This window comes from Mycobacterium sp. Aquia_216, from assembly GCF_026723865.1.
Taxonomy (GTDB): Bacteria; Actinomycetota; Actinomycetes; order Mycobacteriales; family Mycobacteriaceae; genus Mycobacterium.
This window is the reverse complement of the sequence record NZ_CP113529.1, coordinates 862,010-919,680: the sequence shown is the minus strand read 5'-3', so window position 1 is coordinate 919,680 and position 57,671 is coordinate 862,010. Positions and strand designations below refer to the sequence as shown.

Genomic DNA, 57,671 nt, shown 5'->3' with positions numbered 1-57,671 from the left:
GGAGTGCAGCTGGCCCTGGGCACTGAACCCGGCGGCCGTCGTCAGCGACACCGGATCTGCCGCGGGCGGCACTACTGCGGTGATCGCCGGTGCGGCCGCCGCGTGCGCGCTCGCCAACCGCGCCGTCAGCGCCTCCACCGCCGCACTCGTCGCCGCCAGGCCCTCAGGAACAACTCGCAACGTCATAACCCCTCCTTCTGTGGTCCTTCTGTTGCTGTTTCACTAACCACCATCAGCGGGCGAAACCTTCGTCGGCTCCCCCTACAACAGATTCGCCAACCAACGGGTTGACCAACTGCACATACGTCGGACTTTCACTGTCTCCCAACAGAATTCCTCGTCCAGCAGGCAACCGGCCAAACCGTTGACCACGGATCTTGCCGCTGTCTTGCGGGTTGCCCGCCAGCATCAACGTGGTCGCCTGCAGGTCGTTGAATCGGCGCAGCAACGGACTGGTCATCAGCGCGTGCCCCGACCCCGTGGCCCGTGCCGTGACGATCACCCTCAACCCCAGATCAGCGGCTTGGCTGAGTTCGGGGATGAGGCTGGTCCATGGCCGCTGCCCAACGTACGGGCCACTCATCGCCGGGGCGTCCGGAATCTGGTCAACGTCGTCGATGATCAGGTAATGGGTGTGTCCCTCGTAGCTCCACCGGGCCAACTCCGCTGCCGACAAGCCCGCCGGCGGGCGCCGCGACTCGATGATGTTGGACAGGCCGAGCATCGCCGGGATGATCCGGTCGATGTTGGCGGTGTACTCGTTGTCCGGGAAGAGCGGCTCGTCGACGAGATGCAGCCGCCGATCCAGCACCGTGAAAGCCACCTGGTCCGCGTCTGAGTGCTCGCGGATGGTGCGGATGATGTGCCGCAGCAGCGTGGTCTTGCCCGCCTTGCTGTCGCCGAACACCATCAGCAGCGGGTTCTCGGCGAAGTCGAGCACGACCGGCGCCAGGTCCTCTTCGCGCTGGCCGATGACGACTTGCTCCGCTCCCCGATACAACGGCCCCAGGGCATCGGGTGCCAGGTTGGTCGGCAGCAGCCGAACCGGCGGTGCCGCCACGCCCGGGTAACGGGCATTGATCGCGGCCACATGATCCAACTCGGGAGCCGCGAACAGGAAGTGTTCGGCGGCCATGGTCAACCCGCGGCCCGGCTGGTCGGCCGGCACGGCGTCGGCCGGGCGGCGCAGCGCCCCGACCACGCGCACATTGCTGTCCCGCGCGTCGTGCAGTTTGAGCTCGAGGCGCAGCCCGAGGCCGTCGCGCATCGCGAGCGGCACCTCCAGCCAGCTCGGGGTGGTGATAATCACGTGGATGCCGTACGCGAGGCCGACATTGACGAGCTCAGTCACCTTGGCCAGCAACGGGTTACGCGTGTTGAACTGGTCGGTGTTGTCCCGGGCGAACGCGTAGAGATTGTCAATGACCAGGAACACCTCGCCAAAGCCATCGTCGTGGGTCGAACCGTGCTTGTCGCGGAAGGCTTCTCGCTGCTGCCGGGACACCAGCAGCTGCTCGAGCTCGCCGAAGGTACGGCGAATGCGCTCGGGTTCCAGCGGCGATGCCACGCTGCCGACGTGCGCAAGATCTTCCAGAGCGCGCAGCTGTCCGCCGCCGTAGTCCAGGCAGTAGAACGTGACATCGCGCGGCGAGTGCAGGCTGGCCGCGGAGAGGATAAATGTCTGCAGTGCAGACGATTTACCGGACTTGGCGCCGCCGTGGATCACCATGTTGCCGGAAGCCGACGTGGCGTCGAACACCAGCGGGTCACGCCGCATCTCGAATGGCTTGTCGATCTCGCCGAGCGGCCAACGCCACTGCCGTTCCGGCAGCTCGGCATGAGCCAGTACCGTGGTCAACGGGATCTGCTCGTCCAGCGGCGGCAGCCACAGCCGTGGTGCCCGCGGCCCGTAGCCGGCCAGCTGCTCGCCGATCGTCGCGATCAGCTTGCGCGGCGGACCGCCCAGCTCTTCTTGGTCCGGCCCGGTGATGACCGTGCCCTGATCGGGCTCCACCCGTCCCGCAGTGAACAGCTTTGGCTGCGGAACGGACTGCACCACAAGGGCTTTAGCGGTCCGCGGTGGCTCGTAGATGCCGTCGACATAGGTGCTGCGGAACTTTATCGGGGCGGCACCGGGAGCGGGAACCAGGAAGCCCACGCCCTTGTGCTCTTTGCCCGATTCGATGTGGTACGCGTCGTCCACGCCGATGATCTGGCGAGAAACGCTGGGACTGGCCACCTTCAACCCGATGCGGTACGAGGTGTTCTTGTCGATGTCCTTGATCTTTCCGACATCCAGCGTCTGGGAGGCGAACAGGATGTGGATGCGGAACGAGCGGCCCTTGCGCGCCACGTAATCGAACAGTTCGGCGTACTCCGGGTAGTCGGCGAGCATCAGCGTGAACTCGTCGGCGACCACGAACAGCGTCGGGATCGGCGGCAGGTCATGTCCGGCAGCGATGGCGTTTTCATATTCGACCACCGAGTTGAACGCACTGCCCTGAACCCGGCGGCCGGCCTCGCGGAGCAATGTTTCACGGCGGGCGACCTCACCGCGCAGCGTATCGGCGAACCGGTCGGCCAGCGACTTCTTCTCGGCCATGTTCGAGATCACCGCGACGACCTGTGGGAAGTCCCGGAAGCTGTCGGCACCGGCTTCACCCTTGAAGTCGGCATAAATGACGATCAGCCGGTCAGCCGAATGAGTTGTCAACAGCGACAATAGAATTGACATCAAGGTCTGCGACTTGCCGGAACCGGTCATACCGATCATCAGGCCGTGCGGCCCCATCCCGCCCTCGGCTTCGTCCTTGAGGTCGAAGTACAGCGGCTCACCGGTCGCGGTGACACCGATCGGCACCCGCAACTCGTCGTCGCGGCTCCGCGGTCCCCACAGCGTCGGCACATCCAGCTGCGACGCGTCCGAAATACCCAGCAGCGTCGTGAACGTAGCGCCCCGGGTCGCCGCCGAGCGCAGCCCGGTGTGGGTGGGGTTGGAATCCCAGCGCGACAACTGACGGGCCAGGTGGGCGGCCTCGTCGGCGCCGAGTCCATCGGCGTTGTCGATGAAGGGCCGCCAGCCGCCGGTCTGCCAGCGTTGGATGGCCCCGGCTCGACTGCCTCCGCCATCCCCCCCGATGACGCGCAGAATCGGCTTTTCCGGGTCCGAATACTGTTCGCGGTGAGGCGAAGTCGTGGTGCGGTGCACGACCGTCACTCCGGCCCGGCCGATCGCCAGCGCCGAGGCGTTCACGTCGTAGTCGGGATCGTCGATGATGATCAACAGGTGCCGCAGCGCATCGGCCGGGCCCCCGGTGAAGGCCGGGCGGTCGGCCAGCGCGGGCCCCAGCAGCGTGACCAGCTCATCGGGGTCTGAAGACAGGAAACGGGCGGGCCCGACACCGTCCACCTCGCCGGGAATGTCTATGTGGGGCAACCACTTCAGCCACGACCAGGCGTGGCTTTCCGGATCGCGGGTAGCCAGCGCCACCCCCAGCACCGTCGGGTCGTGCCAGGTCACCGCCTGGGCGATCCAGGCCCGCAACGCCCCTTGCACCTCGTCCGCCTCGCCGAGGACGGTGATCCGGGAGACTTTGGTCAAATCGATTCCGGTGGGCACATCGCGGATGGTGCGCTGGGTGTCGAGCAGGCTCCGTAATGCGCTGTGCGACACCGGTTCCAGATCGATCTCATCGGCCGTATCCTGGACCCGCACCGCGGTGGCCAGCGGAACCTGGTGGCGCCCGGCCCGTAACACCAAGAAGTCGGGGTCGTGCGGGTCACGCTCCCACTGGCGGCGAGATCCGGGCACCGTTGCCAGGGCGGCCGGCTCGGGATGCGACCACTGTGCGGCGGCGCGCTGCTGAGCGGCCTGGGTCCGGATGTTGTCCCGGATCACCGACAGGTAGCGCAGGTAATCGGCGCGCTCGGCGTCGACCTCCTCGGTGCGCATCTTGTTGTCGTTGCCGCGATAGAGCGCGGTTGCGGCCAACAGCAGCACGAACGGGAAGAACAGCGTCTGCGGGGAAATCACCCGCATCCCGGTGGCGACCAGGGCGACGATCATGCCGACGATCAGGATCACCAACACATAGGGCATGGCTCGGCGCAGGAACGACGGCGGAATCACCCGAGGTAGCTCGGGAGGTGCCTCGATCGTGATGGTGCCCTGGCGCGTACTCGGCGGCGCCAGGCGCCGGCGGGCTTCGAAGATCAGTCGGCTCATCGGGGTCCTCCTTCGGCCGACACCGGACGTCCGGGCCTGCTATCGGGCGCCAAGCCGTCGTGTGCGAGCAACGCGTCGGCGCGCGATAGCGTCGGGCCCGTCGCGAACAGCGACAGTATCGACCAGGGAATGGGAACGGGGGGTGGGGTTAGCCCCAGGGCCTCAACGGTTTTGCCGCGTCCGGCGGCTCCGTTCTCGGCCTCGTTGTCGATGCCGTAGCGCACTCCGGTGTCGGACACCCAAAACAGCGATCCGGTGCCCGGCGAGGTCGCGCCGCCACCGACGGTCTGAGCGAAGTAGCCGGTGCCCGGCGCCAGGGCGACCCGGGTGGCTATCCCTTGGGAGTCACCACCGATCAGGTTCACGGTGCGAACGCCGTCAGGCACGGGCAGCGCCGACCCGGTCAGCAGGCTCAGCGAGCTGCTGGCGGCCCCGGCCGGCTTGCTCCAGTACGCGCACGCGACGGGGTTCCTGGCCGCGTCGACGAGCGTGACCTGGCGGTCGGGGAAGCGCGTGGTGTCCAGCATCCGCGACACCGGGAGCTTGGCCACCTCATCGGCGCCGAGCCGCGGAGGTTGTTCCAGGCCATAGGAATTGGTGTTACGCAGAATCGCGGCGAGTACCGGCGAGATCGGTTGCAGGCCGTCGGGCAGCACCGCGTAGTGCCGCACGCTGCCCGGGTCGACGGCATAGGACGTCACGACCGCCCCGATCGGCGCCGGGACGGGGTAGTTTGCCGGGGTGCCGGCGTTCGGGATGCCCGGCGCGGTCAGCGCAGGCCCTTCGGGGATCGCGTTGAACAGGCCCGCGGCGATGGGCCGTGGGGCGGGCACGTCGGCACCCAGGCCCAGCGCGTTGGTGACCGCGTGGTTGGTCAGATCGATCTGGCTGCGCTTGCCATCCCACAGCAGCCAGGTGCTGGTGCCCTTATCGCCGGTGAACTCGACCAGGATCGCATCGGCGGGCGCGATCGTCGCGGCACGTGTGCCGCTACTGTCGGGCGTTCCCGCGATCACCGTGACGCCGGTGCTGTGCACAGCGTGCGAACCCTGGGCCCCCTCACTGACCGCGTCGCACACCGTCCAGTTCGCGTCATGAGATGCGTTCTGCACCATACGCTCTGGCGCACCCGGGATGCCGATCAGATTCCCGCGCGGAAACCGGTCCAGCTCAGTACTTTTCACCGTGGTCGGGTTGACCGGTTTGCCGACGATCAGCCGGGCCGAGGTCAGGTTCAGCACCGGGTGCAGGTCCTCTCCGATCCGCACATACAGCGCGGCGGTCGACCGGTCGGCGAGCACCGCGTTGGTGCCTGCCTGCCCGTTGGGCCGGATCAGCGAGAACACGAAGCAACCCGCAAGGCCGGTGATCAAAAGCAGAGCGCCCATCAGCACCGCCCGCGACTGGGTACGCAGCGGGTCGACCAGCATCCTGGTGTCGTGCAGGGCGATTCCGGAGGCGATGCGCCGCATCACGAAGCGCCATCCGGTCACCTGGTGCCGGGTGACGAACCCGCGGCGATAAATCACCTTGTCGGGATTGTCGTTGATGGGAGTACGCGAGGAAAACGAACGTCGTTCGTCCTGCGGTTCTGGGTTGGTCATGCGGGCACCGAGAGTCCGAGGCCGCGCAGCAGCGGCTCCACCGAATTACTGACGTCTCGATCGGTGATCGTCATCAACTCCTCATCGGTGAACGCACCGGTTCCGGCCTGTTCTGAATGGTCCAACCGGAATTCGCGTTCTTCCTCGGAGCGTTCGACGATGTTACGGACGAACCGGCCGTTACCCGCGATGTCGAGGTTGCGCCGCTCGATCCCGTTGGAGTCGGGCGTGGTGGCCGTCGCCAGTTTCGCGAACAGAGCCTCCATGTGGTCGAGCGCGGCCTTCTCGAAGATGCTGTCGCGCTGTTCGGCCATCGTGTGCGCGATCTCCACCAACTCATGGGAGGAGTAGGACGGGAAGGTGATGTTGCGGGTGAAGCGCGACCGCAAACCCTCGTTGGTGTCCAGGAACTTGTCCAGATCCGCCCGATAGCCGGCGATGATCACCACCAGCCGGTCGCGATCGTTTTCCATCCGGGCCAGCAAGGTGTCGATGGCCACCAGCCCGAAGTCGTTCTTGGCGCCGGTGGCCACCAAGGCGTAGGCCTCGTCAAGGAACAGCACGCCGTCCAGTGCGCTGTCGATGATCGCGTTGGTCTTGGCTTCCGTCTCGCCGATGTGCTGCCCGATGAGGTCGGCGCGGTGCACCTCTCGGATGTTCTCCCGCTTCAATAGGCCGAGGCCGCAGTAGATCTTGGCGACCACACGCGCGATGGTCGTCTTACCGGTCCCGGGCGGGCCGGCGAAGACCAGGTGATGGGCGCGTTGCGCAACCTGGAGCCCGCGCTGCTTGCGGACGAGCTCCATCGCGACCGAACTCTTCAGCCGCGACACCTGATTCTTCACCTCCTCGAGGCCGATGAACTCGGTGAGCTGGCGTTCGGCCTCGTGCAGCAGCACGGCCTTACGTTCATGGGCGGCGGGGTCGACGAAGTCCTCCGCGCTGGGTTCGGTTTCCGGATCCCACGGATCGGTGCGGGCCTCGATGCGGGCCGCATTGGTGGTCACAATCCCGAAACTCGGGTCAGTCAGGGCCTGTTCGACCTGTTCGTTCTCGGGGTGCGCCGCGTACAAGTCCTGCAGGACTTCGACCGCCGACTCTTCGTCGACATGTACGCGCAGGACGAGCGCCTTGGCCAGCGCCCCATCGACGGCGGCCACCTGGACCGGGCCTTCGGGTTCCTCGAGGTAGGACAGCGCGGGGGCGAACATGCCCAGCCGCGCCAGCGCGGTACCCAGGGCGATCTTGGCCGCGTGTGCGTACGCCTCGTCCAGATCGGAGTCGTTGACGATCGGAGTCAGCAGCTTGACGACGTCCGACCACCGCTCGGCGCGATAGTTGATGACGACGGAGATCCACCGCGCCTCACGCCAGCTCGGTCGGCGGGCGCTGAGCCCGGTAACGATCTCATCCGCGTCGGCAAACCGCCCGGCCGTTGCCAGCGCCGCCGCGAAGGCGAGCTGGAACTCGTCCGGGTTGGCCGCGCGAAACTGCAGATACAGTCCGCTGTCATAGCGGAAGCCCAAGGCGCCGGGCGCCAAGTCGACCTGCCGCTGCAACACTCCCCACGTGGCCGCGGTGCGCGAGACCGCTTCAAGCACCCGGAAGGACGCGTCGCCGGCGGCCGCCAACCCGGTCCACGCATCGCACTGGTCATTGGCGACGCGAGTCAGCGCCGTGAAGCCCGAGCGGGCGGCGACGAGATCGGCCGGGCGCTGACGTTGGTAGACCGCGATGCCCAGTGCCCGGCAGCAGGTAGCAAACCGGCTGACGACGTCGCCATCGACCCTGTTGTCCAGCCGAGAGGTGCCCGGCTGAACTGCGAGCGCACCACTATCAGCGAGTTCCACGGCCACCATTTTCCATGAAGATAGTCTCCCCTAACTTAATTTGCTGAAGTTAGCATTGCATAAGCTAACTGTCGAGGCGCCGGGGCCCGTCCGGCTGAATAGCCGCCGACCCCCGACAGGGCCTCTGACCTCAGCATTCTGTGCGATTGCCGGTCCACCTCTCCAGTTGTGGTGTTGGCCGCACTTCCCTAGGCGGCAAAGCTTAGTGAAAATGATTTTCATTAGCAAACAGATCTCGATCTCCGCTACCCAGCACCTTCGACGCCGAGGGCCCGTCGCCCGCCCACGTGAGCCGAACCCTCGCGTCGGCCGAATCCTTGACTACCGTTCCGGCGAAAACCAGGGCCCCCGCCCCACGTCCCGACGTTACGGACGAGCTCGTCCCAATCCCAGGGGTTTGCCCGGATTCAATAGGGGTTTCAGGCCCAGAATGAGCACATACATAGCGAAAGCCACGGTGCCGATCGTTCATCGCCGCGCACCGGCGCGGGGCTGGGGCCATCCGAACCGGCGCGGTCACAGCAGCGACTCCTTACCGATCGGGTTGAGGTGCAACGGCCGCCACGGCAAATGAGCGGCGCCGCGAGCAGGCAGTTAATAGTCGGCTGCCCGACCCGAAAAGTTCCCCGCCCAGGCCTGCGGCCTAGGCGGGGCGCTGGGCTCGCTGCGAGTCAGGCCCTGACGGCGCTGACCAGAGTGTTGCGGGCGATCATCGGCCCGGCTTCGGTCTCCGGTCCGGGGACCGGACGACCGACCTCGCGCAGGTAATCGGCCAAGGGGGTGCCGACCGCGTTCCAGCCATGCTGGCCGAACCATTCAGTGGCCGGGGCATGTTGCTCGTTGTAGACCAGCTGGAAGAACACGCGCTTGTCGCCCTGGGCCGCGGCCGCACGCTCTTCGGCGACGGCGGCCTCGAACTCGTCGGGCTGCAGCGGTGCGCCGTCCTCGACGGCGACGTGGCTGCCGTGTCCGGCCAGGCCGTCGATGCCGGTGAACAGCTGCTCCTGGGCGGCGGCCGGCAGATAGATCAGCAGGCCCTCGGCTATCCACGCCGACGGCTTGCCGGGATCGAAGCCACTGTCCCGCAACGCCTGTGGCCAATCGTCGCGCAGATCGACCGCGATCTCGCGACGTTCCGCACGCGGTTGGTCGCCGTGGCCGGTGAGCACCTCACGCTTGAAATCGAGGACCTGCGGGCGGTCCAGCTCGAAGATCGTCGTCGCGGCGGGCCAGTCCAGCCGGTAAGCGCGCGAATCGAGCCCGGCCGCCAGGATGACGACCTGACGCACACCGGCGTCGGCGGCCCGCAGGAAGTACTCGTCGAAGTACTTCGTGCGAGCAGCCTGGAAGTTGACGAAGTGGTCACCGAAGTCGGCGCTCTTGAGCTGGTGGTCGGGTTCCTTACCGTCGAGGACGTCGGCCGACGAACCACCGACCGCGCGGCAGAAGATCTCCGCATACGGGTCGACGACCAGCGGGTCAGGCTTTTGCGCCTCCAACGCCCGCGCGGTCGCTACGAATAACGCGGTCGAACCGACGCTCGTCGTGATGTCCCAGGTATCGCCATCGCTACGCACTCGACCGACCTTACGCCGCCGCGCCGACACGCCTTTCCCCCTGGGGGCAACGGGTATTGAGCAAAGGCATCCCCGCTAGCCGTCGCGGTCGTGCCCGCCGTCGAGGTCCCAGGTGCCCGGGATCATCGGCATGCTGGGCCCGCCCCCGAATTCGTCCCCGGCCAGGGTGGTCAGGCCCGCCGCGGTCGCGGTCTCCTTGCGGGCCGTGCCGGCGAATCCGAGATTCCCGGCGCCCCGGCCCGACGCCGTCGCCGCCGGCCCACCCCAGTCCGGGTCGACGTCGACGTTCATGTCCATGGACTCGTCGCCATGGCCGTGCTGCCGCTCCCGCCGGCGGCGAACCCGGACTTCATCACGCGCGGACGCGGCCGGCGCTGCGGCCGGATCTGGTTCCGGCGCCTTATTTTCCGCACCCGCGGCAGCGGCAGCGCTCATTTTGGAGCCAAACCCCATGCCGGGCGGCGCGACGAAGTAGGGCGGCGCAAAACCTGGTCCGGCGGGAGCCGTCGGCGCCGGCGGCGCCGAACTGGCCGCGGCGCTCACCGTGGGGGTGGGCGCGGGTGCCGGGGCCGACGCGGGGGCAGTGGCCGGAGCGGCGATGGGGGTGGACCCGAGCACCGCCGGCAGGCTGGCGGCCGCGGGTTGTGGCGCCGGCGCCACTGCGGGTGCCGGGTCGTGCGGCACCCCGGCGAGACCCGCGAAACCGCCCACCGCGCCGAACGGGGCGATCGCGACCAGCATCGGCACCAACAGCAACTGCGGCTGGGTTGGCAGCCAACTGGCGAGCTGGGCCAGGTGGGTGGGCCAGTCGAGCAGCACAAGGCCGGTGATGAACTCGAAGGCCGCCGCCGGGTTTTCCCGCAACAAGGCGCCAAACCGCTGGAAATCCTGAAAAAGTTCGAGGGCCCGAACCACCCACCAGAGCAATTCGCCCGGGTTCGTGTAGTCGTCGAAGGCCACTCCGTTGAGAGTCGCCTCGACAGGATCCCAATCGAGTCCAAAAAGCCGCAGGATCTGGGCGAGGAACCGGTTGAGCGGGCTGTCGAACCCGTGTTCATGGCCGTGGTGGTCGTCGTCCTCTTCTTCGTGGTCGGGCGCGATCGAAGCTTCGGGTTTCAGGATCTGCGGCGCCGGGCCGGACTGCGGTGTGACCGCCGCCGCCGCCGCGGAAACGGCTTCGTACGTCGCCATCGTGCCGGCGGCCTGAACCCACATGCGCGCGTAGTCGGCCTCGTTGGCCGCGATCGGAATCATGTTGATGCCAAAGAAATTCGTCGCCACCAAGGCCCCATGGACGACATGGTTGGTGGCCAGCTCCGGCAGGGTCGGCATGGCCGCCAGCGCCGCGGTGTAGGCCGTGCCCGCCGTCTCATGCTGTGCGGCCGCCGCGGCACTGTGCGCGCTGGCCTGCGCCAACCACTCCAGATACGGGGCATGCGCCGCCACGTAGGAGTCGGCGCTCGGCCCCTGCCATGCGGCGGCCCGAGCCGACGCCAGCACTCCGCTGAGTTCCGCTGCCGCCGAGGCATATTCGGCACTCATCGAACTCCACGCCGCCGCGGCGACAAACAGAGACGCCGGCCCCGGACCGCTGCTCAGCAAGGTCGAGTGCACTTCCGGTGGCGACGCCATCCAAATCGGTGCGGTCACCGTCGGACACCCCCGCCGAGACTGAACGGAATGACCGCGGCAGACAACGTCGTCACCGGCAACTCCTGGGCTGGGAAGGCTAAAGGATTGCCGAGAGCTTACTGAAAATGATTGTCGTTATCAATGCGGATCATGGGTCCGCCGTGCGGCACGCTAGATCAGCGGGCGTCCCGTCCTGATTCGGCGGTCCACATCCCAGAGCAGGATGTTGAACGGGAACTGCCGAATGAAGCGCGGCAACAGCCGGTTCACGGTCCGCAGCACCGCCATCAGCCGGTCGAACCGACGCTGTTTGTTGGCGTCCCAAGGCAATCGCATCTCGTCGCGAAACCGTTGCGGCAGAAACCCGGTAGTGATCAGCAAATTGACGCTGTCCAGCCTGGCCTGCAGCCGGCGCGGCAACGTCACCCCGCGCACCCGGCCCGCGGCGATCGGATACAGGTAGTCCCGGACGGCGTCGTCGATGTGCATCTTGCTCAGCGACTCCTGCCAGTACTGGTCGAAGGCCACCCGGTCTGCCGGCCACATTGCCGGCGGCACCTGCAACGTGGTGGCAAGCGTCATGCCCTCGCGGTAATTGCGTTCGGCGTCTTCGTCATCCAGCTCCCCGTTGAAGATCCGGTAGATGTCGACCCCGCCCTTGTACAAACACGCGCCGACCCAGAGCTGCAGATCGACGTCGAAAGCGTGGTATTGAACCGGACTTTCGGCGGTGGAGTAGACCTGTGCGTGCGCCTTGTTCACCGCGCGCCGGAAAGCGTCCTTCTGCGCATCGCTGCCCGCGGTGGCCACCGCCAGGTAGGTAAAGGTGGTACGCGCCCGTTTGATCGGGTGCAAGTCGACCCGGCCGCTTTCGACGCGACTCTCCATCACTCCATAGCCCACGCCGGGAAGCGCCAGCTGCATGATCACGTTGGCCGGACCGGCCAACAGCGCCACACCCATCAGGCCTTCGTCGACCCCCAAGCCGCGTCCGCGCCGGGCCCGCCACGGACGGGGCGGGTCCGAGACCGGCCGCTCGACATGCGGGACAGGCCGGTGAACCGTTTCGTGAATCGCCATCGGGAAACCCTCTCCGCCGCTCATTCGCCAAATGTGACAACGCCTGTTTCCTGATATTGTCGGGGCAGTGCGGCGGTGTCAAGATGGTGTTCATGGTGCAAACCCCCAGCGAGCGGCCCTACCGCGGCGTCGACGCCGGCCGCCGACTGGCCGATAGGCGCGGGCGGCTGCTGACCGCGGGCCTGGACCTGCTGGGCGCCCAACAGGACACCTCGGCGTTGACGGTCCGGGCGGTCTGCGGCCGAGCCGGCTTAACCCCTCGCTATTTCTACGAAAGTTTCAGCGACAGAGACGGATTCGTGGGCGCGGTCTTCGACTCGGTGGTTGCCGACCTGGCCGCCACCACGTCGGCCGCCGTGGCGGCGGTGCCGACGCACGAACAGGCCCGCGCCGGGATGGCCAACATCGTGCGGACGATCGTCAGTGACCCCCGCGTCGGACGACTGCTTTTCAGCACCCAGCTCGCCGATGCCGTGATCGTGCGCAAACGCGCCGAATCCACCGCACTGTTCGCGATGCTGCTGGGCCAGCATGCCGGCGATGCGCTGCGGATGCCGGCCAACAACGCAATGAAAGCGGGTGCGCACTTCGCGGTGGGCGGCGTCGGACAGATGATCAGCGCTTGGCTGGCCGGCGAGATAAACCTAGAGCCCCAGCAACTCGTCGATCAGCTGGCGACACTGCTCGACGAACTCGCTCATCCGCGGCTGTACGGCGTCACGGGAACAACGGGAGCTGCCAAAGCCGCATCTTCGGATCCAGGAGCCACAAGCGCATCATGGTGAGTCGCAAAATGCGATGCGCTCCCGTGATCATGAAAATCGCCAGCGGCACCTCGATGCCCAGCGCCGTGACCACCGACAACCAGACATCGTTGGGCCCAGCGGTCATCAGGTCGAACCACGCGTCGCAGATCAGCAGCACGCCGGCGGTGAACGCCGCAAACATCAGCACCTGGCGGCGAAAGTAACCGAAAGCCGCTGTCGCCACCATGAAGCTGGCCAACAGGATGTCGAAGCCGATCCAGGTCGCGGGCCAGTTGTGCGCGACGTAGTTGTCCGGCAGCGTCAGGGAGAGATAGATCAGCCAGGGAATCATCGCGATCGAGCCGCCGACCATCAGGCCCAGCCGGATGCGCCGTATCCGCGCGAGCAGCATCGGGTCGATCACCTCGTGCAGAGGAGCCTCCAGTCGCGTGATCAGGTCACGCCGCTGCTCGGGTGTCAGCGCCTCGATCTGCTCATCGGTCAAAATGCCGTCGGTCATCACGACTCCCCCGGATCGGCCACGGTTTCGCCGACTAGGTTACGGCGTGCTCCCGGGGACGCCGGTCGGCCGCCGTCTTGGGAACCGTCTGGGCGTCACCTTCACCGAATTCTTTTACCCAGCAGGCGAATTCAAGTGTGACCCCGTCGGGGTCCTGAAAATAGAACGAGCGCACGTAGACACCGGGGTGCACCGTGGCGGAAACCTGCATCGCGCTCTCGTCGTGGTTGAGTATCGGTCCGACTCGTACGCCCTTGTCCTTGAGCTGTTGCCGGTAGGCGTCGAACTTCTCGGCCGGGACGTGGAAGGCGAGATGGTTCATCGTGCTGACCGCGCTGGTGATGTCCCCGATACCCGGGATGGCGCCTGGCGACGAGACGCCCGGCACCCGGTCGGGTGCGTCGGCGAACCAGAAGAACGCGACACAGTCGCCGTCGCCGGCATCGAAGAAGAAATGCTGCCCTGCCCCACCGGGCAGATCGAGCGACTTGACCAATGGCATGCCGAGGATGTTGGTGTAGAAGTCCACGGTGCGAGCCATGTCGGAGCAGACCAGGGCAACGTGATTGATCCCGCCGAGTTCGAACTCGGTGTTGGTGTTGTTGGGCTTGATCATGTTTCGGCTCCCATCGACCGGCGGGCCTGGCCAGGATGTGAAACTGAATCTAACATCAGATTCAGATTTGCTCCAGGGAGGGACACCAGGTGTCGATCGCGGCGGAATCCGACGGCCCGGGAAACCGCCCGGCCGAGTTCCCGACGTACCGCGGCAGGCGGACGCAGGCGGCGATCGACGCCGCCGCACGAACGGTGATCGCGCGCAAGGGAATTCTGGCAACGACCATTGCTGACATCACCGCCGAAGCCGGCCGTTCGGCGGCATCTTTTTACAACTACTACGACTCCAAAGAGGCGATGGTCCGCCAATGGGCCCTGCGCTTTCGTGACGAGGCCAACGAGCGTGCACGCACGGTGACCGGGCACGGCCTGTCCAACCGGCAGCGCGCCCACGAGGCGGCAGCCGCGCACTGGCACACCTACCGCAACCGGCTCGCCGAGGTGATCAGCGTGTCCCAGCTGGCGATGGTCAACGACGACTTCGCGCAGTACTGGGACGAAATCTGCAATATCCCAATCACTTTCATCGCTGAGACGGTCCGGCGAGCCCAAGACGAGGGGTACTGTTCCGGCGATGACCCGCAGCTGATCGCCGAGGCGATCGTGGCGATGTTCAACCAGTTCTGTTACATCCAGCTCAGCCGGACAACCTCCGAGGAACTAGACGACCAAGCCTGCATCCAGACCCTCGCCAATATCTACTACCGAACGATCTACTCGAAGGAAGGTCGCTGAATTGACGCGCAATAGCGGCAACGCAGGGGTTATCCGCGAGTTCGTCGGCCTGCCGTCGCCCACCGCCGGGCGCGCCGGCGCGGGCGGCCATCCGTGCCAGGGGCTGTACCACCGCGGGGTGGGACGCAAGCCGAAGCTGGCCATGATCGCCACGCACTACCAGATCGACTTCTCCGAGCACTATCTCGCCGATTACCTGGCCATCCGGGGTATCGGGTTTCTCGGCTGGAACACCAGGTTCCGCGGTTTCGAAACCAGCTTCCTGCTCGACCACGCACTGGTCGACATCGGCGTGGGGGTGCGCTGGCTACGCGAGGTCCAAGGCGTGGATACGGTTGTACTGCTGGGCAATTCGGGAGGCGGATCGTTGATGGCCGCCTATCAGTCACAGGCCGTCGACCCGAATGTGACACCGTTGCAGGGCATGCGCCCCGCGGCCGGGCTGACGGAATTGCCGCCAGCCGACGGCTACGTCGCCACTGCCGCGCACCCCGGCCGCCCGGAGGTGTTGACCTCGTGGATGGACGCCTCCGTCGTCGACGAAAACGATCCCGTCGCCACCGCTCCCGAACTCGATCTGTTCAATGAGGCCAACGGCCCGCCGTACCCGCCGGAGTTCCTCGCGAGCTACCGCTCGGCGCAGATCGCGCGTAATCACGCAATCACCGACTGGGCCGAGACGGAGCTCAAACGTGTTCGCGCCGCTGGGTTTTCCGACCGCCCGTTTTCGGTCATGCGAACCTGGGCCGATCCCCGAATGGTCGATCCCAACATCGAGCCCACCACGCGGACGCCCAACCTGTGCTACGCGGGGGTGCCGGCCAAGGCCAACCGCTCCGCACAGGGCATCGCCGCGTCCTGCACACTGCGTAACTGGTTGGGCATGTGGAGCCTGCGGGTGGCGCAAACCCGGGCCGAGCCGCACCTGAGCCGCATCACCTGCCCGGCCCTGGTGATCAATGCCGAGGCCGACACGGGCGTGTTTCCGTCTGACGCCCAACGCATCTACGACGCGCTCCCCGGCACCGACAAGTCGCAGGCCTCGATCGACAGCGACCACTACTTCACCACCCCGGGCGCTCGTAGCGAGCAAGCAGATACCATCGCCAGGTGGATCAGCAAGCGGTGGCGCTGAGAGTTCTCGCCCACTTCGTTCCCGGTGACAAAGTCCTCGATTTCCTTGCTGCCGAAGCACATTGGCTCGACATCCGGTGGTGTGCCGCGGATGACGACGAGGGCTTCTATCGCGAGCTGCCCGAAGCCGACGTGATCTGGCACGTACTACGACCGTTGTCAGGCGAGGACCTGCGGCGCGGACAGCGGCTGCGGCTGGTGCACAAGCTCGGGGCCGGAGTGAACACCATCGACGTGGCTGCCGCGACGGAGTGCGGTGTCGCCGTCGCCAACATGCCCGGTGCCAATGCGCCGTCGGTCGCCGAGGGAACGGTGCTGTTGATGCTCGCCGCGTTGCGCAAGCTGCCGGCGCTGGACCGCGCCACCCGGCAAGGACGTGGCTGGCCGCTCGATCCCGAACTGGGCGAGACGGTCCGCGACATCGGTGGCTGCACCGTCGGCCTGGTGGGCTACGGCAATATCGCCAAGCGGGTCGGTGAAATCGTCGGCGCCATGGGCGCCACCGTCGTGCACACGAGCACACGCGACGACGGACGGCCCGGCTGGCGGTCACTGCCCGAGCTACTGGGCGTTAGCGACATCGTCTCGCTGCACCTACCGTTGACGGCCGAGACCCATCATCTGCTCAACCGGGATGCGATCGCCTTGATGAAACCCAGCGCGGTGCTGGTCAACACGTCGCGCGGTGCCGTCGTCGACGAAGACGCGCTGGTCGGCGCGCTGCGCGGCGGGGGGCTGGCCGCCGCGGGGCTCGACGTTTTCGAGACAGAGCCGGTGGCTTCCGGCAACCCGCTATTCGACCTGGACAACGTCGTGCTGACGCCACACGTCACCTGGTACACCGTCGACACGATGCGGCGCTATCTGATCGAGGCCGTCGCCAACTGCCGCCGCCTGCGCGACGGCGAGCCCCTGGCCGATGTGGTCAACCAACCCACCGGTTATTAGATTGATGAGTGCTTGGCCGAAACGAACCCCGAACACATGGGAAGGCGACCAATGCCGATCGCAATAAACCCTGAGCACCAAGAGCTGGCGGACTCGGTACGAGCCCTGGTCGCGCGCGTCGCGCCGTCGGAGGTGCTGCACGCGGCCATGGAGACTCCGGTCGACAACCCCCCGCCGTACTGGCAAGCGGCCGCCGAGCAAGGCCTGCAGGGTGTTCACCTCTCGGAATTCGTCGGCGGGCAGGGATTCGGCCTCCTCGAGCTGGCCATCGTGCTGGCCGAGTTCGGCTACGGCGCCGTGCCCGGGCCGTTCGTGCCGTCGGCGATCGCCAGTGCGCTGATCGCCTCGCACGACCCGGACGCCAAAGTGCTCGCCGACCTGGCCTCCGGCGCCGCGATCGCGGCCTACGCGCTGGACTCCGGTCTGACCGCCACCCGCAAGGGCGACCTGCTGGTGATCCGCGGCGAGGTTCGCGCGGTTCCCGCCGCGGCGCAGGCTTCGGTGCTGGTGCTCCCGGTGGCGATCGACAGCGGCGACGAGTGGGTGGTGTTGCGCGCCCACCAGCTCGAGATCCAACCGGTGACGAGCCTGGACCCGTTGCGGCCGATCGCACATGTGACCGCGGACGCCGTCGAGGTCGGCGACGATGCCTTGTTGAGCAGCCTGACCATGACGACCGCGTACGCGCTGATGTCCACGCTGCTGTCCGCCGAGGCGATCGGTGTGGCGCGCTGGGCGACCGATACGGCGTCGGAGTACGCCAAGATCCGGGAGCAGTTCGGCAGACCAATCGGCCAGTTCCAGGCCATCAAGCACAAGTGCGCGGAAATGATCGCCGACACCGAGCGAGCGACCGCGGCGGTCTGGGACGCGGCGCGCGCGATCGACGAAGCCGGCCAGCACGATGGGGACATCGTCGCCTCCGGCGTTGAATTCGCGGCCGCCGTGGCCGCGACGCTGGCACCGGCGGCCGCCCAGCGGTGCACCCAGGACTGCATTCAGGTACACGGCGGCATCGGTTACACCTGGGAGCACGACACGAACGTGTACTACCGCCGGGCGCTGATGCTGGCCGCCTGCTTCGGCCGCGGCGCGGACTACCCACAGAAAGTGGTCAACACCGCGACCACCACCGGCATGCGGGCGGTGGACATCGACCTGGATCCCGAGACCGAAAAGCTACGCGACGAGATCCGCGCCGAGGTCGCCGCGCTGAAGGCCATGGACCGGGAGCCGCGCACGGTGGCACTCGCCGAAGGCGGCTGGGTGTTGCCGTATCTGCCCGCGCCGTGGGGCCGGGCGGCCAGCCCGGTCGAGCAGGTCATCATCGCCCAGGAGTTCGCCGCCGGCCGGGTCAGGCGGCCGCAGGTCGGCATCGCGGCGTGGATCATCCCGTCGATCGTCGCGTTCGGAACCGAGGAGCAAAAACAGCGGTTCCTGCCACCGACCTTTCGCGGCGAGATGATCTGGTGCCAGCTGTTCTCCGAGCCGGGAGCCGGATCGGACCTGGCCGGGCTGACGACGAAGGCAACCCGGGCCGACGGCGGCTGGCGCATTACCGGCCAGAAGATCTGGACCACCGCCGCGCAGTACTCGCAGTGGGGCGCGCTGCTGGCGAGAAGTGAGCCCAGCGCTCCAAAACATAATGGCATCACCTACTTCCTGCTGGACATGAAGAGCGAAGGCGTGACGGTCAAGCCGTTGCGTGAGCTCACCGGGAACGCCATGTTCAACACCGTCTACATCGACGACGTGTTCGTGCCCGACGACTGCGTGCTGGGCGAGGTCAACCGCGGCTGGGAGGTCAGCCGCAACACGCTGACCGCGGAGCGGGTGTCGATCGGCAGCAGCGACGCGAATTTCCTGGCGACCCTTCCCCAGTTCGTGGAGTTCGTTCGCGACGGCCAGTTCGATCAGGTCGCGCAACACCGGGCCGGGCAGTTGATCGCCGAAGGACACGCCGCCAAGGTGTTGAACCTGCGTTCGACACTGTTGACGCTGGCCGGCGGCGACGCCATGCCGTCCGCCGCGATCTCCAAGCTGTTGTCGATGCGCACCGGCCAGGGCTACGCCGAATTCGCCGTGTCGTCCTTCGGCACCGATGCCGCGATCGGTGATCCCGATCAACTGCCGGGCAAGTGGGGCGAGTACCTGCTGGCCAGCCGGGCCACCACCATCTACGGCGGCACGTCGGAAGTGCAGCTCAACATCATCGCCGAGCGACTGCTGGGCCTGCCCCGCGACCCGTAAACAAAGTCCATGCCGACCCGGAGCCGGTTCCGGGTCGGCATGGACGTCTGTTGAGGGCGGGGCCACGCCGGCCTGAGATTGTCAGACCGGCGTGGTTTACCCCCCCAAATGCGGGTCGGTCAGCCGATGACTTGGCAGGACCAGGCTGACCGACCTCGCGCTCATGGTCAGAACCACGGGCGCCAGAAATGGCCCCACCCGTGGCCCCAGCCGCCGTGACCCCAACCCCGGCCAAAGCCGCCATGGCCCCAGCCGCTGTGACCCCAACCGTGGCCAAAGCCGCCATGGCCCCAGCCACCGTGACCCCAACCGTGGCCTCCGGGCCGTTCCGGCAGCACGCCGGGGCTCAGCGGTGCGCCGCCGTGCGGCCCGACAGTTTCGAAGCTGGTGGCAGGGGCGGGCGCCGGTGCGGCCTGTGCGGCTGGGATGCCGCCGAACAGCATGGCTCCGGCCACCGCGCCGGCCCCGATCGCGCCAGCGGCGACGCCGCGAATCGATCGCAGTGAATTCATGTGATGAGCTCCTTCCGAGAGTTCCCCGACATCCCGAAACGCTACGCATAAATTTCTGGGCAAACAATAGCAATGGCACTAATTCCGGCTGTGAATTTGGTGTCAGACTAATACTTTACGCTTTTGGCGAATTCCACATTTACGTATTTCATAATTACACCATTCCTGACACGTGCCGATACTGAGTTCAGTAGTCACTGAGCTAGTTATTAGCGCAGCTAGAACCGCATCTACTGACGTACTGAAGTACGGATTCTCGCGTTTCAGTACGTCATTACTTTCGTATTTATGCATCGTTTATACCGGTGATCACGGTAACCGAAAATTGGTGGGTGCAATAGCCGGATCGGGCAACGGGTGTTGTCCATTATCCCCCACACCGTATTTTCTTCAGCTATTCCTCGGAATTTCCGCTGGTGGCGCCCCTACTCGCGGCTGGGGCCGCCGGCGCCGCGCCGTATGCGGCCGGGAACACCCGACCCCGCACGACGCGACCTACGCTGGTGTCAGTGAGACAATCGGTGAGCAACGTGCAACGCAATGCACTGATCTACTGATTGGGATCCATGGGAGGGATGGTCGCCCCAGTGAGCTTCAACCCCGGTCACCTCGGGCCCGGCGCCGGAGCGTTCCGCGCGCAGATGTCCGCGGCGACCCCCTCGGGAGACGGCGCACCCACCGAACGCATCACCGGCTTCCGACAGCCCCGTCCCCAACGGACAGTCACCGAGCCCACGGATTCCCGATCGCGGTCCGCAGGCGAACAGCCAGCACGTATCCAACGGACCCGGCGCACCGTCGACCTCCCGGCCGCCACCCACCGATCGCTCGACATCTGGCAGCGTGAAGCCGCCGACCGCCTGGGCGTGGCACGAGTGACCGGCCAAGAGGTGCTCACCGCGCTGATCGACCAGCTTCTGGCCGATCCCAAACTCGCAGCCCAGATCACCCGGAAGATTCAGGACCGGCGCTAGGCCGGCCCGCCCCGCCGCTAGTCGATCTCCATTTCGCGCAACTCTCGCTTCAGGACCTTGCCGGTCGGGTTGCGCGGCAGCTCCTCGAGGAAGATCACTTCGCGGGGCACCTTGTAGCGGGCCAAGTGGTCGCGCACGTAGTGCTTGATGGTGTCCTCGTCGACGTCGGAGCCTTCCTTTTTCACCACGAAGGCGCGCAGCCGGTGGCCCCACTCCTTGTCTTCGACACCGATCGCGGTAGCCTCCACCACCGCTTCGTGCCCGCTGATCAGGTCCTCGACCTCGGCCGGGAAGACGTTCTCACCGCCGGAGACGATCATCTCGTCGTCGCGGCCGCTGACGTACAGCAGACCGTCTTCGTCGAAATAACCGACGTCGCCGGACGACATCAAGCCGTCGATGATCTGCTTGTGGCCGCCGCCGGTGTAGCCCTCAAACGGGAAGGCATTGCCGACGAAGATGCGTCCGACGTCGCCCTGGGGCAACTCGTTGCCGTTGTCGTCGAGGATCTTGACCTTCACACCCTTGACGACCGGGCCAACCGTCGACGCGTTCTTCTCGAGGTCCTCGGGACGGGCGATCGTCGCGAACGCGATCTCCGTCGAGCCGTACATGTTGTAAATGACCGGACCGATGTCCTTGAGCGCGCGGTTGGCCAGCTCGGCGCCCAACTGTGATCCGGACACGAAGATGATCTTCAAGCTGGACAGGTCGGGCTTCTTGTCCATCTTCTCGAGCGTGTCCAGGAGGCGCGACAGCATCACCGGCACCACGACCATGGCCGTCACCTTGTGCTTCTCGATGTCCTCCAGCACCAGCGGCGGCTTGAATTTGCGCCGCAGCACCAGCGTGGAACCCAGGAACATCGCAATCGTGGCGTGCAGATATCCGAGCGCATGGAACATCGGCGCCGGCAGCGAGGTGACCTCGTTCGCCTTGAACGGCACGTGCGACAGGATGCCGCCGACGGGGGCCAGGGTGGGCGGGGTGCTGCGGTTCGCACCCTTGGGCGTGCCGGTGGTCCCGCTGGTCAGGATGATGATCGACGCGTGCTTGGCAGCCTTGGGAGCGGGCTCCTTGCTGCTGCGCTTGATCAGGTCGGCGAGCGTCTCGTCGGTGCTGCCCGAGTCCTCGTCGCTGTCCGGATTGGTGCCCAGGGCGCGCAGCTTGCCGAGTTCGGGCTCGGCCTTGCTGACCGCCTTGGTGTACTCGTCGTCGTAGATGATCACCTTGGCGCCCTCGCGCTCGGAGACCTCTTTGATCTGCGGTCCGGAGAATTCGCTGTTGAGCAGGATGATGCGGGCGCCGACCCGGGCCGCGCCGTAATTGGCTATGACGAACCAACGATGGTTGCGGGCCAGGATAGCGACGCCGTCGCCGCCCTTGACGCCCTTGTCGATCAGGCCGTTTGCCACCGCGTGGGCGGCCTCATCGAGCTCTCGATAGCTGAATTCGCCGTCTTCGTCGATGAGCGCCGCGCGATCGGGAGTACGCCTGGCGTTGAGCGAGGGCAGCATGCCGAACTCGCCCCACTTCGCGATGTCGGTTGCCATTGCGGCGGTCTTCAGCGGCGACTCCAGCTTGAACGCGCCCGCCTCGAAGATTTTCCGCACGTAGTGCAGTTCGGCCGAGCCGCGTTCGACGTACTGCTGGACCTTGGAAACGGCTTGCCCGGGCAGGCCAGGAAGGTTAGGCATACGCTCACCATATGTGACGCGGGTCGCAACGCGGCCAGAAAATTATCCCGGAATTACGATGAATCTCATGACCGGCCCAGCATCGTTGGAGGTTGCCGGGCACCAGGTCACCATCACCCATCCCGACAAAGTCGTGTTCGAAGCCCGAGGTGACACAGGGCCTTACACCAAGCTCGATCTGGTCCGGTACTACCTGTCGGTCGCCGACGGAGCGTTGCGCGGGGTGGCCGGGCGGCCCATGATCCTGAAGCGCTTCGTCAAGGGGATCGCGGAAGAGGCGGTGTTTCAGAAGCGCGCGCCGACGAAACGCCCGGACTGGGTCGACGTTGCCGAACTGCACTACGCGCGGGGCACGTCCGCCGCGGAAGCCGTCATCCACGACGCCGCCGGGCTGGCGTGGGCGGTCAACCTGGGCTGCGTGGACTTCAACCCGCATCCGGTGCTCGCCGGCGACCTCGATCACCCCGACGAGCTGCGTGTCGACCTGGACCCGATGCCCGGGGTCGACTGGCAACGGATCGTCGACGTCGCCTTGGTGGCCCGCGAGGTGCTCGAGGACTACGGCCTGGTCGCGTGGCCGAAGACGTCCGGATCGCGGGGCTTTCACATCTACGCCCGCATCGCGCCGCGCTGGGAATTCCGGCAGGTCCGGCTGGCCGCCCAAACCGTGGCCCGGGAAGTCGAGCGGCGGGTGCCCGAGGCGGCGACCAGCCGCTGGTGGAAGGAAGAGCGCGAGGGCGTTTTCGTCGACTTCAACCAGAACGCCAAGGACCGCACCGTCGCGTCGGCGTACTCGGTGCGGGCCACTCCGGATGCCCGGGTGTCGACGCCGCTGCATTGGGACGAGGTGGCCGACTGCCGGCCGGAGGCGTTCACAATCGCCACCGTGCCAGATCGGTTCGCCGAGATCGGCGACCCGTGGGCGGGGATGGACGAGGCGGTCGGCGAGCTGGACCGGCTGCTCATGCTGGCCGAGGAGCTGGGTCCCCCGGAGCGGGCGCCGCGGGGTTCGGGAAAGCGTTCCGACGGCCGGCGCCAGTCCTCGATGCCGTTGATCGAGATCGCCCGGACCAAGACCAAGGACGAGGCGATGGCCGCGCTGGACACCTGGCGCGGCCGCCACCCCACGGTGGCCGCGCGTTTGCGGCCCGCCGACGTGCTCGTCGACGGCATGCGCGGGCCGAGTTCGATCTGGTACCGGATCCGGATCAACCTGCAGCACATTCCCGACGACCAGCGCCCGCCGCAGCAGGAGCTGATCGCCGATTACAGCCCTTGGAAACGGTAGGGGCTTCGCCACACCCCGCCGGCTTCCCGGCCCGGCGACGCGGGTACGGGCGAACCGCCCGATGCCGGCGACCGATCGGCCCCCGGGCCGAGCGGCAAAACCGCGCGGCGCTGCAGGTCAGACTCGGCGACGCGATACTCTCACGCGATGCGACAGGGATGGAATCGGCGGGGGTTCTTGCAGCTCGCCGGTGCTGCTGTGGCCGCCGCGACAGCGGGGTGCTCGTCACCCAAACCGGCGCCGAACGCCCCTGGCGCCGAAGGCGTGACGATCACCCACCTTTTCGGTCAGACCGTCATCAAGCAGCCACCCAAGCGTGTGGTCAGTGCGGGCTACACGGAGCAGGACGACCTACTTGCGGTTGGCATCGTGCCGATCGCGGTGACCAACTGGTTCGGTGACCAGCCGTTCGCGGTGTGGCCATGGGCCCAGCCCAAGCTCGGCGGCGCGCAACCCGTGGTGTTGAACCTGGACAACGGAATTCCCGTCGACCAGATCGCCGGCCTGAAGCCCGATTTGATCGTGGCCGTCAATGCCGGCGTCGATGCCGACACCTATCAGAAGCTGTCCGCGATCGCCCCGACCGTCGCGCAATCCGACGGCGACGCCTTCTTCGAGCCGTGGAAAGACCAGGCCACCACGATCGGCCAAGCGGTGTTCCGGGCCGACCAGATGAAGTCGCTGATCGACGCCGTCGACAAGCAGTTCGTCGCGGTGTCGCAGAACCATCCGCAGTGGCAAGCCAAGAAGGCATTGCTGATGCAGGGCAGCCTGTTCCAGGGCACGGTGGTCGCCGCCGCGGCGGGCTGGCGAACCGATTTCCTGAACCAGATGGGCCTGGTGATCGCCGACAGCCTCAAGCCTTTCGTCAACGGACACCGCGCCGTCATCCCCCGCGATCACATCAAAACGGTGCTCGATTCCGCCGACGTGGTGATCTGGACGACCGAGAGTCCCGACCAGCAAAAGTCCCTGCTGGCCGACCCCGAGATAGCGGGATCGCAGGCGACCGCGCAGAACCGCCATGTCTTCACCACCAAGGACCAGGCCGGTGCCATCGCATTCTCGTCGGTACTGAGCTACCCGGTGGTCGCCGACCAGCTACCCCCGCTGATCGGCAAGATCCTCGGATAAGACCCCGTCTCTTTGAGCGTTCGCTAAGGCACCTCTGGCAGTGCTCGAAAATCTGGCGCCGCCCCCTCCCGCCTGCCCCGATTCCGAGGTTACCGTCGAGTAATGAGCGTTACTGATCTCCCTGCGGACCTGCCGACCGAACTGGTCGGCAATGTCGTTCTCGACTACGGCGACCAGGCCCTGCTGGTGCAATGTGGCAGCACCGCAGAGGTATTGGCATGGGCGGACGCACTGCGCGCGGCCGCGTTGCCCGGTGTGCTCGACATCGTTCCCGCCGCCCGCACGGTGCTGGTCAAGCTCGACGGCCCGCGATATCAGGGCGTCATCCGTCAGCGACTACGCAAACTGCGGGTCACCGCCGAGCGGGTCGCCCCGGCGCAGCGCACCGCCGACGTGGTGATCGACGTCGTTTACGACGGTCCAGACCTCGCCGAGGTCGCCGGCCACACCGGGCTGACCACAGCACAGGTCATCAACGCTCACACTTCCACCTTGTGGCGAGTCGGATTCAGCGGATTCGCACCAGGTTTCGCGTACCTGGTCGACGGCGACCCCCGCCTGCGGGTGCCCCGCCGCGCCGAGCCACGCACCGCGGTACCCGCCGGGTCGGTGGCGCTTGCGGGTGAGTTCAGTGCGGTGTACCCGCGCAAATCCCCCGGCGGCTGGCAGCTCATCGGTCGCACCGAGGCGGTCCTGTGGGACCTGGTGCGACCGGATCCGGCGCTGCTGACGCAGGGCATGTGGGTTCAATTCCGGGCCGCGTAACCAAGGAGCAAGCCGTGACAAACCCAGTTGTCAGCCTGGAAATCCTGCGCACCGGACCACTGGCCGTCGTCCAGGATCTCGGCCGGATCGGGCAGGCTCACCTCGGTGTCGGCCGGTCCGGCGCCGCCGACCGCCGCTCGCACAAACTCGCCAACCGGCTGGTCGCCAATCCCGACGACCGCGCCACCGTCGAGGTGACCTTCGGCGGTTTCGCGGCCCGGGTGCACGGCGGCGACGTCGATATTGCGGTGACGGGCGCCGATACCGACCCGTCGGTCAACGGAATCAAGTTCGGCACCAACAGCATTCACCATGTCCGCGACGGCCAAGTGATTTCGCTGGGCACCCCGAGAGCCGGCCTACGCACCTACCTGGCGGTGCGCGGGGGCATTTCCGTGGAGCCGGTGCTGGGCTCGCGAAGCTACGACGTGATGTCGGCGATAGGCCCGGCACCGCTGGCCACCGGAGACCAGCTGCCGGTCGGTGCGCACACCGACGAGTACCCCGAACTCGACCAGGCTCCCGTGGCGGCCGTCAGCGGCGACACGGTCGAGCTGTTGGTGGTACCCGGACCACGCGACGACTGGTTCGTCGATCCCGACGTCCTGGTCCACACCGACTGGGTGTCCTCCGACCGCAGCGACCGGGTCGGAATGCGGTTGACCGGCCGCCCGCTGCAGTACCGCTTCCCCGATCGGCAGCTGCCCAGCGAGGGCGCCACCCGAGGGGCGATTCAGGTGCCGCCCAACGGGTTACCGGTGATCCTGGGGCCCGACCATCCGATTACCGGCGGCTACCCAGTCGTCGGTGTGGTGATCGACGAGGACATCGACAAGGTCGCCCAGGTGCGGGCGGGCCAGCGAGTGCGCCTGCACTGGGCGCGGCCACGGTCTCTGGTGGGGGGCCAATCGCACAGCTCTCCGTTCTCGTGATGCGGGCCCGGCAACCAGACTGGTAGACAGGGGGTGTGCTTCTCCAGGTCCACACCGCACGCCTGGTTCACACTGCCGATCTCGACGGCGATGCCCGCCAGCGCATCCACCAGATGGTCACCGAGGCCTTCGCCGGCGATTTCACCGAGAGCGACTGGGAGCATGCCCTGGGCGGCATGCACGCCCTGATCTGCCATCACGGCGCGATCATCGCGCACGCCGCGGTGGTCCAGCGGCGCTTGTTCTACGAGGGCAACGCGCTGCGCTGTGGCTACGTCGAAGGAGTCGCGGTGCGGGAGGACCATCGCGGGCAGGGGCTGGTGCACGCCTTGCTGGACGGAGTCGAGCAGGTGATGCGTGGCGCCTATCAGCTGGGGGCGTTGAGTTCCTCGAACCGGGCCCGCAGTCTGTATGCCGCCCGCGGCTGGGTGCCCTGGCAAGGTCGGACGTCGGTGCTCAGCCCGACCGGCCCAACGCACACGCCCGACAACGACGGAGCGATATTCGTCTTCCCGGTCATGATCGGCTTGGACACTTCCGCGGAGCTGATGTGCGATTGGCGCGAGGGTGACGTTTGGTAGCCGGTGTGCTCGAAATCTCGCCGATATCAGCGTGATTCATCACAAGCCAGTCCGCTACAGTGTGAGTCGTAGTTGCGCTCGACGTCGTTGTTGTGGTGCTCGCCACATCGATTGACCGCCCTCACACCGCCCACTTTCGGTGGGTGAGCGGAATTTCACGCCCGGGTCATTGCGGGCAGCGGAGGGGCAACAAAGCATTCCTAGCGTTGTCGCCAAGAGCGATCACGATTGGAGCCCCATGAAACTCTCGCTGGGCCGTTCGCATGTCCTTTCGGACTGGGACCCCGAAGACACCGCGGCCTGGGAGGCCGGCAACGACAAGATCGCCCGTCGCAATCTGATCTGGTCGGTGGCCGCCGAACACATCGGCTTCTCGATCTGGTCGATCTGGTCGGTGATGGTGTTGTTCATGCCCGCGTCGGTGTACGGCTTTTCCGCCGGGGACAAATTCCTGCTCGGCGCCACCGCAACGCTGGTAGGTGCGTGCCTGCGCTTTCCCTACACGTTTGCCACCGCGAAGTTCGGCGGCCGCAACTGGACCGTGTTCTCCGCGCTGGTGCTGTTGATCCCGACCGTGGGCACCATGCTGCTGCTGGCTCACCCCGGCCTTCCGCTGTGGCCGTACCTGGTGTGCGCCGCGCTGGCCGGCCTGGGTGGCGGCAACTTCGCGTCGTCGATGACGAACATCAACGCGTTCTACCCGCAACGTCTCAAGGGTTGGGCGCTGGCGGTCAACGCGGGTGGCGGCAACCTCGGTGTACCGGTGGTGCAGCTGGTCGGCCTGCTGGTCATCGCGGCCGCCGGAAACCGGGAGCCCTATTGGGTGTGCGCGATTTACCTTGTGCTGCTGGCGATCGCGGGTATCGGCGCCGCGCTCTACATGGACAACCTGCAGCACTACCGCATCGATACGAACACCATGAGGGCGGTGCTGTCCGAGCCGCACACCTGGGTCATCGCGCTGCTGTACATCGGCACCTTCGGCTCCTTCATCGGTTTCTCCTTCGCGTTCGGCCAGGTGCTGCAGATGAACTTCATCGCCAGCGGCGAGAACACGGCACAGGCCTCGCTGCATGCCGCACAGATCGCTTTCCTGGGGCCACTTTTGGGATCGATGTCGCGGGTGTACGGCGGAAAGCTGGCGGACCGCATCGGTGGCGGCAGGGTCACCCTCGCCGTCTTCTGTTCGATGATCCTGGCTGCTGGAATCTTGGTCAGTGCAAGCACTTTCGGCAGCCATGGCGCCGGCCGGACTCCCGCGGCAACGATGGTCGGTTACGTGATCGGCTTCGTCGCGCTGTTCATCCTGTCCGGTATCGGCAATGGGTCGGTGTACAAGATGATTCCGTCGATCTTCGAGGCGCGTAGCCACTCGCAGCAGATGGGCGAGACGGAGCGCCGGCAGTGGTCGCGTTCGATGTCTGGCGCACTGATCGGACTCGCCGGGGCGATCGGCGCCCTCGGTGGCGTCGGCGTCAATCTGGCACTGCGGCAGTCGTATCTGCACAGCGGTACCGCGACGTCGGCGTTCTGGGCGTTCACATTGTGCTACGTGGCCGCCGCGGTGCTGACCTGGGCGGTGTACGTCCGCCGCCCGCTTGAGGTCACCGCGCCGACCACGGAGGAGGCGTCATCGGGGACTCGGCTGGCCCCCGTATAGACGCCGGATACGTGCGATACCGATTCGGTGGAAAGCGAAATGTATTCCACCTCACCTCGAATTCCACGGGCGCGCCGGAAGGGTCAAGTATTGGCCATCTTTGTGTGTACCTATTGTCGGCAACTTCACAACTGAGCTGCGGCTATTCCTGCCTGGACAGCTCCTCAGCGAGCTACCAGATAACTGGGATTCAACTTACAGGCGATATAAGTCGAAATGGGTTGACGCAGTTCGGTTCCGAATGTGAGCATCAGAACTACGGCAGGGCATTCCTCTTGCTCCGGGGCGCCCCAAGGGCATTGACGGCCAGACTCACCACAGTTGACGCATGGCTCGAGGCCGTCGGTGTGCGGTTCAGCTGGGCGGCTCGACGAGAGGGCTTACCTATGGATGCTTCTCGCTCTTCTCGAGTCGCTCAGACGGTTTCGGTTAAGGGGACAAGTGGCATGAGCCGCAACCACCGCATCACGGAATGGAACCCGGAAGACACCGCGGCGTGGGAGGCCGGCAACAACAAGATCGCCCGCCGCAATCTGCTGTGCACGGTGGCGGGCGACCACGTCGCGTTTTCGATCTGGACCCTCTGGTCGGTGATGGCGCTGTTCATGCCGATGTCGGTGTACGGCTTTACCGCGAGCGACAAGCTGCTGCTGGGCGCCGTTGCCGCCCTCGTCGGTGGGTGCGCGCGCATCTTCTACACCTTGGGCATCGCCAAGTTCGGTGGCCGCAACTGGACCACGTTCTCGGCGTTCGTGCTGCTGATCCCGACCGTCGGCACCATCGTGCTGCTGGCCAACCCCGGGCTGCCGCTGTGGCCCTACGTGGTGTGCGCGGGGCTGACCGGACTGGGCGGCGGCAACTATGCGGCATCACTAGCCAACGTCAACGCGTTCTATCCGCAGCGACTCAAGGGGACCGCGCTGGCGATCAACGCCGGTGTCGGCAATCTCGGTGTCGCAGTGATCCAACTGATCGGCCTGCTGGTGCTGGCCACTGCGGGACATCAGGCGCCGTACTGGGTATGCGCGATCTACCTGGTGTTGCTCGCAGCAGTCGGCATCGCCGCGGTGCTGTTCATGGACAACCTCGACCACGGCGTCGAGTTCAACCACATGCGGTCGATCCTGTTCGACCGCGACACCTGGGTGATCTCGCTGCTCTACATCTGCACCTTCGGCTCCTGGATCGGGTTTTCCTTCGCCTTCGGCCAGGTGCTGGAGGTCAACTTTGGGGCCAATGGCGAAAGCGCGGCGCACGCGTCGCTGCACGCGGCCGAAATCGCATTTGTCGGGCCGCTATTGGGTTCACTGGCGCGGATCTACGGGGGTGGGCTGGCAGACCGCCGCAGCGGAAGCCGCGTCACCCTGGGCGTCCTTGGCGGCATGATCGTGGGGGCCGGGCTGCTGGTGGGGATCAGCACGATCGACGAGCGGAGCGGAAGCACGACGTCGACCACGGTCGTCGGGTACGTCATCGGGTTCATGGTGCTGTTCGTGTTGTCGGGAATGGGCAACGGCTCGGTGTTCAGACTGATCCCGTCGGTCTTCGAGGCGCGCAGTCGCTCGCTGGATTTGAGCGAGGCGGAGCGTCGGCTTTGGTCGCGCGCCAAGGCGGGATCGCTGATCGGCATCTGCTCGGCGGTCGGCGCGCTCGGCGGCGTCGGAATCAACTTGGCGCTGCGCGAGTCCTACTTGCGCAGCGGCACCGAGACGTCGGCCTACTGGCTGTTCCTGACTTCCTACGTTGTCGCCGCGATCCTGACGTGGAAGATATACGTACGTCGCCCGGAATCGGCGTCGGACGTGGCGAATTCGGTGCTCACAGCGGAACCGGCTCGGGTGTGATGATGTCCGCAACATGGGCAATGCGTCAGCAATCGTCAGGTAACGGCGCGGAAACGTCACGGGCATACACAGGTCGTATGGACCAGCCCGAGTCCCCGCCGCTCACCGGCTACCGGATAGCGGTGACGTCGGCGCGCCGCTCCGAGGAGCTGTGCGCGTTGCTGAGCCGACAGGGCGCCGAAGTTTCCAGCGCCGCTGCGATCAACATGATCGCGCTACCCGAAGACGATGAGCTGCAAAGCAATACCGAAGCCGTGATCGCGCAACCGCCGGACATCCTGGTCGCCCACACCGGCATCGGATTTCGCGGCTGGGTGGCCGCGGCCGAGGGGTGGGGCCTGTCCAACCAGCTCATCGCGTCGCTGTCCAAGGCGCGGGTCCTGGCCCGTGGGCCGAAAGCGACCGGGGCGTTGCGCGCGGCCGGCCTGAAAGAGGAGTGGTCTCCGAAATCCGAGTCCTCCCAAGAGCTTCTTAGATATCTGCTCGATTCGGATCTGGCCGGCGCACGCATCGCCATCCAACTGCACGGCGCCGCCGACGCCTGGGACCCGTTCCCGGAATTCATCGGGGGGCTAAGCGCCGCGGGTGCCGACGTGGTGCCCATCCGGGTGTATCGGTGGAAGTCCACCGCCATAGGCGGCCACTTCGATCAACTGGTCACCGGAATCGCGCGACGGCAATTTGACGCGGTCAGCTTCACCTCGGCGCCTGCCGCCGCGGCGGTCCTGGAACGCAGCCGCGACTTGAACATCGAGAACCAGGTGGTCGAGGCGATGCGCACCGATGTACACGCCATGTGCGTCGGCCCGGTGACGGCCCAGCCGTTGCACCGCAAGGGAATTCCGACATCGACGCCCGAGCGGATGCGGCTGGGCGCGTTGGCCCGCCATATCGCCCAAGAACTCCCGCTGCTCGGATCGTGCACGGTGAAGGCCGGGGGTCACGTAATCGAGATCCGCGGAAACTGCGTGCTGGTCGACGGGTCGATCCAATCGCTGTCCGGATCCGGGATGGCGGTGTTGCGCACGCTGGCCCAGCGTCCCGGCGACGTCGTCGCCCGCAGTGATTTATTACGGGTACTGCCCGGCAACAGCAGCGACCCCCACGCCGTCGATACGGCTGTGCTGCGACTCCGAACAGCCTTGGGCGACAAGAGTATTGTCGCAACAGTCGTCAAGCGTGGTTACCGGCTCGCGATGGACGAACCGGCGGCAGTGCCATGAGCCTGATTCTTGCCGCGCACGGCACCCGCCGACCGGGTGGCGTCGCGATGGTCGGTGACCTGGCGGCGCAGGTAAGCAGGCAACTCGGCCGCACGGTGCGGGTTGCCTTCGTCGACGTGCTGGGACCCACACCCGGCGAAGTGCTTTCCGCCGTCGGCGGCCACCGAGCCGTTGTGGTGCCCGCGTTCTTGTCCCGCGGCTACCACGTCCGCACCGATGTCCCCGCCCACGTCGCGGCCAGCGGCCATCCCCACGTACTCGTCACCCCGGCTTTGGGTCCGGGTGGGGACATCGCCCGGATCGTCGCCGATCAGTTGACGAAATCTGGTTGGCGCCCTGGTGATTCGGTGATCCTCGGAGCAGCGGGAACGTCGGATCCCATCGCGCGCGCGGACCTGCATACCACCGCGACGCTGTTGTCAGCGCTAACCGGATCACGAGTCAGCTTGGGTTTTGCGGCCATTGGCGATCCGCATATCACCGAGGCCGTGGAGATGGCGAGGGCTGACGGTGCGGGCCGAGTCGCGATCGCCTCCTACCTGCTCGCCGACGGCCTGTTTCAGGAGAAACTCCAGAGCTGCGGCGCTGACCTGGTCAGCCGGCCGCTGGGGACTCATCCGCGGCTGGCGCGCTTGATCGCGAGTCGATTCCGCAGAGCAGCATCGGCGGCGCCCCGGCACCCGGCGCGATGCTAACGGCCGGACGCGCCGACGCGGCAATGCTTGATCTTTGATCACCCACGAGTGATCCTGGCACCATGCCCCGTAGCGAAGAGCCATCGCGTGGGCTTCTCGACCCTGTCGCGAAGATGCTGCGGTTACCCTTCGGCACACCGGAATTCATCGACCGGATCATCACCGGAGGGGTCAACCAGGTAGGGCGCCGAACGCTGTACATGCTGATTACCACGTGGGATGCCGCCGGCGGTGGCCCGTTCGCGGCCAGTGCGGTTGCCTCCACCGGGATGGCCAAGACCGCCGAGGTGGTGCAAAGCATGTTCATCGGACCGGTTTTCGGTCCGCTGCTGAAGATGCTGGGCGCCGATAAGGCGGCCGTGCGGGCGTCGTTATGCGCCTCGCAGCTGGTCGGCCTCGGCATCATGCGCTACGGCGTGCGCTCCGAGCCGCTGCACTCGATGTCGGTGGACGCGCTCGTCGATGCCATCGGGCCGACGATGCAGCGGTACCTGGTCGGCGATATCGGCTAGGCAGCCGATCGCGCGATCTGGACTTCCCCCGCTTCGGTAACGCGCACCTGGTAGACCGGCACCGACACCCGCGGATCATCCAGGCAGCAACCGTCGTCGAGCGCGAAAGCCTGCTTGAGGATGGGTGATTGGACGGTCGCGCGACCGCCGCGGTCGCCGACGATCCCGCGCGAGATCACCGCCGCGCCGGAGAACGGGTCGACGTTGCCGAGCGCGTGCACCGACCCGTCATCCAGACGGAACAGCGCCGCCTGGGAACCGTCATCGAGCAACACGCCGACACCGCGACCCGGGATGAGGTGGTCGTAGGTGCACGCGGTGGTCCAGATCTGAACGTCGTTGAGAGTTGTCACGCTGCCTCCTGAACTCATGAACGGACCCGTGGCATCCCAATGGACACAGGGATTTTGCGCCCGGCATGCTCGGTGAATGTGACGGTCGAATCGATTTCGTCCGGTGCATTGACGAAGGAGACAAACCGCGACAGCTTGTCCGGATCTTCGAGCACGCCCTTCCACTCGCACTGGTAGTTCTGCACGTGCCGCTCCATCGCGGCCTCGAATTCGGCGGCCAGGCCCAGGGAGTCGTCGCACACGACCTCGCGCACGTGATCGAGACCGCCGTCCAGGGATTCGACCCACGGCGCGGTGCGCTGCAGCCGGTCGGCGGTACGGATGTAGTACATCAGGAACCGGTCGACGTAGCGGACCAGCGTCTCGGTGTCGAGGTCGCTGGCCAGCAGCTGCGCATGCTTGGGAGTCATGCCGCCGTTGCCGCCGACGTAGAGGTTCCAGCCCTTCTCGGTGGCGATGACGCCCACGTCCTTACCGCGCGCCTCGGCGCATTCCCGCGCGCAGCCCGAGACCCCCATCTTGATCTTGTGTGGCGCCCGCAGGCCGCGATAACGCAACTCCAAGTCGATGGCCAGCTGCACCGAATCCTGCTGGCCGTAGCGGCACCAATCGGTGCCCACGCAGCTCTTCACCGTACGCAACGCCTTGCCGTAGGCGTGGCCGGATTCCATACCGCCGTCCACCAGCCGCTGCCAGATCTTCGGCAACTGATCCACCCGCGCGCCGAACAGGTCGATCCGCTGACCGCCGGTGATCTTTGTGTAAAGCCCGAAGTCCTGGGCGATCTGGCCGATCAGGATCAGGTGTTCGGGCTTGATGTCTCCGCCGGGAACCCGCGGTACCACCGAGTAGCTCCCGTTCTTCTGAATGTTGGCCAGGAAGTGGTCGTTGGAATCTTGCAGTGAGGCCTGCTCGCCCTCGAGAATGTGGTCGGAGCCGGTCGAGGCCAGGATGGACGCGACCACGGGTTTGCAGATGTCGCAACCCCTTCCGCGACCGAAGCGCTCCAGCAGACCCGAGAAGGTCCGGATCTCGGTGGCGGAGATGATCTCGAAGAGCTCGGCGCGCGATTGGCTGAAGTGCTCGCACAACGCCTTGGACTGTGCGACGCCCTCGGCTTCCAGCAGCTGCTTGAGCAGCGGCACGCACGAACCACACGACGTGCCGGCCGCGGTGCACGACTTCAGCGATCCGACGTCGCTGCAACCGTCGGCGATCGCGCACTTCAGATCGGCCTTGCTGACGTTGTTGCAGGAGCAGATCTGCGCCGAATCCGGGAGTGCGCCGACTCCCAAAGCCGAAGCGCCGCCGCCGGACCCCTGCGGTGCGATCAGGGCGAGCGGGTCGCCCGGCAGCTCGCTGCCGACCATGGGCCGCAGCACCCCATAGCTGGAAGCGTCGCCCACCAGCACCCCGCCGAGCAGGGTCTTGGCGTCGTCGGAGAGCACCAGTTTGGCGTAGGTACGGTTCACCGCATCGTTGATGGCGACCTCGAGGCAGTTCTCGGTCGCACCCATCGCGTCGCCGAAGCTGGCGACGTCAACCCCCAGCAGTTTGAGCTTGGTGGACAAGTCCGCTTCGGGAAACTCCGCGGCGCCACCCAGCAACTGGTCCACCACGACCTCCGCGGAGGTGTAGCCCGGTCCGACCAGGCCATAGCACCGCCCCTCGATCGCGGCAACCTCGCCGATGGCGTAGATGTTGGGATCGCTTGTGCGGCAGGTTAAGTCGGTGAGCACGCCGCCGCGCTCAGCCAGCGTCAAGCCCGCAGCCGCAGCCAGCTCATCGCGTGGCCGAACGCCGGCCGCGAAGATCACCGGACCAGCGTCGATCACCACGCCGTCGGTCAGCCGTACCCGCGTCGATGCCGAACCGTCCGCGCGCGGGGCGGTTTCGATCGACTCGGTGCCAGTGCCGACGTGCACCGAAATCCCTAGCTCGGTGACCATTCTGGCCAGCAGCGCACCGCCGGCCTCGTCGATCTGCTGGGCCATCAGTCGCGGCATCATCTCAATGACGTGCGTCTCTAACCCGAACTGCCGCAGGGCATTGGCGGCTTCCAGCCCGAGCAAGCCGCCGCCGATCACCACACCGGCTGCGTTGTGACCGTCATCGCGGGCACGCTCGGCCGCGGCGCGGATGGCGTCGAGGTCATCCAGGGTGCGGTACACGTGGCACGCGGGCAGGTCATGCCCCGGCACGGGGGGAACGAACGCGTAGGAACCGGTGGCCAGCACCAGGGCGTCGTAGTCGTACCGTTCGCCGTCCGATGTCACCACCGACTGTGTCGCACGGTCGATTTCGGCGACCCGCGCGTTCAGGCGCAGCCGTACCCGCTCGTCGCCGGCGTAGTCGTTGCCGGGCAGTGCCAGCAGGGCGCGGTCCCAGCCTTCGGTGTACGAGGTCAGTCCCACGCGGTCATAGGCGGCGTCGGCCTCTTCGGCCAAAACGGTGATCTGCCAAGACCCGTCGGTATCACGAGCGCGCAGCGCCTCGACCAGACGGTGGCCCACCATGCCATGCCCGACCACAACCAAGTGACGGGCAGCACACTGCGCGCGCGTATCGGGGGCTGGGGTCATGCCTTGAGGTTAAGCGCCCGAAATTAAGGAAAAATCGTCGAATGTATCGCTCGTATGACGTGGCTCTCACATGTCACAACCTCCGGTGTGATGTGTGTTCGCTTCGAGCGAACGTCCTGGTGGAACTTAAGCGTGGTCAACTCAAGTTTGTCCGTATAGCCGGCCGGCAAGGTGCCGGTCACAACGAACTCACAATCAAGCTCAAGGAAGCGAAGAGGAGGCGACATGAGCAATCTCGCAGTGTGGTCGCGACCGGCCTGGGACACCGACCGGTGGTTGCGCGACTTTTTCGGCCCCGCCGCGACGGCGGACTGGTACAAGCCGGCGAACAGCGGCTTCAACCCCGCGGCCGAGATCGTCAAGGACGGAGACGACGCGGTAGTGCGCCTGGAACTGCCTGGTGTTGACGTCGAGAAGGACGTCAACGTCGAGGTCGACAAGGGCCGACTGGTAATTCACGGCGAACACCGCGACGAGCACGCCGAGGAGACGGACGGCCGTACGCTACGGGAAATCCGCTATGGATCGTTCCGGCGCTCGTTCCAGCTGCCCGAGCACGTCACCGGCGAGGCCATCAAGGCTTCCTACGACGCCGGTGTGTTGACCGTGCGGGTCACCGGCGCCTGGAAAAAGCCGGGCGGCACCCAGGCGCAGCGCATCGCCATCACGAAGTAATTTCCAACCAGATGGGCCGAACGTCGAGTCGTTGGGTCGAATTTCAGAGAAATCGCCCAACGACTCGACGGTGACGCCTCAGGAGAATGCTTGGTCGGCGTCAATCCCGATAACCCGCAACAGGTTTGCCACCTTACGATCCAGACTGTGACCCACCTCGGTCACCTCGGCGATGCCGAGACTGCCGAACGCGGCGCTGGGCTGATCGATCGAGAAGATCGCATTGCCGTCGGCATCAGAGTGAATCAGAACCCGTAATGGCGCGTACAACAACGCTTTCGGGTCATGGCGAAACATCGTCTCGGCGATCACATGGTTACCGAGCAGATACTCCACCGCCTTCGTCGTGTGGCCCGCGATAGCCAAGAACGACAGTCCGTCGATCATGGCATAGACCATCAGCCCGTTGGGTGCGTTGCGCGCCGCGGCCGCGAGGACGTCGTCCCAGCTGCCGCCGCGATCGGCGATCTCCCGCACCACCGCGCGATCGACCACGGGCGCGGCTTTCTCGAAAGCCGCGATGAAATCCTCGAATTCGATACCGGTGCTGATGTCGATGCGGTTCATGGTGTGCGACACCGCAGTGAATTCGGCTGTCTTAACGGTACTTGTCATGGCATTCCTCACGATTCGATGGTCGGGTCCAGGACGATGACGCCGCGTACTTCGCGGCTCTCCAACCGCCGATGTGCCTCGGCGGCCTGGTTCAGGGGCAATACCTCGTCGACTGCCGGCGTGATCTGGCCGGCCTTGACGCCGTCGGCCAGAAAGCGCAGCGCGTTGGCGATCAGTTCGGGCCGCTCGTAGAAGACCGGAAGGTAAAAACCGATCAGGGCCTGCGATCGGGTCATCAGTCGACGCGCCGCGAACGGCTCGCCGGGGCTTCGGCTGGAACCCAGCAGCAGATACCGGCCGAAGGTGGCCAGCGCGTCGAAGTTCTGCTCGAATACCTCGCCACCGATCGACTCGATCAAGACATCAACGCCGCGGCCCGAGGTCAGCTCGCGCACCTGCTCGGTCCAACCGGGCCCGTCGTAGGAGATCGCCGCGTCGGCGCCCAGCGCCTTGACGAATTCGCGCCGCGGCGCGGTGCTGGCCGTTCCGATCACCAGCCCGGCTCCGAGCGCCTTACCGATCTGCACCGCGAGGCTGCCCACTCCGCCCGCGGCACCGTGCACCAACAGCGACTCGCCGGCTCGCAGCGTGGTCGAGGCCTGCAGGAGCAGATACGCACAAGCGGCCTGCGCGGCGAAACCGGCCAGCGGTACCGCTTGTGCCGCAAAGGCGTCGTCGTCGATGACCGCGCACAGCGCTTCGTCGGCCACTGCGAGCTGGGCGTATGCGCCTCTGGTCATCAGCGCGACCACCTTGGTGCCCACTGCCGCCGAAGCCCGCGAGCCGGCCGCGACGACGGTGCCCGCGACTGCCAGGCCCCCGACCTGCGGGAGCTGCACCCCGCCCACCCGAGTCTCGGCCCTGTTGTAGACACCCAACCGTTCGCGGATGTCGGGGAAATTGACCCCGATCGCCGCCGTTTCGACGAGCAGCTGCCGAGGGCCGGGCATTGGGTCTGGAATGTCAAGGTACTCAAGCACTTCCGGCCCACCGAAACGGTCGTAGCTGACTGCCTTCATCGCGGCCTACCCCATTGGTTCGGTGAACGAACTTACCGACTTGAACTATACGGTTCAGTGACCGAACCAGCAAGGCGTAATATCGGGGCATGGCCCTTCCTCGCGTATATCCCAGCGAAAGCTGCCCCATCGCCCGGTCTTTGGAGATCGTCGGCGAGCGCTGGACCTTGCTGATCATGCGCGACGCTTTCTACGGGGTACACCGGTTCAGCGACTTTCGCAGCCATCTCGGCATCCCGAAAGCCGTGCTGGCCGACCGGCTGGCATTCCTCGTCAAAGAGAATGTGCTGGCCAAGGCGGACGGCGAATACGAGTTGACCGCCAAGGGTCGTCAGTTGTGGCCGATGATCTGGTCGATGATCAGCTGGGGCAACGAGAATTACCTCGAAAAGGTAAGCAGGAGAACCTATTTACATGCCGAGTGCGGAGGCGCAATCGGGCAGGATCGCCGTTGCGGACGGTGTGATCAAGTCCCCGATGTCGCAGACCTGATCGCACATCCGCCGCGGCGCCCGAGTGATCCGAGTCGCGAGGATCCAGTCAGCCGGGCGCTTCGGCGGCCCCATCGGATGCTTGAGCCGATCTAGCCGATCTAGCCGATCAGCCCCAGCGGGCCAGGAGTTCGTTGGCCCGGCTCGCCAGGGCGGCTTGCAGGAACGGACCGAAACTGATCCGCGCGACGCCCAGCGGGCCGAACGACGCCGGGTCGTCCCGGTCGGGCAACGCGATCGCATTGATCGGTAACGGCAGCTCAGCAGCCAAGCGCCGCAACGTTTCCGGGTCGTGGCGGCCTACCGGATAGAGCACATCGGCGCCCGCGTCGGCCGCTTCGGCCAAGCGCGCCACCGCCCGTTCGACGCGGTCCGACTCGTCCCCATCCTGGCGCAGGAAAAGACTGGGCGACCCGGCTGACGACGTCGTCGAACGACATGCCTTCGCCGTCGGGTTTGCCAATCGAGTCGGCCAACGGATGGCTGCCCACGGTCAGGGCGACAAATCCGGCATTCGTAGCAAGACGCGCCGACCAGGCATCCCATACGGTCGGGAGCACTACCGGGTTGCCTGGCTGATGCAATTTCAGCAGCGCCTCCGCGTGCTGGGCGGCGGCGGTCCGACCTGTCATGCGTGTTTGCTCCGCAATCTCGCCTAGTCGTCTGCCCGACGTCAGTCGGGTGCGATGGATAGTATCGAAAGTCATACTGTGATTCGTGACACCCCCGGCCCTAGGAGCATCTCTTGTCCACCACGACTGAACTCGTCGAACTGCACGATCTCATCGGCGGCTTGCGGCGGTGCGTGAGCTCCTTGAAGTCGCGCTACGGCGACAGCCCGGCAATGCGTCGCATCGTGATCGACGCCGACCGGATCATGAGCGATATTGAATTACTCGACACCGATGTGTCGGAATTAGATTTGGCGCGCGCGACGGTGCAGCATTCCGGCGAGAAGATCACCATTCCCGACACCCAGTACGACACCGATTTCTGGCGCGATGTCGACGACGAGGGTGTCGGGGGTCACAATCGCTCCTGATATTCCAAGCCCCCGTTAAAACGGAGGGCTGTGTCTTGTACCCTTCGACCAACAGCCCTGTTCGAAGAGGAACACTTGATGAGCGCTCCCACGGCGAACCGTCATGCGTCCGGTGTCTTTTCACCCACACGCGCCCACATCCGGCAACGGACGCTACGCACCGACCGGTGGTGGTTGTCTCCGTTAAGAATTGACCTGGGCTTCGCCGCATTCCTTATCTACGCGACGGCGCGCGGGCTGCAGAAGGAGTATTTCTTCGTCCCGCAGTACCACTACCTGACGCCGTTCTATTCGCCGTGCATGGCCAAGGCCTGTGGTGAGGCCAGCGAATTCTGGCCGCAGATCCTGCCGGACTGGTGGTTTGTGCCGTACGCGGCATTGACGCTGCCGTTCCTGCTGCTGTTCCGGCTGACTTGCTATTACTACCGCGGCGCCTACTACCGCACGGTGTGGCAGTCGCCCACCGCCTGCGCAGTCGCGGAGCCGCGCGCTCACTACAGCGGCGAGACCAGACTCCCGCTGATCATCCAGAACACTCACCGGTATTTCTTCTACATCGCCGGCATCATCTCGGTGATCAACAGCTACGACGCGATCGTCGCGTTCCACTCCGATTCCGGCCCCGGCGGATTCGGCTTCGGCCTGGGCAACCTGATCCTGCTCGGCAACGTGATCATGCTGTGGGTCTACACGCTGTCCTGCCATTCGTGCCGGCACGTGACCGGCGGCCGGCTTAAGCACTTCTCCAAACACCCTGTGCGGTATTGGATCTGGTCCCAGATCAGCGTGCTGAACACCCGGCACAAGTTGTACGCGTGGATCACGCTGGGCACCCTGATGCTCACCGACTTCTACGTGGCACTGGTGGCCAGTGGCACCATCTCTGACCTGAGATTTGTTGGCTGAGAAGCCCTTTCACGGACACTAGAAAGTTGAGAGAGGTTCCATGACTGAGGTCGAACGGCACTCCTACGACGTCGTCGTCATCGGTGCCGGGGGCGCGGGCTTGCGCGCGGTCATCGAGGCGCGCGAGCGTGGCCTCAAGGTCGCGGTGGTGACCAAATCCCTGTTCGGCAAGGCCCACACGGTCATGGCCGAGGGCGGCTGCGCGGCCTCGATGGGCAACACCAACCCGAAGGACAACTGGAAGACCCACTTCGGCGACACGATGCGCGGTGGCAAGTTCCTGAACAACTGGCGGATGGCCGAACTGCACGCCAAGGAGGCACCCGACCGGGTCTGGGAGCTGGAGACTTACGGCGCGCTGTTCGACCGCCTCAAAGACGGCAAGATCAGCCAGCGCAACTTCGGCGGGCACACCTACCCGCGGCTGGCGCACGTCGGCGACCGCACCGGCCTGGAGCTGATCCGCACCATGCAGCAAAAGATCGTCTCACTGCAGCAAGAGGATTACGCCGAACTCGGCGACTACGAGGCCCGAATCAAGGTGTTCGCCGAGTGCGCGATCACCGAGTTGCTCAAAGACGGTGACGTGATCTCGGGAGCATTCGGCTACTGGCGCGAAAGCGGCCGATTCGTCGTCTTCGAGGCACCCGCTGTGGTGCTGGCCACCGGCGGGATCGGCAAATCGTTCAAGGTCACGTCGAACTCGTGGGAGTACACCGGCGACGGCCACGCGTTGGCACTGCGGGCGGGCGCGACGCTGATCAACATGGAGTTCATCCAGTTCCATCCGACGGGCATGGTGTGGCCGCCGAGTGTGAAAGGGATCCTGGTCACCGAGGGTGTGCGCGGCGACGGCGGGGTGCTGAAGAACTCGGACAGCAAGCGCTTCATGTTCGACTACATCCCCCCGGTCTTCAAGGGTCAGTACGCCGAATCCGAGCAAGAGGCCGACCAGTGGCTCAAGGACAACGACTCGGCCCGCCGCACCCCGGACCTGTTGCCCCGCGATGAGGTCGCCCGGGCGATCAACTCCGAGGTGAAGTCGGGTCGCGGCACCCCGCACGGCGGGGTCTACCTGGACATCGCGTCCCGGTTGACACCCGATGAGATCAAACGGCGGCTGCCGTCGATGTACCACCAGTTCATGGAGCTGGCGGGAGTCGACATCACCAAAGAGCCGATGGAAGTCGGACCCACCTGCCACTACGTGATGGGCGGTGTCGAGGTGGACCCCGACACCGGAGCGGCGAAGGTCGCCGGCCTGTTCGCCGCGGGCGAGTGCTCCGGCGGCATGCACGGCTCCAACCGGCTGGGCGGTAACTCGCTGTCGGACCTGCTGGTCTTCGGCCGGCGCGCCGGACTGGGTGCGGCCGACTACGCGCGGGCGCTGTCCAGCCGCCCGACCGTGAGCGAGGCCACCGTGGAAGCGGCGGCAAAGCGGGCGCTGGCCCCCTTCGAGGGACCGACGAACGGGACCGCCGCCGAGAACCCGTACACGCTGCAACTGGAACTACAGCAGTCGATGAACGACCTGGTGGGCATCATCCGCAAGGAAGGCGAGATCGCCGAGGCCCTGGAACGGCTCAACGGATTCCGGGAGCGGTTCAAGCACATCCGCGTCGAGGGACACCGCCAGTACAACCCCGGCTGGAACCTGGCGATCGACCTGCGCAACATGCTGCTGGTCAGCGAATGCGTCGCCAAGGCCGCGCTGATGCGCACCGAAAGCCGCGGTGGACACACTCGCGACGATCATCCGGGAATGGACTCGTCGTGGCGCAAGGTGCTGCTGGTGTGCCGCGCAACCGGCGGCGACGATGACGTGATTCCCGACATCTCCGTCACCCGCGAAGACCAGGTGCCGATGCGGGAAGATTTGCTAGAGCTCTTCGAGATCTCCGAGCTGGAGAAGTACTTCACCACCGACGAACTGGCCGAACACCCAGGACGGAGAGACTAATGGGCTACAACGCGACGATGCGGGTCTGGCGCGGCGACGACTCCGGCGGCGACCTGGAGAACTTCACCGTCGAGGTCAACGAGGGCGAGGTGGTGCTCGACATCATCCATCGCCTGCAGCAGACCCAGACGCCCGACCTCGCGGTGCGGTGGAACTGCAAGGCAGGTAAGTGCGGATCCTGCTCGGCCGAAATCAACGGCAAGCCGAAGTTGATGTGCATGACCCGGATGTCCACGTTCGCCGAGGACGAGGTGGTGACGGTGACACCGCTACGGACCTTCCCGGTGATTCGCGATCTGGTCACCGACGTTTCGTTCAACTACGAAAAGGCCCGTGAAATACCGTCTTTCGCGCCGCCGAAGGAACTGCAGCCCGGGGAGTACCGGATGGCGCAGGTCGACGTTCAGCGCTCGCAGGAGTTCCGCAAGTGCATCGAGTGCTTCCTGTGCCAGAACGTCTGCCACGTGGTCCGCGACCACGAGGAAAACAAGGAGGCGTTCGCCGGGCCGCGCTTCCTGATGCGCATCGCCGAACTCGAAATGCATCCCCTGGACACCCTCGACCGGCGCAACCAGGCGCAGGAAGAGCACGGCCTGGGCTACTGCAACATCACCAAGTGCTGCACCGAGGTCTGCCCGGAACACATCAAGATCACCGACAACGCGCTGATCCCGATGAAAGAGCGGGTCGCCGACCGCAAATACGACCCGATCGTCTGGCTGGGCAACAAGCTGTTCCGCCGTTAGTTTCCCGCCAGGCTGTAACTACCTACGCCGTGTCTCGAATGCGTCGGTCGTTACAGTCTCGCGTCGAGATTTAGACGCCGAGGCGGCGAAATGCGCTGCGGTGGAAGACAATCGGTGCTACCTCGGGATTCACCGTCACCTCGTTGACCCGCAGGACAACGATGACGTGGTCCCCCGCCGGGATCAGTTGCTCGATCGCGCTCTCCAGCCACAGGCCGGTGCCCTTGATGAAGACCGCGCCCGACTCGTAGGACACCGTCTCCATACCGGCGAACCTGTCGCCGGTCTTGGCGGCCAGGGTGCGCGCGGCCTCGTCGTGCGCCTCACCGAGCACGCTGATGCCCAGCATCGGCAGGTCCTTGAGCTTGGGCCAGGTGGTCGAGGTGTTCTGCACGCAGAATGACACCAGGGGCGGGTCCAGCGAGACGGGGACAAAGGTACTGGCAGCCAGTCCCACCCGGGTCCCGGAAACCTCCGCGGCGATCGCCACCACGCCGGACGGGAAGTGACCGAAAGCATCACGAAGTGTGGACGGTGTCAGCTTGTTCGATGCATTCACTGGACTTCATTCGCCCCTTGACCCGACGACGGATTCGCCGGTCCAACATTACCGGTCGAATATCCGTGCGCGGCGGCCACATCCGGGTGCGCCCGCACCCGGCTTTTCCAGGCGTTACGCCCGTAGACCGAGAAGATCGGGTCGGACGGGTTCTTGGTCGGCGTCCAGGTCCGATCGGTGCGCGCCGCGAGTTCGCCCGGTAGCGAGAGCACCGGTAGCTGCGCGTCCAGCCGGGGATTGAAGAAGAACGGCACCGAAATGCGCTCCGAGGCCGCCTCGCGCAGATTCACCCGGTGCTCGGTGGCACGCAGGTAGCCGCCGGTCGCAACCTCGAGCAGCTCGCCAATGTTGACGATGAACGCCCCCTCCAGCGGCGCCACGTCTACCCAGCCCTCGCCGGGGTCGCCGCCGCGGTCTCGCCGCACCTGCAGGCCCCGACTGCCCGGTTCGGCGAGCAGTAACGTGAGCACCCCGGAGTCCCGGTGCGCCCCGACGCCCTGCGGGCTGGCCGCCCGGGCCGGATAGCGGATGACCTTGATCAGGGTGGCGGGCGTCTCGGCGAAGGCGTCGTCGAACACGTCGGGCGGACTGCCCAGCGACGCGGCCCAGTGCCGCAGCAGGGTGCGGGCCACCCCGGACAGCGCCGCGTCCCACTCGGCGATGACCGCCGGCAGCTCGGGCAGCGCCGCCGGCCACTGGTTGGGGCCCTGCAGCCAGAGGTAGTCGGGCCGGCCCGGCCCACCCACCGGTGGTCGCTCGGGTCCGATATCAATCTGCTCGCGCCAATCCACCTCGCCCAGGGTCAACTCGCCACCCAGCCGGGTGTAACCGCGGAAATGCGGGCTGCGCACCATCGCCACCGCGTCCTTGTCGGCCTGCGGCAGCGCGAACAACGCGCGGGCCGCCTCGAGCACCCGGTCGACGAGTGCCTGCGGCACGCCGTGGCCGGTCAGGTAAAAGAAACCCACCTGATGGGCGGCCTCGCGCAGGACGTCGCGCAACACGTCGGTACCCGCCGCCAGATCCACCACGGGCAAGGCGGTGACGCTCTTCACACCTGTCACGCTTCCATTATCGCCGCAGGTAGAGCGCCTGTCGAAGGCGCGGACTCGCCCTTCCCAACCGGTTGGTTAATTAGGCAGTGAAATCTAGCTCACATTCACTTGCGCCGGTTACCGAACGGTTATATTTTAAAGCGTGTTACTGGTGGGTAACTTAGCCCAAGTACCCAACCACAGCGTGGCGTTCTCAACGAGGAGGAACTCAGTGAGCCACTACAAGAGCAACGTTCGTGACCAGGTATTCAACTTGTTTGAGGTGCTGGGCGTCGACAAGGCGCTAGGCCAAGGCGAGTACGCCGACCTGGACGCCGACACGGCCCGGGAAATGTTGAACGAGATGAGCCGACTGGCCGAGGGGCCGGTCGCGGAGTCGTTCGTCGAAGGTGACCGCAACCCGCCGGTGTTCGACCCCGAGACGCACTCGGTGACCCTGCCGGAAGCGTTCAAGAAGTCGATTCGTGCGGTCCAGGAGGGCGGCTGGGACAAGGTAGGCCTCGACGAGGCCCTCGGCGGCGTGCCCGCACCCAAGTCTCTGCTGTGGGCGCTGCACGAGCACATCCTTGGCGCCAACCCGGCGGTCTGGATGTACGCCGGCGGCGCCGGCTTCGCCAACATCCTGTACCACCTCGGCACCGAGGAGCAGAAGAAGTGGGCCGTGCTGTGCGCTGAGCGCGGTTGGGGTTCCACCATGGTGCTCACCGAGCCGGACGCCGGCTCGGACGTCGGCGCCGGCCGCACCAAAGCGGTGCAACAAGAAGACGGTTCCTGGCACATCGACGGGGTCAAGAGGTTCATTACCTCGGCCGACTCCGGCGACTTGTTCGAGAACATCTTCCACCTGGTGCTGGCCCGCCCGGAGGGCGCCGGTCCCGGCACCAAGGGGTTGTCGCTGTTCTTCGTGCCCAAGTTCCTGTTCGACTTCGAGACCGGTGAACTGGGCGAGCGCAACGGCGCCTTCGTCACCAACGTCGAGCACAAGATGGGCCTCAAGGTCTCCGCGACCTGTGAGCTGTCGTTCGGTCAGCACGGCGTGCCCGCTAAGGGCTGGCTGGTCGGCGAGGTGCACAACGGCATCGCGCAGATGTTCGAGGTCATCGAACAAGCCCGCATGATGGTAGGTACCAAGGCGATCGCCACCCTGTCGACCGGCTACCTGAACGCACTGGCCTACGCCAAGGAGCGGGTGCAGGGCGCCGACATGACCCAGATGACCGACAAGTCCGCGCCGCGGGTGACCATCACACACCACCCGGACGTACGCCGGTCGCTGATGACCCAGAAGTCGTATGCCGAGGGTCTGCGTGCGCTATACCTGTTCACCGCGACCTACCAGGACTCGGCGGTTGCCGAGGCGCTGCACGGTGTGGATGCCAACCTGGCGGTCAAGGTCAACGACCTGATGCTGCCGGTGGTCAAGGGAGTGGGCTCCGAACAGGCCTACGCGAAGCTGACCGAGAGCCTGCAGACGTTCGGTGGGTCCGGCTTCCTGCAGGACTACCCGATCGAGCAGTACATCCGCGATGCCAAGATCGATTCGCTCTACGAAGGCACCACGGCCATCCAGGCGCAGGACTTCTTCTTCCGCAAGATCGTGCGCGACAAGGGTCAGGCCCTGGCGCACGTGTCGGAGCAGATTCAGAAGTTCGTCGACAGCGAGACCGGCAACGGCCGCTTGAAGAGCGAGCGCGAGCTGCTGGCCAAGGCCCTGGCTGACGTCCAGTCCATGGCGGCCACGCTGACCGGCTACCTGATGGAGGCACAGCAGGACGTCACCAGCCTGTACAAGGTGGGCCTGGGTTCGGTGCGTTTCCTGATGAGCGTCGGCGATTTGGTCATCGGCTGGTTGCTGCAGCGTCAGGCCGCCGTGGCCGTGGCCGCGCTGGATGCCGGTGCCAGCGGCTCCGAGCGGTCGTTCTACGAGGGCAAGATCGCGGTGGCGTCGTTCTTCGCGAAGAACTTCCTGCCGCTGTTGGCCAGCACCCGCGAGGTGATCGAGACGCTGGACAACGACATCATGGAGCTGGACGAGGCCGCCTTCTAAGCGGCTCAACGAGCACAACAAAATCCCCCGCTTCCACGCTGAAGCGGGGGATTTTGTGTCTCGGAAGCGACGCGAAAAAGACCGCCGCTGGATCCCCTCAAACCAGCGGCGGCCCTTTTCGCACGCCCGTTTTTTCATCCCGGCGTTTGATTCAGGGATGCCCCGTGTTGCCGTCGGGGTCGGGGGGTCAGACCACAGCACGGGGCTATCCGGACATCGGTTACCCATAGCCTGGTTGTGCTAATCAGCTGTGAGCTACTTCATGCGTCACCGCGGGTTAATGGGCCGGCTGCGGTCTGCGCGCAGGTCACGCCTCCAAGATGGCGGCCACGCCCTGCCCGCCTGCCGCGCAGATCGAGATCAGCGCGCGCGCCGGACCCCCACCTGCGCGTTCCGCCTTCTTCTCGGCAAGCTGTTTGGCGGCCTGGGCGAGAATCCGTCCGCCGGTGGCCGCGAACGGGTGACCAGCGGCTAACGACGAACCGTTGACGTTGAGTTTGGACCGATCAATCGGCCCGAGGGCGGCGTCGAGCCCCAACCGCTCCTTGCAGTACTCCTCGGACTCCCACGCCTGCAGATGTGCCAGCACCACCGAGGCAAAAGCTTCGTGGATTTCGTAGAAGTCGAAATCCTGCAGGCTCAGCCCATTGCGAGCCAGCAGCCGGGGGACCGCATAGGTGGGCGCCATCAGCAACCCGTCGCGTCCGTTGACGTAGTCGACCGCGGCCGTCTCCGCGTCCACTAGGAAGGCCAATGCGGGCAACGAATGGTCGGCCGCCCACTCCTCGGTGGCCAGCAGGGCAACGGACGCACCGTCGGTCAACGGTGTCGAATTGCCCGCCGTCATCGTCGCGTCGCCGGCCTTCACGCCGAAAACCGGGCGCAGCGTGGCGAGCTTTTCCGCACTGGAGTTGGCCCGCAGATTGTCGTCGCGGTACAGCCCCAGGAATGGGGTGACGAGGTCGTCAAAGAAGCCTCGGTCGTAGGCCGCGGCCATGTTGTGGTGGCTGGCGACGGCCAATTCGTCCTGGTCTACCCGCTTGATCCCCATTTGCTTGGCGGTGATCGCGGCATGCTCCCCCATCGACAGCCCGGTGCGCGGCTCGCTGTTCGCCGGGATCTCGACACCCAGGGTGGCGGGCAGTGTGCCGACCAGCTTCAGCCGTTGCAGGTTGGACTTGGACCGGCGCAACTTCAGCAGGGTGCGGCGCAGGTTGTCGCCCAGGCCGATCGGCGGATCCGAGGTGGTGTCCACTCCGCCTGCGGCGGCGACGTCGTAGCGGCCCGACGCGATGCCGTCGGCTGCGGCGATCGCCGCTTGCAGGCCCGTGCCGCAGGCCTGCTGAATGTCGAACGCCGATGTGTACGAAGATAATTCGGAGCCCAGCACGCACTCGCGCATGAGGTTGAAGTCGCGGCTGTGTTTGAGCACGGCACCGCCGACGACCACGCCAAGCCGCTGCCCGGCCAGTCCGAACCGGTCCACCAGGCCGCCCAGGGCCGCGGTGAACATGTCTTGATTGGACGCCTCGGCATAGGCGCCGTCCGAGCGTGCGAAGGGAATGCGATTGCCGCCCAGGACGGCGACGCGTCGCCGGGACTTCAAGCTCGTCTGAGCTGCCTGATTGTTTGCCTCAGAACTTGCAGGGGCCACGTTCATCTCCGGTTATCAGTTTGGGGGATTGGCCGTTGGGACCCATACTACCCACTGTTCTTACTCTGCAGTAAGTTCGTCCCCGATACGGTTGGCTTGTACGGCACTCAAGAAACGGAAGGCAGCTCAGTGGCTCCCAATCGTTCGTCCGATCTGTTCTCGCACGTTGTCAACTCCGGCCCCGGATCCTTTGTGGCAAGGCAGCTTGGTGTGCCCCAACCCGAGGAGCTGCGCCGCTACGCCCCCGGCGATGCGCCGCTGTCCGGATCCTTGCTGATCGGGGGCGACGGCCGGGTCGTCGAGCCGCTGCGGGCGGCACTGGACAACGACTACGACGTGGTCGGCAACAACCTGGGTGGTCGCTGGGCGGACCGATTCGGCGGCCTGGTGTTCGACGCCACCGGCATCACGGCGCCAAGTGGACTCAAGGCGTTACATGATTTCTTCACGCCGCTGCTGCGCAACCTGGGCCACTGCGCACGCGTCGTTGTGGTCGGCACCACACCCGACGCCGCCGCCAGCACCGACGAACGGATCGCGCAGCGCGCGCTCGAGGGCTTCACCCGTTCGCTGGGCAAGGAACTGCGCCACGGCGCGACCGCGGCGCTGGTCTACCTGTCGCCGGAGGCCAAGCCGGCCGCGACAGGCCTGGAATCGACGATGCGGTTTATCCTTTCGGCCAAATCGGCGTACGTCGACGGCCAGGTGTTCTACCTCGGGGCCGATGACTCCACCCCCCCGGCGGACTGGGACCGGCCGCTGGACGGCAAGGTGGCGATCGTCACCGGCGCCGCGCGGGGCATCGGCGCCACGATTGCCCAAGTTTTCGCCCGCGACGGCGCCCGAGTGGTCGCGATCGACGTGGAGTCCGTCGCCGAGACGCTGGCCGAGACCGCGAGTCAGGTGGGGGGCACGGCGCTGTGGCTCGACGTCACCGCCGACGACGCCGTCGACAAGATCACCGAGCACCTGCGCGACCACTACGCCGGCCACGCCGACGTGCTGGTCAACAACGCCGGCATCACCCGCGACAAGTTGCTGGCCAACATGGACGATGCCCGTTGGGATGCCGTCTTGGCCGTCAATTTGCTTGCCCCGCAACGACTTACCGAAGGGCTGATCGGAAACGGCAGCATCGGCGAAGGCGGCCGGGTGATCGGCTTGTCGTCGATGGCCGGGATCGCCGGCAACCGCGGGCAGACGAACTACGCCACCACGAAGGCCGGGATGATCGGCCTCACCCAGGCGCTGGCACCCGGGCTCCACGAGAAGGGCATCACGATCAACGCCGTGGCGCCGGGATTCATCGAAACCCAGATGACGGCGGCGATTCCGCTGGCCACCCGTGAGGTGGGCCGCCGGATGAACTCGCTACTGCAGGGCGGCCAACCGGTCGATGTCGCGGAGACCATCGCCTACTTCGCCAACCCAGCGTCAAACGCGGTGACCGGCAATGTCATTCGCGTCTGTGGCCAGGCCATGCTGGGCGCATAGGTTTCACAAGGCTCGAGGAGAACGCGATGAATCAGCCCAGCGGCCTGAGGAACATGCTGCGAGCGGCCGCCGGGGCGCTGCCCCTGGTGCCCCGGACGGACCAGCTGCCCAGCCGCACGGTGACCGTCGAGGAACTGCCGATCGACCAGACGAACGTGGCGGAGTACGCCGCGATCACCGGCCTGCGCTACGGGAACAATGTGCCGCTCACCTATCCGTTCGCGTTGACCTTTCCGGCACTGATGTCGTTGGTGACGGGTTTTGACTTCCCTTTCGCCGCTATGGGTTCGGTGCACACCGAGAACCACATCACGCAATACCGGCCCATCGCGGTCACCGACACCGTCGCGGTGTCGGTGACCGCGGAGAATCTTCGCGAGCACCGCAAGGGCCTGCTGGTCGACCTGGTGACCGACGTCAGCGTCGGCAACGAAATCGCGTGGCACCAAGTCACGACCTTCCTGCATCAGCAGCGCACCAGCTTGTCTGACGAGCCCAAATCGCCGCCGCAAAAGCAGCCCAAGCTTCCGCCGCCGCCCACGGTGCTGCGAATCACGCCCGGCCAGATCCGGCGCTACGCCGTCGTCGGTGGCGATCACAACCCGATCCACACCAACCCGATCGCCGCCAAGCTGTTCGGATTCCCGACCGTCATTGCACATGGAATGTTCAGTGCCGCAGCGGTATTGGCCAACATCGAAGCCCGGATCCCCGACGCGGCCCGGTACTCGGTACGGTTCGGAAAGCCGGTGATCCTGCCCGCGACCACGGGCCTCTACATCGACGAAGGCAACCAGGGCTGGGAGCTATCGCTGCGCAATATCGCCAAGGGCTACCCGCACCTGACCGGCAGCGTCCGGCCGCTTTAGCCGCTCCAGCTTCTAGCCGGCGCGTTCGTCGTGCTTCTGCGCGCGCACGCTCAGCAGCTTTTTCAGTCCGTGTGCGCCCGTGGCGGTCAGCAGAAAAACCAAGAACAGCCACAGTGGCGGCCGAGCGAGTTCCCAGACGAAGATCGCGGCCCAGATCGGTGAACCCTGGGTGACCGCGAGCACCCCGGCGGCGCCGGCCAGCGAGACCGCCGGCACGTGCAGGTGCGTCCCGGCAATCCAATTGATGGTCAGCACCAGCAGCGTGCCCATTGCCGCGCCGGTGGCCAGCGACGGCGTGAGCATGCCGCCCGCCCCGCCGGCGCGTAGAAACACCGCAGTCAGCAGCGGCTTCAACACCAGGATCGCGGCCGCCGCGGACAGCGTCAGCCCACTGGCCAGGCTGACGGTCAGGATGCTGCGGCCGTTGCCGGGTAATTCGGGCCACCAGTGCGAGCAGATGCCCATCACCAGGCCGGCGCCGGCCAGCGCGGGGATCAGGACCCAGCTGCGGATCTGGCGGGCGGGGCGCGCCGCCGACATCAGCCGGTTGAACGCCAACCCCACCGCGAGGGCGAATGGGGCCAAGAGCAACCCGTGCGCGGTCAGCAGGTACGTCGACTCCCCGATCGGCCACTCCAGGTTCGGTTGATCGCGGGTAATGGCCGAGCCGATAGCGACGGCCAGGCCGGAGGTGAGCAGCGCCGCGCCCAGCGCCCGCGGATGCCAGGTGTTGAGCATGATCCGCGCCGAGAACAACGCACCGGCCAGCGGCACCGCGTACACCGCGCCCAGCCCCGCCCCGGCCGCGCAGGCCAACAGGATCTCGCGGTCGCGGGTCGACAGCCGCCTGAGCCAGCCGGTAGCCAAATCGCTGAGCGCCGCGGCGAATTGGCGTGGCGCCCCTTCCCGGCCCAGGGATGCCCCCGAGCCGACCAACACCACCTGCAGCATGGCGTCGACGCTCCAGGACAGCCGCGGTATCCGGTCATGGCGGGCGATGGTTCCGGCCAGCGGCGGCACCTCGGCGTTGCGCCGCAGGATCCACCAACCCAGTGCGGCCAGCGCGGCGCCGACCATCGGCCCCACCACCCGGCGCACCGGGCTGCTACCGGTGACCCCGGCCAACAGGGTGCCGAAGCTGTAGTTGTACGTCAGGTGATCGACAATGCGCAGCACGAACGTCGTCGACAGCCCCGCGGCCCCGGCCAGCAATCCCACAATGACGACCGCACAGAAGAAGTCGACATTGCGGCCCGGGATTGGACCCGGCAAGCGGGGCACTGCACGAATCTAGCCCGCGGTGCGGGATGAAGCGCCGGCGTCCTGATCCACCGGCACGCCCCGCAGGCCGTGCCAGAACAAGTCGATCATCAGCTCGGCCGCCTCGTCGACGTCGATGTCTCCGGTGGACAGCCGGTTCGCCATCGCCTCGCCCGCGCCCACCAGCGCGACTGCCATCATCTGATGCTCGGCGTCCGTGCGCGGCGTGCGACTGTTCTCCCGCACCAGGCCGGCCACCAGCTCGATGACCTGCTCGCGTCCTTCCCGCACGGTGTGGGCGAAAGCCTGCGAGCTGATGGCCTGGGTGTACATCACGATCCAGGAGGCACGGTTGGCGTCGATGTAGCGCAGAAACGACCCGATGGTGTTCCGCAGCAAATCCCTTGGGCTTTGGGTGAAGTCGATGTCGGCGCGCACCGCGTCGATGAACCGGGTCATCTCGCGGTTCAGGCAGGCGCCGAACAAGTCCTCTTTGGAGCCGTAATACAGGTACAGCATCGGCTTGGAGATCTCGGCCGCCGCGGCGATGGTGTCCATCGAGGTCTCGTGATAGCCGTTGACCGAGAACATCTGCACGGCGGCGTCGAGCATCTGCTGTTCCCGGACGGCGCGCGGTAGCCGCTTGGTACCACCTGCCATCGCTGCGCCCTTTCAAGCCCTTCGGGCCACGTCAAATCTGACTCCAGGGTAACGATCGAGCGGCCGGTCAGTGTCCACACGTCCGGCCGGGGCCCTTCATCGTCGCCACCCGCACGACCGATTGGTCCACCGCGGGCAATGCCAATTCGCCTGCGGATACCGCCTTTTCGAGGCGGTCCAGGACTGCCGGGACCTCGTCGGTGGTGACCCACAGCGCGACATCGGTGCCCGCCTGCAAAGTCCGCAGCGCCGCTTCGGCCACGCCGTACCGATCGGAGATCGCGGCCATGCTGGACAGGTCGTCGCTGAATACCGGGCCGTTGAAAGGTGGGCCCCCGTAGCCGATGCCGTCGCGCAGCAACTGCACCGCGGGCCGGCTCAAGCTGGCCGGGTCGTCGCCGGTCAGCCCGGGAACCTGCAGGTGACCGATCATGACCGCGACCGGTGCTTGGGCCACCAATGTCCGGTACGGGACCAGGTCAACGTTCTGCAGGTCGGCCAGCGGCGGCGTGACGACCCCGTTCTTATGCGAATCACCGGACCCGTGCCCGTGGCCGGGGAAATGTTTGAGCACCGGCAGCACTCCGGCCTCTCGCAGACCTCGCGCATAAGCCCCGGCGTAGGCGGTGACGGTGTTCGGGTCGTTGCTGAACGAGCGGTCGCCGATCACACTGTCGTCCGGGTCGTCGGAGACGTCGACCACCGGCGCGAAGTCGATCGTGATGCCCAGGTCGTGCATCTTGTTACCGCGCTGCGCCGCCTGGTCGTGGACCTGATCGACGGATTGGGTCTTGGCCAGCTCCCGGGGCGACGGGGCCGTGCCGATCAGCGACTTCAACCGCGACACCCGGCCGCCTTCTTCGTCGACGCTGACCGCCAGCGGCAGCGGACCCGCGCTGGCCACGATCTCCGCCAACGGACCCTTGAAAATCCCCAGGTCCGTCCAGCTGCCGATGAAGATCCCGCCGACGTGGTAGCCGTTGACCACGGCGCGGGCGTCGTCGGCGTCCTTCACACCCACCATCAGCAGCTGGGCCAGCTTGTCGCGGGTCGACAGCTTGGCCGGCACGGCCGTCGGGTCGGCGCAGACCGGTGGCGCCGGCGGCGCAGCGACAGTCTTGCTGGTCGTGGTCGGCGCGGGAGGCCGGGCGGCATCGTGGCCACAGGCTGCCAGCAGCGCCGCGGTGGCGGCCAGCACGGCCAGAGTGCGCGGAAAAGGCATCGGGACATGGTGTCACGACGGGCAGTCGCATCGACGCGGCCCCACCGGGGTACCTGCAGCGAATCCGGACTTATCGGTCGCGAGGATCGCGAAGCCGGTCAGTCGCGGCAAACAATCACGACTGTGACCGGAGCAGCCGCCGATAACCGCGTTCACCCTGGCCGCCGCGGCGGGCATCGCGGCGGGTTTGGCAATCGGTCTCGACGGTCGGGGTCACGCTCGCCGCCGAAGACCACACCTCGGCCGGCCTGCGCGCTCACGGCGCTTCGCACACGCCGCGGCCCCCAAACCGGTTAGGTTGACCTGCAGACCCACTGGCAAGGGGGAGGAGCCAGCGATGGCGGGTTTCGTGCTCGCCGCTGCCACCGGCATCGCGGCGGGACTGATGATCGGGGCCGCGGCGACCGTCGGCGTCACGCTCGCCTTGGATGCCACGGCAGACGACAGGATGGCGCCGTTGCAGACCCAGCCAGCCGCGCGGAACCTTTCGGTGCCCTATCCGGTGAACTACGGCGATCGGTGTTGGCACGGACATTGCGTGCCGTGGCCATGACTCGCCGGCCGGGCCGGCAACAACCGTTCTGCTAGGTTGACTTTTGGGTAGTCCCCCGTGGCAACCGCGAAACCCAAGGAGTCACCGATGAACCGGATCGTTGCGCCCGCCGCCGCGAGCGTGGTGGTTGGTTTGTTGCTGGGCGCGGCCGCGATCTTCGGGATCACCCTGATGGTGCAGCAGGACACGAAGCCGCCACTTCCCGGGGGCGATCCGCAGTCGTCAGTGCTCAACCGGGTCGAGTACGGCAACCGTAGCTAGCGGCGATCGCAAGCGCGGTGACGCCGCGCGCAGCGGGTCGCCGCCATCGGCCTCAGCGGCGGCAACGACCCCGTCGGCGACGCCTGCGGAATCGGCCACGGGCTTGCCGGCTGCGCCGCTGTCCCGGCGCTGGCTGCTCCTGGTGGGTGCGATCTCCCTTGCGCTGACGTTCGCGCAATCTCCGGGGCAGGTGTCCCCCGACACCAAGCTCGACCTGACCGCCAACCCGCTGCGCTTCCTGGCCCGCGCGACCAATCTGTGGAACAGCGAGCTGCCGTTCGGCCAGACGCAGAATCAGGCCTACGGCTACCTGTTTCCGCACGGCACCTTCTTCGTGATCGGCCACCTGCTCGGCCTGCCGGGTTGGGTGACCCAGCGGCTCTGGTGGGCGTTGCTGCTGACGGTCGGCTTCTGGGGATTGTTGCGGGTCGCCGAGGCGCTGGGGATCGGCAGCCCGACGTCGCGGGTGATCGCCGCGGCCGCGTTCGCGCTGTCACCGCGGGTGCTCACCACGCTCGGATCGATCTCGTCGGAAACCCTGCCGATCATGCTGGCGCCGTGGGTGTTGCTGCCGACGATCCTGGCTCTGGGGAGAAAGACACCGTGGGGCGCGTCCGACAGGTCGGTGCGCGCGCTGGCCGGCCAGGCCGGGCTGGCGGTCGCGCTGATGGGCGCGGTCAACGCCATCGCCACGCTGGCGGGTTGCCTGCCGGCCGTGATCTGGTGGGCATGTCACCGGCCCAACCGGTTGTGGCGGCGCTACACCGCGTGGTGGCTGCTGAGTCTGGCGCTGGCGATGCTGTGGTGGGTCGTGGCGCTGATGCTGCTGCGCAAGGTCAGTCCCCCTTTCCTGGACTTCATCGAATCCTCGGGCGTGACGACGCAGTGGTCCTCGCTGGTCGAGATGCTGCGCGGTACCGACAGCTGGACTCCGTTCGTGGCCCCGACCGCGACCGCCGGTGCGCCGCTGGTGACCGGATCGGCGGCCATCCTGGCGACCTGCCTGGTCGCGGCGGCCGGACTGGCCGGACTGGCCAGCCCCGCAATGCCGGCCCGCGGACGGCTGGTGACGATGCTGCTGGCCGGGGTGGTGTTGATGGCCGCCGGCTACAGCGGTGGGCTGGGCTCGCCCCTGGCCCACCAGGTACAGCTGTTCTTGGACGCCGCCGGCGCTCCGCTGCGCAACGTGCACAAGCTGGAATCCGTCATCCGGATCCCGATTGTGCTGGGCGTCGCGCAAGTGCTGGGCCGGGTACCGCTACCGGGCAGCGTGCCGAGAGCGCAGTGGTTGCATGCTTTCGCCCATCCCGAGCGCGACAAACGGGTCGCCGCGACGGTGGTGGTGCTGACCGCGCTGACGGTCAGCACCTCGCTGGCGTGGTCCGCCCGGCTCACCCCGCCAGGCACGTTCGGTGCGATCCCGCGCTACTGGCACGACGCGGCGGACTGGCTCAGCGCACACAACTCCGGGACGCCCACCCCCGGACGGGTGCTGGTGGTGCCGGGAGCGCCGTTCGCGACCCAGACATGGGGCACTAGCCACGACGAACCGCTGCAAGTGCTCGGCAGCAGCCCCTGGGGCGTGCGCGACTCCATCCCATTGACCCCGCCGCAGACCATCCGGGCACTGGATTCGGTGCAGCGCCTGTTCGCCGCCGGCCTACCGTCCGCCGGGCTCGCCGATACCCTTGCCCGCCAGGGTATTTCGTACGTCGTGGTGCGCAACGACTTGGATTCGGACTCGTCGCGTTCGGCGCGCCCGATTCTGGTACACCGCACTATCGAAGGGTCACCGCGGCTGGAGAAGGCGGCGCAATTCGGCCAGCCGGTGGGGCCCGGCACGTTGCCCGGGTTCGTCGCCGACAGCGGGTTGCGCCCGCGCTACCCGGCCTTGGAGATTTACCGAGTGGTCGCCTCCGGCAACCCCGGTGCGCCTTACTTCGCCGACCTCGACCAGCTGGCCCGCGTCGACGGCGGCCCCGAGGTGCTGCTGCGCCTCGACGAACGGCGACGACTACTCGGCCAGCCGCCGCTGGGTCCGGTGCTGCTGACCGCCGACGCGCGAGGTGCCGGCCTGCCGGCGCCCGTCGTGACCGTGACGGACACCCCGGCAGCGCGCGAGACCGACTACGGCCGGGTCGACGAGCATTCGTCGGCGATCCGGGCCGACGGCGACACCAGGCATACCTTCAACCGGGTACCCGACTATCCGGTCCCGGGCGCCGATTTGGTATTCGGCGGCTGGAACGGCGGCCGGATCACCGTGTCGAGTTCGTCGTCGGATTCCACCGCCATGCCCGATGTCGCTCCGGCGACCTCCCCCGCATCCGCGATCGACGGCGACCCGGCAACGGCGTGGGTGACCAACGCCCTGCAAGCCGCGGTCGGGCAGTGGTTGCAGGTCAACTTCGACCACCCGGTCACCAACGCGGCGATCACCCTGACCCCCAGCGCGACCGCCGTCGGCGCCCAGGTCCGTCGCATCGCGATCGATACCGCCACCGGCAGCACCACGCTGCGGTTCGACCAGCCCGGCAAGGCGCTGACCGCGGCGCTGCCCTACGGCGAAACACCGTGGGTGCGGATCACCGCCGCCGGCACCGACGACGGGTCCAGCGGTGTGCAGTTCGGCATCACCGACCTCTCGATCACCCAGTACGACGCCTCCGGTTTCGCCCACCCGGTCGACTTGCGGCACACCGTGCGGGTACCGGGGCCGCCGCGGGGTTCGGCGATCGCGGGCTGGGACCTGGGCTCCGAGCTGCTCGGCCGGCCGGGTTGCGCCGCGGCGGCCAACAGCGTGCGCTGTGCGCCGTCGATGGCGCTGGCCCCCGAGGAGCCGGTCAATTTCAGCCGCACCCTGACCGTTCCCACTCCGGTGTCGGTGACGCCGCGGCTGTGGGTACGGCCCC

The 57,671-nt window shown here is 66.4% G+C and carries 49 protein-coding genes and 1 pseudogene (2 of these 50 running past the window's edge); 28 read left to right on the top strand and 22 right to left on the bottom strand.

All coding sequences use genetic code 11. From position 1 onward, the window contains the following. The 7 genes from OK015_RS04315 to OK015_RS04285 all read right to left on the bottom strand — a co-directional run. On the bottom strand, positions 1 to 186 hold the 5' portion of the coding sequence (locus OK015_RS04315) for a PE family protein (RefSeq protein WP_268129511.1). The gene continues 123 nt to the left of window position 1, outside the view; the window shows 186 of its 309 coding nt (coding positions 1-186); it begins with the start codon at positions 184 to 186; its stop codon lies off the left edge, out of view. A gap of 46 nt (positions 187 to 232) precedes the next feature. Next, entirely contained in the window at positions 233 to 4,225 is a 3,993-nt protein-coding gene (gene eccCa / locus OK015_RS04310) for a type VII secretion protein EccCa (protein ID WP_268129510.1), read from the bottom strand. Continuing rightward, entirely contained in the window at positions 4,222 to 5,829 is a 1,608-nt protein-coding gene (gene eccB / locus OK015_RS04305) for a type VII secretion protein EccB (protein WP_268129509.1), read from the bottom strand. The genes eccCa and eccB overlap by 4 nt, the downstream gene beginning before the upstream one ends. Beyond that, the gene (gene eccA, locus OK015_RS04300) at positions 5,826 to 7,679 is read right to left on the bottom strand and encodes a type VII secretion AAA-ATPase EccA (protein ID WP_442791200.1); all 1,854 of its coding nucleotides are present in this window, start codon (positions 7,677 to 7,679) and stop codon (positions 5,826 to 5,828) included. The genes eccB and eccA overlap by 4 nt, the downstream gene beginning before the upstream one ends. 671 nt (positions 7,680 to 8,350) lie before the next feature. Beyond that, positions 8,351 to 9,256 carry a class I SAM-dependent methyltransferase gene (locus OK015_RS04295; RefSeq protein ID WP_268129506.1) on the bottom strand — a complete coding sequence of 302 codons (906 nt, stop codon included), beginning with the start codon at positions 9,254 to 9,256 and terminating at the stop codon, positions 8,351 to 8,353. Positions 9,257 to 9,331: 75 nt separating this feature from the next. Next, positions 9,332 to 10,906: a PPE family protein gene (locus OK015_RS04290; RefSeq protein WP_268129504.1), complete on the bottom strand. Its 1,575-nt coding sequence runs from the start codon at positions 10,904 to 10,906 to the stop codon at positions 9,332 to 9,334. Positions 10,907 to 11,059: 153 nt separating this feature from the next. Next, positions 11,060 to 11,968 carry an oxygenase MpaB family protein gene (locus tag OK015_RS04285; RefSeq protein ID WP_268132436.1) on the bottom strand — a complete coding sequence of 303 codons (909 nt, stop codon included), beginning with the start codon at positions 11,966 to 11,968 and terminating at the stop codon, positions 11,060 to 11,062. Between the two features lie 83 nt (positions 11,969 to 12,051). Between OK015_RS04285 and OK015_RS04280 the strand changes: the two genes are divergently transcribed. Beyond that, positions 12,052 to 12,753: a TetR/AcrR family transcriptional regulator gene (locus tag OK015_RS04280; protein ID WP_268129502.1), complete on the top strand. Its 702-nt coding sequence runs from the start codon at positions 12,052 to 12,054 to the stop codon at positions 12,751 to 12,753. Here the strand turns inward: OK015_RS04280 and OK015_RS04275 are convergent. Both OK015_RS04275 and OK015_RS04270 read right to left on the bottom strand, forming a co-directional pair. Further along, entirely contained in the window at positions 12,686 to 13,234 is a 549-nt protein-coding gene (locus tag OK015_RS04275) for a hypothetical protein (RefSeq protein ID WP_268129500.1), read from the bottom strand. The two genes, OK015_RS04280 and OK015_RS04275, sit on opposite strands and share 68 nt — an antisense overlap. A 34-nt stretch (positions 13,235 to 13,268) precedes the next feature. Beyond that, the gene (locus tag OK015_RS04270) at positions 13,269 to 13,850 is read right to left on the bottom strand and encodes a VOC family protein (RefSeq protein WP_268129498.1); all 582 of its coding nucleotides are present in this window, start codon (positions 13,848 to 13,850) and stop codon (positions 13,269 to 13,271) included. 95 nt (positions 13,851 to 13,945) lie between these two features. Here OK015_RS04270 and OK015_RS04265 point away from each other — a divergent pair, with 95 nt between their 5' ends. From OK015_RS04265 to OK015_RS04250, 4 genes are read left to right on the top strand one after another with little or no spacing between them, the layout of a single operon-like run. Next, a complete protein-coding gene (locus tag OK015_RS04265; RefSeq protein WP_268132435.1) occupies positions 13,946 to 14,587 on the top strand; it encodes a TetR/AcrR family transcriptional regulator in 642 nt (213 codons plus the stop codon). A 1-nt stretch (position 14,588) separates the two neighbouring features. Then, positions 14,589 to 15,722: an alpha/beta hydrolase gene (locus OK015_RS04260; protein ID WP_268129496.1), complete on the top strand. Its 1,134-nt coding sequence runs from the start codon at positions 14,589 to 14,591 to the stop codon at positions 15,720 to 15,722. Further along, a complete protein-coding gene (locus tag OK015_RS04255) occupies positions 15,698 to 16,669 on the top strand; it encodes a 2-hydroxyacid dehydrogenase (RefSeq protein WP_268129494.1) in 972 nt (323 codons plus the stop codon). The genes OK015_RS04260 and OK015_RS04255 overlap by 25 nt, the downstream gene beginning before the upstream one ends. A gap of 51 nt (positions 16,670 to 16,720) precedes the next feature. Then, on the top strand, positions 16,721 to 18,919 hold the full coding sequence (locus OK015_RS04250) for an acyl-CoA dehydrogenase (RefSeq protein WP_268129493.1): 2,199 nt from the start codon (positions 16,721 to 16,723) through the stop codon (positions 18,917 to 18,919). A 167-nt stretch (positions 18,920 to 19,086) separates the two neighbouring features. Here OK015_RS04250 and OK015_RS04245 read toward each other — a convergent pair whose 3' ends face one another. Then, positions 19,087 to 19,431 carry a hypothetical protein gene (locus OK015_RS04245; protein ID WP_268129491.1) on the bottom strand — a complete coding sequence of 115 codons (345 nt, stop codon included), beginning with the start codon at positions 19,429 to 19,431 and terminating at the stop codon, positions 19,087 to 19,089. A 587-nt stretch (positions 19,432 to 20,018) separates the two neighbouring features. On the opposite strand from OK015_RS04245, the gene OK015_RS04240 reads away from it, so the two are divergent. Continuing rightward, positions 20,019 to 20,405 carry an ATPase gene (locus OK015_RS04240; RefSeq protein ID WP_268129490.1) on the top strand — a complete coding sequence of 129 codons (387 nt, stop codon included), beginning with the start codon at positions 20,019 to 20,021 and terminating at the stop codon, positions 20,403 to 20,405. A gap of 17 nt (positions 20,406 to 20,422) precedes the next feature. Here the strand turns inward: OK015_RS04240 and fadD2 are convergent, their stop codons facing one another. Continuing rightward, positions 20,423 to 22,102 (bottom strand): long-chain-fatty-acid--CoA ligase FadD2, encoded by a 1,680-nt coding sequence (fadD2, locus tag OK015_RS04235; protein ID WP_268129489.1) that lies wholly within the window; start codon positions 22,100 to 22,102, stop codon positions 20,423 to 20,425. Positions 22,103 to 22,160: 58 nt separating this feature from the next. Between fadD2 and OK015_RS04230 the strand changes: the two genes are divergently transcribed. From OK015_RS04230 to OK015_RS04185, 10 genes are all read left to right on the top strand, one after another. Continuing rightward, positions 22,161 to 23,390 (top strand): DNA polymerase domain-containing protein, encoded by a 1,230-nt coding sequence (locus OK015_RS04230; protein ID WP_268129487.1) that lies wholly within the window; start codon positions 22,161 to 22,163, stop codon positions 23,388 to 23,390. A 147-nt stretch (positions 23,391 to 23,537) separates the two neighbouring features. Further along, a complete protein-coding gene (locus OK015_RS04225) occupies positions 23,538 to 24,524 on the top strand; it encodes an ABC transporter substrate-binding protein (protein WP_268129485.1) in 987 nt (328 codons plus the stop codon). A 102-nt stretch (positions 24,525 to 24,626) separates the two neighbouring features. Beyond that, on the top strand, positions 24,627 to 25,289 hold the full coding sequence (locus tag OK015_RS04220) for a 5-oxoprolinase subunit B family protein (protein WP_268129483.1): 663 nt from the start codon (positions 24,627 to 24,629) through the stop codon (positions 25,287 to 25,289). A gap of 14 nt (positions 25,290 to 25,303) precedes the next feature. Then, entirely contained in the window at positions 25,304 to 26,221 is a 918-nt protein-coding gene (locus tag OK015_RS04215; RefSeq protein ID WP_268129482.1) for a 5-oxoprolinase/urea amidolyase family protein, read from the top strand. 35 nt (positions 26,222 to 26,256) lie between these two features. Continuing rightward, positions 26,257 to 26,802, top strand: a complete 546-nt coding sequence (locus OK015_RS04210; RefSeq protein WP_268129481.1) for a GNAT family N-acetyltransferase — start codon at positions 26,257 to 26,259, stop codon at positions 26,800 to 26,802. Between the two features lie 250 nt (positions 26,803 to 27,052). Continuing rightward, positions 27,053 to 28,462, top strand: a complete 1,410-nt coding sequence (locus OK015_RS04205) for a nitrate/nitrite transporter (protein ID WP_268132433.1) — start codon at positions 27,053 to 27,055, stop codon at positions 28,460 to 28,462. Positions 28,463 to 28,908: 446 nt separating this feature from the next. Continuing rightward, positions 28,909 to 30,306 (top strand): nitrate/nitrite transporter, encoded by a 1,398-nt coding sequence (locus tag OK015_RS04200; protein ID WP_268129479.1) that lies wholly within the window; start codon positions 28,909 to 28,911, stop codon positions 30,304 to 30,306. Positions 30,307 to 30,383: 77 nt separating this feature from the next. Continuing rightward, on the top strand, positions 30,384 to 31,529 hold the full coding sequence (locus OK015_RS04195; protein WP_268129478.1) for a uroporphyrinogen-III synthase: 1,146 nt from the start codon (positions 30,384 to 30,386) through the stop codon (positions 31,527 to 31,529). Next, on the top strand, positions 31,526 to 32,224 hold the full coding sequence (locus tag OK015_RS04190; protein ID WP_268129476.1) for a sirohydrochlorin chelatase: 699 nt from the start codon (positions 31,526 to 31,528) through the stop codon (positions 32,222 to 32,224). Before OK015_RS04195 ends, OK015_RS04190 begins: the two co-directional genes overlap by 4 nt. A 62-nt stretch (positions 32,225 to 32,286) precedes the next feature. After that, complete coding sequence (locus tag OK015_RS04185) at positions 32,287 to 32,736, top strand: TetR/AcrR family transcriptional regulator (protein ID WP_268129475.1); 450 nt, start codon at positions 32,287 to 32,289, stop codon at positions 32,734 to 32,736. Here the strand turns inward: OK015_RS04185 and nirD are convergent. Both nirD and nirB read right to left on the bottom strand, forming a co-directional pair. Beyond that, the gene (nirD, locus tag OK015_RS04180; RefSeq protein WP_268129473.1) at positions 32,733 to 33,089 is read right to left on the bottom strand and encodes a nitrite reductase small subunit NirD; all 357 of its coding nucleotides are present in this window, start codon (positions 33,087 to 33,089) and stop codon (positions 32,733 to 32,735) included. The two genes, OK015_RS04185 and nirD, sit on opposite strands and share 4 nt — an antisense overlap. A gap of 14 nt (positions 33,090 to 33,103) precedes the next feature. Continuing rightward, positions 33,104 to 35,671 carry a nitrite reductase large subunit NirB gene (nirB, locus tag OK015_RS04175; protein WP_268129471.1) on the bottom strand — a complete coding sequence of 856 codons (2,568 nt, stop codon included), beginning with the start codon at positions 35,669 to 35,671 and terminating at the stop codon, positions 33,104 to 33,106. A gap of 225 nt (positions 35,672 to 35,896) precedes the next feature. Here nirB and OK015_RS04170 point away from each other — a divergent pair, with 225 nt between their 5' ends. After that, positions 35,897 to 36,346, top strand: coding sequence for an Hsp20/alpha crystallin family protein (locus tag OK015_RS04170; protein ID WP_268129470.1), 450 nt, complete (start codon positions 35,897 to 35,899; stop codon positions 36,344 to 36,346). A gap of 78 nt (positions 36,347 to 36,424) precedes the next feature. Here OK015_RS04170 and OK015_RS04165 read toward each other — a convergent pair whose 3' ends face one another. Together OK015_RS04165 and OK015_RS04160 are read right to left on the bottom strand one after the other, a co-directional pair. After that, positions 36,425 to 36,961, bottom strand: coding sequence for a DUF302 domain-containing protein (locus OK015_RS04165; RefSeq protein ID WP_268129469.1), 537 nt, complete (start codon positions 36,959 to 36,961; stop codon positions 36,425 to 36,427). Positions 36,962 to 36,969: 8 nt separating this feature from the next. Then, positions 36,970 to 37,980, bottom strand: coding sequence for a quinone oxidoreductase family protein (locus OK015_RS04160; RefSeq protein ID WP_268129468.1), 1,011 nt, complete (start codon positions 37,978 to 37,980; stop codon positions 36,970 to 36,972). 89 nt (positions 37,981 to 38,069) lie between these two features. Here OK015_RS04160 and OK015_RS04155 point away from each other — a divergent pair, with 89 nt between their 5' ends. After that, positions 38,070 to 38,567, top strand: a complete 498-nt coding sequence (locus OK015_RS04155) for a winged helix-turn-helix transcriptional regulator (protein WP_268129467.1) — start codon at positions 38,070 to 38,072, stop codon at positions 38,565 to 38,567. 13 nt (positions 38,568 to 38,580) lie between these two features. Here OK015_RS04155 and OK015_RS04150 read toward each other — a convergent pair. Next, positions 38,581 to 39,103, bottom strand: a pseudogene (locus OK015_RS04150) (isocitrate lyase/phosphoenolpyruvate mutase family protein). 113 nt (positions 39,104 to 39,216) lie between these two features. On the opposite strand from OK015_RS04150, the gene OK015_RS04145 reads away from it, so the two are divergent. The 4 genes from OK015_RS04145 (at position 39,217) to OK015_RS04130 (ending at position 43,125) form a co-directional block, all read left to right on the top strand. Then, positions 39,217 to 39,513, top strand: coding sequence for a hypothetical protein (locus tag OK015_RS04145; RefSeq protein ID WP_268129466.1), 297 nt, complete (start codon positions 39,217 to 39,219; stop codon positions 39,511 to 39,513). Between the two features lie 78 nt (positions 39,514 to 39,591). After that, positions 39,592 to 40,419 carry a hypothetical protein gene (locus OK015_RS04140; protein ID WP_268129465.1) on the top strand — a complete coding sequence of 276 codons (828 nt, stop codon included), beginning with the start codon at positions 39,592 to 39,594 and terminating at the stop codon, positions 40,417 to 40,419. 40 nt (positions 40,420 to 40,459) lie between these two features. Next, positions 40,460 to 42,379, top strand: coding sequence for a fumarate reductase/succinate dehydrogenase flavoprotein subunit (locus OK015_RS04135; protein WP_268129463.1), 1,920 nt, complete (start codon positions 40,460 to 40,462; stop codon positions 42,377 to 42,379). Continuing rightward, on the top strand, positions 42,379 to 43,125 hold the full coding sequence (locus OK015_RS04130; RefSeq protein WP_268129461.1) for a succinate dehydrogenase/fumarate reductase iron-sulfur subunit: 747 nt from the start codon (positions 42,379 to 42,381) through the stop codon (positions 43,123 to 43,125). Before OK015_RS04135 ends, OK015_RS04130 begins: the two co-directional genes overlap by 1 nt. 70 nt (positions 43,126 to 43,195) lie before the next feature. Here OK015_RS04130 and OK015_RS04125 read toward each other — a convergent pair whose 3' ends face one another. Both OK015_RS04125 and OK015_RS04120 read right to left on the bottom strand, forming a co-directional pair. After that, on the bottom strand, positions 43,196 to 43,684 hold the full coding sequence (locus OK015_RS04125; protein WP_268129459.1) for a flavin reductase family protein: 489 nt from the start codon (positions 43,682 to 43,684) through the stop codon (positions 43,196 to 43,198). Continuing rightward, entirely contained in the window at positions 43,681 to 44,739 is a 1,059-nt protein-coding gene (locus tag OK015_RS04120; protein ID WP_268132431.1) for an isopenicillin N synthase family dioxygenase, read from the bottom strand. The genes OK015_RS04125 and OK015_RS04120 overlap by 4 nt, the downstream gene beginning before the upstream one ends. A gap of 211 nt (positions 44,740 to 44,950) precedes the next feature. On the opposite strand from OK015_RS04120, the gene OK015_RS04115 reads away from it, so the two are divergent. After that, the gene (locus OK015_RS04115; RefSeq protein WP_268129457.1) at positions 44,951 to 46,786 is read left to right on the top strand and encodes an acyl-CoA dehydrogenase; all 1,836 of its coding nucleotides are present in this window, start codon (positions 44,951 to 44,953) and stop codon (positions 46,784 to 46,786) included. Between the two features lie 307 nt (positions 46,787 to 47,093). Here OK015_RS04115 and OK015_RS04110 read toward each other — a convergent pair whose 3' ends face one another. Beyond that, positions 47,094 to 48,446 carry an acetyl-CoA C-acetyltransferase gene (locus OK015_RS04110; protein WP_268129456.1) on the bottom strand — a complete coding sequence of 451 codons (1,353 nt, stop codon included), beginning with the start codon at positions 48,444 to 48,446 and terminating at the stop codon, positions 47,094 to 47,096. 123 nt (positions 48,447 to 48,569) lie between these two features. Between OK015_RS04110 and OK015_RS04105 the strand changes: the two genes are divergently transcribed. Continuing rightward, complete coding sequence (locus OK015_RS04105; RefSeq protein WP_268129454.1) at positions 48,570 to 49,934, top strand: 3-oxoacyl-ACP reductase; 1,365 nt, start codon at positions 48,570 to 48,572, stop codon at positions 49,932 to 49,934. A 26-nt stretch (positions 49,935 to 49,960) separates the two neighbouring features. Continuing rightward, positions 49,961 to 50,803 carry a MaoC/PaaZ C-terminal domain-containing protein gene (locus tag OK015_RS04100; protein ID WP_268129453.1) on the top strand — a complete coding sequence of 281 codons (843 nt, stop codon included), beginning with the start codon at positions 49,961 to 49,963 and terminating at the stop codon, positions 50,801 to 50,803. Between the two features lie 12 nt (positions 50,804 to 50,815). Here the strand turns inward: OK015_RS04100 and OK015_RS04095 are convergent, their stop codons facing one another. The 3 genes from OK015_RS04095 to OK015_RS04085 form a co-directional block, all read right to left on the bottom strand. Then, entirely contained in the window at positions 50,816 to 52,075 is a 1,260-nt protein-coding gene (locus tag OK015_RS04095) for a chloride channel protein (RefSeq protein ID WP_442791263.1), read from the bottom strand. 18 nt (positions 52,076 to 52,093) lie between these two features. Next, a complete protein-coding gene (locus OK015_RS04090; protein ID WP_268129450.1) occupies positions 52,094 to 52,723 on the bottom strand; it encodes a TetR/AcrR family transcriptional regulator in 630 nt (209 codons plus the stop codon). A gap of 67 nt (positions 52,724 to 52,790) precedes the next feature. Continuing rightward, entirely contained in the window at positions 52,791 to 53,945 is a 1,155-nt protein-coding gene (locus OK015_RS04085) for a glycoside hydrolase family 3 N-terminal domain-containing protein (RefSeq protein ID WP_268129448.1), read from the bottom strand. Between the two features lie 337 nt (positions 53,946 to 54,282). Between OK015_RS04085 and OK015_RS04080 the strand changes: the two genes are divergently transcribed. From OK015_RS04080 to OK015_RS04070, 3 genes are all read left to right on the top strand, one after another. Next, the gene (locus OK015_RS04080; protein ID WP_268129447.1) at positions 54,283 to 54,498 is read left to right on the top strand and encodes a hypothetical protein; all 216 of its coding nucleotides are present in this window, start codon (positions 54,283 to 54,285) and stop codon (positions 54,496 to 54,498) included. 87 nt (positions 54,499 to 54,585) lie between these two features. Then, on the top strand, positions 54,586 to 54,759 hold the full coding sequence (locus tag OK015_RS04075) for a DUF2613 domain-containing protein (RefSeq protein ID WP_007769006.1): 174 nt from the start codon (positions 54,586 to 54,588) through the stop codon (positions 54,757 to 54,759). Positions 54,760 to 54,862: 103 nt separating this feature from the next. Continuing rightward, positions 54,863 to 57,671: the 5' portion of an alpha-(1->3)-arabinofuranosyltransferase domain-containing protein gene (locus OK015_RS04070; protein WP_268129445.1), read on the top strand. 1,436 nt of this gene lie beyond the right edge of the window; 2,809 of the gene's 4,245 nt are visible here — the first part of the coding sequence; it begins with the start codon at positions 54,863 to 54,865; the stop codon falls past the right edge of the window.

Coding starts and splice junctions, on each gene's coding strand:
- OK015_RS04275 (WP_268129500.1), bottom strand. CDS start 13,234: ATGACCGACGGCATTTTGACCGATGAGCAGATCGAGGCGCTGACACCC.
- OK015_RS04225 (WP_268129485.1), top strand. CDS start 23,538: ATGCGACAGGGATGGAATCGGCGGGGGTTCTTGCAGCTCGCCGGTGCT.
- OK015_RS04135 (WP_268129463.1), top strand. CDS start 40,460: ATGACTGAGGTCGAACGGCACTCCTACGACGTCGTCGTCATCGGTGCC.
- OK015_RS04090 (WP_268129450.1), bottom strand. CDS start 52,723: ATGGCAGGTGGTACCAAGCGGCTACCGCGCGCCGTCCGGGAACAGCAG.
- fadD2 (WP_268129489.1), bottom strand. CDS start 22,102: ATGCCTAACCTTCCTGGCCTGCCCGGGCAAGCCGTTTCCAAGGTCCAG.
- OK015_RS04165 (WP_268129469.1), bottom strand. CDS start 36,961: ATGACAAGTACCGTTAAGACAGCCGAATTCACTGCGGTGTCGCACACC.
- OK015_RS04075 (WP_007769006.1), top strand. CDS start 54,586: ATGAACCGGATCGTTGCGCCCGCCGCCGCGAGCGTGGTGGTTGGTTTG.
- OK015_RS04190 (WP_268129476.1), top strand. CDS start 31,526: ATGAGCCTGATTCTTGCCGCGCACGGCACCCGCCGACCGGGTGGCGTC.
- OK015_RS04130 (WP_268129461.1), top strand. CDS start 42,379: ATGGGCTACAACGCGACGATGCGGGTCTGGCGCGGCGACGACTCCGGC.
- OK015_RS04285 (WP_268132436.1), bottom strand. CDS start 11,968: ATGGCGATTCACGAAACGGTTCACCGGCCTGTCCCGCATGTCGAGCGG.
- OK015_RS04280 (WP_268129502.1), top strand. CDS start 12,052: ATGGTGTTCATGGTGCAAACCCCCAGCGAGCGGCCCTACCGCGGCGTC.
- eccCa (WP_268129510.1), bottom strand. CDS start 4,225: ATGAGCCGACTGATCTTCGAAGCCCGCCGGCGCCTGGCGCCGCCGAGT.
- OK015_RS04250 (WP_268129493.1), top strand. CDS start 16,721: ATGCCGATCGCAATAAACCCTGAGCACCAAGAGCTGGCGGACTCGGTA.
- OK015_RS04270 (WP_268129498.1), bottom strand. CDS start 13,850: ATGATCAAGCCCAACAACACCAACACCGAGTTCGAACTCGGCGGGATC.
- OK015_RS04100 (WP_268129453.1), top strand. CDS start 49,961: ATGAATCAGCCCAGCGGCCTGAGGAACATGCTGCGAGCGGCCGCCGGG.
- OK015_RS04155 (WP_268129467.1), top strand. CDS start 38,070: ATGGCCCTTCCTCGCGTATATCCCAGCGAAAGCTGCCCCATCGCCCGG.
- OK015_RS04200 (WP_268129479.1), top strand. CDS start 28,909: ATGAGCCGCAACCACCGCATCACGGAATGGAACCCGGAAGACACCGCG.
- OK015_RS04140 (WP_268129465.1), top strand. CDS start 39,592: ATGAGCGCTCCCACGGCGAACCGTCATGCGTCCGGTGTCTTTTCACCC.
- nirB (WP_268129471.1), bottom strand. CDS start 35,671: ATGACCCCAGCCCCCGATACGCGCGCGCAGTGTGCTGCCCGTCACTTG.
- OK015_RS04185 (WP_268129475.1), top strand. CDS start 32,287: ATGCCCCGTAGCGAAGAGCCATCGCGTGGGCTTCTCGACCCTGTCGCG.
- OK015_RS04220 (WP_268129483.1), top strand. CDS start 24,627: ATGAGCGTTACTGATCTCCCTGCGGACCTGCCGACCGAACTGGTCGGC.
- OK015_RS04160 (WP_268129468.1), bottom strand. CDS start 37,980: ATGAAGGCAGTCAGCTACGACCGTTTCGGTGGGCCGGAAGTGCTTGAG.
- OK015_RS04110 (WP_268129456.1), bottom strand. CDS start 48,446: ATGAACGTGGCCCCTGCAAGTTCTGAGGCAAACAATCAGGCAGCTCAG.
- eccB (WP_268129509.1), bottom strand. CDS start 5,829: ATGACCAACCCAGAACCGCAGGACGAACGACGTTCGTTTTCCTCGCGT.
- OK015_RS04245 (WP_268129491.1), bottom strand. CDS start 19,431: ATGAATTCACTGCGATCGATTCGCGGCGTCGCCGCTGGCGCGATCGGG.
- OK015_RS04085 (WP_268129448.1), bottom strand. CDS start 53,945: ATGCCTTTTCCGCGCACTCTGGCCGTGCTGGCCGCCACCGCGGCGCTG.
- OK015_RS04230 (WP_268129487.1), top strand. CDS start 22,161: ATGAATCTCATGACCGGCCCAGCATCGTTGGAGGTTGCCGGGCACCAG.
- OK015_RS04195 (WP_268129478.1), top strand. CDS start 30,384: ATGGACCAGCCCGAGTCCCCGCCGCTCACCGGCTACCGGATAGCGGTG.
- OK015_RS04170 (WP_268129470.1), top strand. CDS start 35,897: ATGAGCAATCTCGCAGTGTGGTCGCGACCGGCCTGGGACACCGACCGG.
- OK015_RS04080 (WP_268129447.1), top strand. CDS start 54,283: ATGGCGGGTTTCGTGCTCGCCGCTGCCACCGGCATCGCGGCGGGACTG.